This is a genomic window from Salipiger sp. PrR002 (assembly GCF_010500775.1).
Taxonomy (GTDB): domain Bacteria; phylum Pseudomonadota; class Alphaproteobacteria; order Rhodobacterales; family Rhodobacteraceae; genus Salipiger.
Genome location: NZ_JAAGOU010000026.1, coordinates 1 through 53,961 on the forward strand (window position 1 = coordinate 1; position 53,961 = coordinate 53,961).

At 66.1% G+C, this 53,961-nt stretch carries 57 protein-coding genes and 1 tRNA gene (1 of these 58 only partly in view); 29 read left to right on the forward strand and 29 right to left on the reverse strand.

Annotation, left to right across the window (positions count from 1 at the left end; translation table 11 throughout):
• Positions 1–176 precede the first annotated feature (176 nt).
• Both G0A00_RS19885 and G0A00_RS19890 read right to left on the reverse strand, forming a co-directional pair.
• Positions 177–1,982: an amidohydrolase gene (locus G0A00_RS19885; RefSeq protein WP_164183451.1), complete on the reverse strand. Its 1,806-nt coding sequence runs from the start codon at positions 1,980–1,982 to the stop codon at positions 177–179.
• Between the two features lie 135 nt (positions 1,983–2,117).
• Positions 2,118–3,551 (reverse strand): TrkH family potassium uptake protein, encoded by a 1,434-nt coding sequence (locus tag G0A00_RS19890; RefSeq protein ID WP_164183452.1) that lies wholly within the window; start codon positions 3,549–3,551, stop codon positions 2,118–2,120.
• Between the two features lie 257 nt (positions 3,552–3,808).
• On the opposite strand from G0A00_RS19890, the gene murJ reads away from it, so the two are divergent.
• Both murJ and G0A00_RS19900 read left to right on the forward strand, forming a co-directional pair.
• Positions 3,809–5,353 (forward strand): murein biosynthesis integral membrane protein MurJ, encoded by a 1,545-nt coding sequence (gene murJ / locus G0A00_RS19895; protein WP_164183453.1) that lies wholly within the window; start codon positions 3,809–3,811, stop codon positions 5,351–5,353.
• Positions 5,354–5,356: 3 nt separating this feature from the next.
• A complete protein-coding gene (locus G0A00_RS19900; RefSeq protein ID WP_164183454.1) occupies positions 5,357–6,847 on the forward strand; it encodes a phospholipase D family protein in 1,491 nt (496 codons plus the stop codon).
• Here G0A00_RS19900 and G0A00_RS19905 read toward each other — a convergent pair whose 3' ends face one another.
• Positions 6,848–7,534, reverse strand: coding sequence for a rhomboid family intramembrane serine protease (locus tag G0A00_RS19905; RefSeq protein ID WP_164183455.1), 687 nt, complete (start codon positions 7,532–7,534; stop codon positions 6,848–6,850).
• A 75-nt stretch (positions 7,535–7,609) separates the two neighbouring features.
• Here G0A00_RS19905 and trpS point away from each other — a divergent pair, with 75 nt between their 5' ends.
• Together trpS and G0A00_RS19915 are read left to right on the forward strand one after the other, a co-directional pair.
• Positions 7,610–8,650 carry a tryptophan--tRNA ligase gene (gene trpS / locus G0A00_RS19910; RefSeq protein ID WP_164183456.1) on the forward strand — a complete coding sequence of 347 codons (1,041 nt, stop codon included), beginning with the start codon at positions 7,610–7,612 and terminating at the stop codon, positions 8,648–8,650.
• 147 nt (positions 8,651–8,797) lie between these two features.
• Positions 8,798–9,709: a homocysteine S-methyltransferase family protein gene (locus G0A00_RS19915; protein ID WP_164183457.1), complete on the forward strand. Its 912-nt coding sequence runs from the start codon at positions 8,798–8,800 to the stop codon at positions 9,707–9,709.
• Here G0A00_RS19915 and G0A00_RS19920 read toward each other — a convergent pair.
• From G0A00_RS19920 to ruvC, 4 genes are all read right to left on the reverse strand, one after another.
• Positions 9,701–10,324, reverse strand: a complete 624-nt coding sequence (locus tag G0A00_RS19920; RefSeq protein WP_164183458.1) for a hypothetical protein — start codon at positions 10,322–10,324, stop codon at positions 9,701–9,703. The genes G0A00_RS19915 and G0A00_RS19920 overlap by 9 nt on opposite strands.
• Before the next feature lie 115 nt (positions 10,325–10,439).
• Entirely contained in the window at positions 10,440–11,474 is a 1,035-nt protein-coding gene (gene ruvB / locus G0A00_RS19925; RefSeq protein ID WP_164183459.1) for a Holliday junction branch migration DNA helicase RuvB, read from the reverse strand.
• Positions 11,475–11,477: 3 nt separating this feature from the next.
• Positions 11,478–12,152 carry a Holliday junction branch migration protein RuvA gene (ruvA, locus tag G0A00_RS19930; protein WP_164183461.1) on the reverse strand — a complete coding sequence of 225 codons (675 nt, stop codon included), beginning with the start codon at positions 12,150–12,152 and terminating at the stop codon, positions 11,478–11,480.
• On the reverse strand, positions 12,149–12,637 hold the full coding sequence (gene ruvC / locus G0A00_RS19935; RefSeq protein ID WP_164183463.1) for a crossover junction endodeoxyribonuclease RuvC: 489 nt from the start codon (positions 12,635–12,637) through the stop codon (positions 12,149–12,151). The genes ruvA and ruvC overlap by 4 nt, the downstream gene beginning before the upstream one ends.
• A 331-nt stretch (positions 12,638–12,968) precedes the next feature.
• Between ruvC and G0A00_RS19940 the strand changes: the two genes are divergently transcribed.
• On the forward strand, positions 12,969–13,232 hold the full coding sequence (locus G0A00_RS19940) for a DUF1127 domain-containing protein (protein WP_164183465.1): 264 nt from the start codon (positions 12,969–12,971) through the stop codon (positions 13,230–13,232).
• 110 nt (positions 13,233–13,342) lie between these two features.
• Here the strand turns inward: G0A00_RS19940 and G0A00_RS19945 are convergent, their stop codons facing one another.
• The 4 genes from G0A00_RS19945 to G0A00_RS19960 form a co-directional block, all read right to left on the reverse strand.
• Positions 13,343–13,687: a hypothetical protein gene (locus G0A00_RS19945; protein ID WP_164183467.1), complete on the reverse strand. Its 345-nt coding sequence runs from the start codon at positions 13,685–13,687 to the stop codon at positions 13,343–13,345.
• Between the two features lie 97 nt (positions 13,688–13,784).
• Positions 13,785–14,660: a 50S ribosomal protein L11 methyltransferase gene (locus tag G0A00_RS19950; protein WP_066102533.1), complete on the reverse strand. Its 876-nt coding sequence runs from the start codon at positions 14,658–14,660 to the stop codon at positions 13,785–13,787.
• Positions 14,661–14,754: 94 nt separating this feature from the next.
• Positions 14,755–15,990, reverse strand: coding sequence for an MFS transporter (locus G0A00_RS19955; protein WP_164183469.1), 1,236 nt, complete (start codon positions 15,988–15,990; stop codon positions 14,755–14,757).
• A gap of 54 nt (positions 15,991–16,044) precedes the next feature.
• Complete coding sequence (locus G0A00_RS19960) at positions 16,045–16,470, reverse strand: cupin domain-containing protein (RefSeq protein WP_164183471.1); 426 nt, start codon at positions 16,468–16,470, stop codon at positions 16,045–16,047.
• A 188-nt stretch (positions 16,471–16,658) separates the two neighbouring features.
• Between G0A00_RS19960 and G0A00_RS19965 the strand changes: the two genes are divergently transcribed.
• Entirely contained in the window at positions 16,659–17,720 is a 1,062-nt protein-coding gene (locus G0A00_RS19965) for a YeeE/YedE family protein (protein WP_164183473.1), read from the forward strand.
• Positions 17,721–17,728: 8 nt separating this feature from the next.
• Here the strand turns inward: G0A00_RS19965 and hemF are convergent, their stop codons facing one another.
• From hemF to clpS, 4 genes are read right to left on the reverse strand one after another with little or no spacing between them, the layout of a single operon-like run.
• The gene (hemF, locus tag G0A00_RS19970; protein WP_164183475.1) at positions 17,729–18,619 is read right to left on the reverse strand and encodes an oxygen-dependent coproporphyrinogen oxidase; all 891 of its coding nucleotides are present in this window, start codon (positions 18,617–18,619) and stop codon (positions 17,729–17,731) included.
• Positions 18,620–18,637: 18 nt separating this feature from the next.
• Positions 18,638–19,441 (reverse strand): SDR family NAD(P)-dependent oxidoreductase, encoded by an 804-nt coding sequence (locus G0A00_RS19975; RefSeq protein WP_066102546.1) that lies wholly within the window; start codon positions 19,439–19,441, stop codon positions 18,638–18,640.
• Positions 19,442–19,478: 37 nt separating this feature from the next.
• Positions 19,479–20,459: a class I SAM-dependent methyltransferase gene (locus G0A00_RS19980; RefSeq protein WP_164183477.1), complete on the reverse strand. Its 981-nt coding sequence runs from the start codon at positions 20,457–20,459 to the stop codon at positions 19,479–19,481.
• A 24-nt stretch (positions 20,460–20,483) separates the two neighbouring features.
• Positions 20,484–20,810: an ATP-dependent Clp protease adapter ClpS gene (clpS, locus tag G0A00_RS19985; RefSeq protein ID WP_193789514.1), complete on the reverse strand. Its 327-nt coding sequence runs from the start codon at positions 20,808–20,810 to the stop codon at positions 20,484–20,486.
• Positions 20,811–20,951: 141 nt separating this feature from the next.
• On the opposite strand from clpS, the gene G0A00_RS19990 reads away from it, so the two are divergent.
• Complete coding sequence (locus tag G0A00_RS19990; protein WP_164183479.1) at positions 20,952–21,650, forward strand: HAD family hydrolase; 699 nt, start codon at positions 20,952–20,954, stop codon at positions 21,648–21,650.
• 323 nt (positions 21,651–21,973) lie between these two features.
• A complete protein-coding gene (locus G0A00_RS19995) occupies positions 21,974–23,431 on the forward strand; it encodes a D-alanyl-D-alanine carboxypeptidase family protein (RefSeq protein ID WP_368667724.1) in 1,458 nt (485 codons plus the stop codon).
• Positions 23,432–23,641: 210 nt separating this feature from the next.
• Here the strand turns inward: G0A00_RS19995 and rpsU are convergent, their stop codons facing one another.
• Complete coding sequence (gene rpsU, locus G0A00_RS20000; protein ID WP_007818122.1) at positions 23,642–23,848, reverse strand: 30S ribosomal protein S21; 207 nt, start codon at positions 23,846–23,848, stop codon at positions 23,642–23,644.
• 116 nt (positions 23,849–23,964) lie between these two features.
• On the opposite strand from rpsU, the gene G0A00_RS20005 reads away from it, so the two are divergent.
• Together G0A00_RS20005 and G0A00_RS20010 are read left to right on the forward strand one after the other, a co-directional pair.
• A complete protein-coding gene (locus tag G0A00_RS20005) occupies positions 23,965–24,648 on the forward strand; it encodes a COQ9 family protein (protein ID WP_164183481.1) in 684 nt (227 codons plus the stop codon).
• A gap of 42 nt (positions 24,649–24,690) precedes the next feature.
• Positions 24,691–25,674, forward strand: a complete 984-nt coding sequence (locus G0A00_RS20010) for an NAD(P)H-quinone oxidoreductase (protein WP_164183483.1) — start codon at positions 24,691–24,693, stop codon at positions 25,672–25,674.
• A gap of 48 nt (positions 25,675–25,722) precedes the next feature.
• Here G0A00_RS20010 and G0A00_RS20015 read toward each other — a convergent pair whose 3' ends face one another.
• Complete coding sequence (locus G0A00_RS20015) at positions 25,723–26,589, reverse strand: DUF2189 domain-containing protein (protein ID WP_164183485.1); 867 nt, start codon at positions 26,587–26,589, stop codon at positions 25,723–25,725.
• A 218-nt stretch (positions 26,590–26,807) separates the two neighbouring features.
• Here G0A00_RS20015 and G0A00_RS20020 point away from each other — a divergent pair, with 218 nt between their 5' ends.
• Positions 26,808–27,794: a quinone oxidoreductase gene (locus G0A00_RS20020; RefSeq protein WP_164183487.1), complete on the forward strand. Its 987-nt coding sequence runs from the start codon at positions 26,808–26,810 to the stop codon at positions 27,792–27,794.
• A 253-nt stretch (positions 27,795–28,047) separates the two neighbouring features.
• Here G0A00_RS20020 and G0A00_RS20025 read toward each other — a convergent pair whose 3' ends face one another.
• Positions 28,048–28,476, reverse strand: coding sequence for a peptidylprolyl isomerase (locus tag G0A00_RS20025; protein ID WP_066102574.1), 429 nt, complete (start codon positions 28,474–28,476; stop codon positions 28,048–28,050).
• Between the two features lie 235 nt (positions 28,477–28,711).
• Between G0A00_RS20025 and G0A00_RS20030 the strand changes: the two genes are divergently transcribed.
• Together G0A00_RS20030 and G0A00_RS20035 are read left to right on the forward strand one after the other, a co-directional pair.
• Complete coding sequence (locus G0A00_RS20030; RefSeq protein WP_235953186.1) at positions 28,712–29,416, forward strand: haloacid dehalogenase type II; 705 nt, start codon at positions 28,712–28,714, stop codon at positions 29,414–29,416.
• Positions 29,416–30,243 carry an alpha/beta fold hydrolase gene (locus tag G0A00_RS20035; RefSeq protein ID WP_164183489.1) on the forward strand — a complete coding sequence of 276 codons (828 nt, stop codon included), beginning with the start codon at positions 29,416–29,418 and terminating at the stop codon, positions 30,241–30,243. Before G0A00_RS20030 ends, G0A00_RS20035 begins: the two co-directional genes overlap by 1 nt.
• Positions 30,244–30,255: 12 nt before the next feature.
• On the opposite strand, the gene truB is transcribed toward G0A00_RS20035, so the two are convergent.
• Positions 30,256–31,161 carry a tRNA pseudouridine(55) synthase TruB gene (gene truB, locus G0A00_RS20040; RefSeq protein WP_164183491.1) on the reverse strand — a complete coding sequence of 302 codons (906 nt, stop codon included), beginning with the start codon at positions 31,159–31,161 and terminating at the stop codon, positions 30,256–30,258.
• 232 nt (positions 31,162–31,393) lie between these two features.
• On the opposite strand from truB, the gene pcaD reads away from it, so the two are divergent.
• From pcaD to G0A00_RS20060, 4 genes are all read left to right on the forward strand, one after another.
• Positions 31,394–32,194 (forward strand): 3-oxoadipate enol-lactonase, encoded by an 801-nt coding sequence (pcaD, locus tag G0A00_RS20045; RefSeq protein WP_164183493.1) that lies wholly within the window; start codon positions 31,394–31,396, stop codon positions 32,192–32,194.
• Positions 32,194–32,913 (forward strand): alpha/beta fold hydrolase, encoded by a 720-nt coding sequence (locus G0A00_RS20050; RefSeq protein WP_164183495.1) that lies wholly within the window; start codon positions 32,194–32,196, stop codon positions 32,911–32,913. The genes pcaD and G0A00_RS20050 overlap by 1 nt, the downstream gene beginning before the upstream one ends.
• Before the next feature lie 3 nt (positions 32,914–32,916).
• On the forward strand, positions 32,917–33,747 hold the full coding sequence (locus G0A00_RS20055; RefSeq protein WP_164183497.1) for a hypothetical protein: 831 nt from the start codon (positions 32,917–32,919) through the stop codon (positions 33,745–33,747).
• A 195-nt stretch (positions 33,748–33,942) separates the two neighbouring features.
• Positions 33,943–34,233, forward strand: coding sequence for a metalloregulator ArsR/SmtB family transcription factor (locus G0A00_RS20060; RefSeq protein WP_066106741.1), 291 nt, complete (start codon positions 33,943–33,945; stop codon positions 34,231–34,233).
• Positions 34,234–34,255: 22 nt separating this feature from the next.
• Here G0A00_RS20060 and G0A00_RS20065 read toward each other — a convergent pair whose 3' ends face one another.
• The 3 genes from G0A00_RS20065 to G0A00_RS20075 all read right to left on the reverse strand — a co-directional run bounded on the left by G0A00_RS20065 (position 34,256) and on the right by G0A00_RS20075 (position 38,297).
• Entirely contained in the window at positions 34,256–36,151 is a 1,896-nt protein-coding gene (locus G0A00_RS20065; RefSeq protein ID WP_164183499.1) for an acyl-CoA synthetase, read from the reverse strand.
• Between the two features lie 147 nt (positions 36,152–36,298).
• Positions 36,299–38,098, reverse strand: coding sequence for an ABC transporter transmembrane domain-containing protein (locus tag G0A00_RS20070; protein ID WP_164183501.1), 1,800 nt, complete (start codon positions 38,096–38,098; stop codon positions 36,299–36,301).
• Positions 38,099–38,223: 125 nt separating this feature from the next.
• A tRNA-Gly gene (locus G0A00_RS20075) sits at positions 38,224–38,297 on the reverse strand.
• Positions 38,298–38,437: 140 nt separating this feature from the next.
• Between G0A00_RS20075 and G0A00_RS20080 the strand changes: the two genes are divergently transcribed.
• Positions 38,438–38,842: a DUF2177 family protein gene (locus G0A00_RS20080; RefSeq protein WP_164183503.1), complete on the forward strand. Its 405-nt coding sequence runs from the start codon at positions 38,438–38,440 to the stop codon at positions 38,840–38,842.
• Positions 38,843–38,880: 38 nt separating this feature from the next.
• Here G0A00_RS20080 and G0A00_RS20085 read toward each other — a convergent pair whose 3' ends face one another.
• The 3 genes from G0A00_RS20085 to G0A00_RS20095 are packed head-to-tail and all read right to left on the reverse strand — an operon-like array spanning position 38,881 to position 40,820.
• A complete protein-coding gene (locus G0A00_RS20085) occupies positions 38,881–39,618 on the reverse strand; it encodes an SDR family oxidoreductase (protein WP_203595449.1) in 738 nt (245 codons plus the stop codon).
• Positions 39,619–39,630: 12 nt separating this feature from the next.
• Positions 39,631–40,266 (reverse strand): ChrR family anti-sigma-E factor, encoded by a 636-nt coding sequence (locus tag G0A00_RS20090; RefSeq protein WP_164183507.1) that lies wholly within the window; start codon positions 40,264–40,266, stop codon positions 39,631–39,633.
• A complete protein-coding gene (locus tag G0A00_RS20095) occupies positions 40,263–40,820 on the reverse strand; it encodes a sigma-70 family RNA polymerase sigma factor (RefSeq protein ID WP_368667725.1) in 558 nt (185 codons plus the stop codon). Before G0A00_RS20095 ends, G0A00_RS20090 begins: the two co-directional genes overlap by 4 nt.
• 333 nt (positions 40,821–41,153) lie before the next feature.
• On the opposite strand from G0A00_RS20095, the gene G0A00_RS20100 reads away from it, so the two are divergent.
• From G0A00_RS20100 to G0A00_RS20115, 4 genes are all read left to right on the forward strand, one after another.
• The gene (locus G0A00_RS20100; protein ID WP_164183511.1) at positions 41,154–42,446 is read left to right on the forward strand and encodes an FAD-dependent oxidoreductase; all 1,293 of its coding nucleotides are present in this window, start codon (positions 41,154–41,156) and stop codon (positions 42,444–42,446) included.
• Positions 42,443–43,219: a DUF1365 domain-containing protein gene (locus G0A00_RS20105; protein ID WP_164183512.1), complete on the forward strand. Its 777-nt coding sequence runs from the start codon at positions 42,443–42,445 to the stop codon at positions 43,217–43,219. Before G0A00_RS20100 ends, G0A00_RS20105 begins: the two co-directional genes overlap by 4 nt.
• A complete protein-coding gene (locus tag G0A00_RS20110; protein WP_164183513.1) occupies positions 43,216–44,391 on the forward strand; it encodes a cyclopropane-fatty-acyl-phospholipid synthase family protein in 1,176 nt (391 codons plus the stop codon). Before G0A00_RS20105 ends, G0A00_RS20110 begins: the two co-directional genes overlap by 4 nt.
• A gap of 147 nt (positions 44,392–44,538) precedes the next feature.
• Positions 44,539–44,889, forward strand: a complete 351-nt coding sequence (locus G0A00_RS20115) for a hypothetical protein (RefSeq protein WP_164183514.1) — start codon at positions 44,539–44,541, stop codon at positions 44,887–44,889.
• Positions 44,890–44,905: 16 nt separating this feature from the next.
• On the opposite strand, the gene G0A00_RS20120 is transcribed toward G0A00_RS20115, so the two are convergent.
• Genes G0A00_RS20120 through G0A00_RS20130 form a run of 3 tightly spaced genes read right to left on the reverse strand, consistent with a single transcriptional unit; the run spans position 44,906 to position 46,606 of the window.
• Positions 44,906–45,565 (reverse strand): SOS response-associated peptidase, encoded by a 660-nt coding sequence (locus G0A00_RS20120; RefSeq protein WP_164183515.1) that lies wholly within the window; start codon positions 45,563–45,565, stop codon positions 44,906–44,908.
• A 40-nt stretch (positions 45,566–45,605) separates the two neighbouring features.
• Entirely contained in the window at positions 45,606–46,151 is a 546-nt protein-coding gene (locus G0A00_RS20125) for an rRNA large subunit pseudouridine synthase E (RefSeq protein WP_164183516.1), read from the reverse strand.
• Positions 46,151–46,606, reverse strand: a complete 456-nt coding sequence (locus tag G0A00_RS20130; protein ID WP_066102619.1) for a nucleoside deaminase — start codon at positions 46,604–46,606, stop codon at positions 46,151–46,153. The genes G0A00_RS20125 and G0A00_RS20130 overlap by 1 nt, the downstream gene beginning before the upstream one ends.
• A gap of 528 nt (positions 46,607–47,134) precedes the next feature.
• Between G0A00_RS20130 and G0A00_RS20135 the strand changes: the two genes are divergently transcribed.
• The 7 genes from G0A00_RS20135 (at position 47,135) to G0A00_RS20165 (ending at position 53,665) form a co-directional block, all read left to right on the forward strand.
• Positions 47,135–47,923: a pseudouridine synthase gene (locus tag G0A00_RS20135; protein WP_235953189.1), complete on the forward strand. Its 789-nt coding sequence runs from the start codon at positions 47,135–47,137 to the stop codon at positions 47,921–47,923.
• A 132-nt stretch (positions 47,924–48,055) separates the two neighbouring features.
• Positions 48,056–48,250, forward strand: a complete 195-nt coding sequence (locus G0A00_RS20140) for a hypothetical protein (protein ID WP_164183517.1) — start codon at positions 48,056–48,058, stop codon at positions 48,248–48,250.
• A gap of 88 nt (positions 48,251–48,338) precedes the next feature.
• Positions 48,339–49,172: a hypothetical protein gene (locus G0A00_RS20145; protein WP_164183519.1), complete on the forward strand. Its 834-nt coding sequence runs from the start codon at positions 48,339–48,341 to the stop codon at positions 49,170–49,172.
• Positions 49,173–49,405: 233 nt separating this feature from the next.
• Positions 49,406–50,305: a 5-bromo-4-chloroindolyl phosphate hydrolysis family protein gene (locus G0A00_RS20150; protein ID WP_164183521.1), complete on the forward strand. Its 900-nt coding sequence runs from the start codon at positions 49,406–49,408 to the stop codon at positions 50,303–50,305.
• 23 nt (positions 50,306–50,328) lie between these two features.
• Positions 50,329–51,531, forward strand: a complete 1,203-nt coding sequence (locus G0A00_RS20155) for a toxic anion resistance protein (RefSeq protein WP_164183523.1) — start codon at positions 50,329–50,331, stop codon at positions 51,529–51,531.
• A 4-nt stretch (positions 51,532–51,535) separates the two neighbouring features.
• Complete coding sequence (locus G0A00_RS20160; RefSeq protein WP_164183525.1) at positions 51,536–52,513, forward strand: DUF2927 domain-containing protein; 978 nt, start codon at positions 51,536–51,538, stop codon at positions 52,511–52,513.
• Between the two features lie 30 nt (positions 52,514–52,543).
• Entirely contained in the window at positions 52,544–53,665 is a 1,122-nt protein-coding gene (locus tag G0A00_RS20165; protein WP_164183527.1) for an SPFH domain-containing protein, read from the forward strand.
• Here G0A00_RS20165 and G0A00_RS20170 read toward each other — a convergent pair.
• On the reverse strand, positions 53,631–53,961 hold the 3' portion of the coding sequence (locus G0A00_RS20170; RefSeq protein ID WP_203595450.1) for a hypothetical protein. It continues 293 nt past the right edge of the window; only the last 331 of its 624 coding nucleotides appear in the window; its start codon lies off the right edge, out of view; it ends in the stop codon at positions 53,631–53,633. The two genes, G0A00_RS20165 and G0A00_RS20170, sit on opposite strands and share 35 nt — an antisense overlap.

Genomic DNA, 53,961 nt, shown 5'->3' on the forward strand with positions numbered 1-53,961 from the left:
AGCCCGGCGGCGCGCGCCGCTCGCGCGGGGGCCGTGGCCGTCGCAGCGGTGGTGGCGGCGGTGGCAACCGCGGCAGGGCGCATGCCTCGGCCTGATCTGGCCCAGCTCTAGGAGACACGGAAAAGGCGCGGAAACCCTCCGCGCCTTTTTTGTTTGAGAAGCTCGTGCGCCCGGCCCTAGCCTTCGCTCATCGCCTCATACATCGCGTGCAGAATCTCGTGGCCCATCTCCGGCCCCCCAAGGAAGGTCCGGTCCCGCAACTCGGTCTTCTGCTCGCCCTCCGCGGCCTCATAGACCACGGCACCGTCCTTGATCGTCGCCAGCACGTCGATCTCCGCCAGCGTCTCGGGGTCCACCGCCATCGGGTCGTCCGACAGGATCACGAAATCCGCCCGTTTGCCCACTTCGATCGAGCCCTTGCTGTCCTCTTCGAAATGCTGCCACGCGGGCCAGATGGTCAGCGCCTTCAACGCGTCCATCACGCTCACCCGCTGCGACGGGCCAAGGATGTCGCCCGAGCGCGTGCGCCGGGTCACCGTGGCCGAGAGGATCCGCATGCTGTCGGGAAAGGCTACCGGCGCATCGTGATGCGAGCCGAACATCATCCCGCGCTGCCGCACCCAGCCGGTGGGCGAGATATTGTCGGCATTCACCGGCCCCACGGTATGATCGCGGTGCCAATCGCCCCAATAATAGGTGTGCATGGGAAAGAGCGAGGGGAAGATGCCCAGCTTCTGGATGCTGTCCACCTGATCCTCGCGCAGGAACTGGCCGTGCACCAGCACCGGGCGGTTGGTCGGCGCCCCGTATTTCTCTTCCGCCGCGCCGATCGCCGCGATCAGCATATCCGACGCGCCCTCGCCATTGGCATGGGTGAGGATCTGGTAGTCGTGGTCAAAGCACCAATCCACCGCATCCGCCACCTGCTCTTCGGTGATCGCCGCATAGCCCTTGTAGCCCGGCGGATAATCCCCGACCGGATCGTAATAGGGCCGGTCGCGCAGCGCGGTGAACCCCTGCGGCGAGCCGTCGATGGTCAGCTTGCAGCCGCCCACCCGCACGTGGCCGTCATAGTCCTGAGAGAAATTCGCCTCGATGAAATCCCGCGCCTCCAGCACATCGGGAAAGGCCACCACGTCGATCGGCAGTTCTCCCGCCGCATCCACCGCCCGCAGCGCCTCGACATTGCCCGCGCTCGAGCGGCCCTCCTGCCCGGTGGTGTAGCCAAAGCGCGCCCACATCTCGGCCCCGGCCTTGGCGAAGGTCTTGAACCCCTCCGGCCCAAGCTGCCCCAGCAGCGGCACCAACGTGCGGAAGAAGGCATATTCTTCGAGCACGCCATTGGGCCGCCCGTCCTCGCCGCGCCGGATCACCCCGCCCGGAGGGTTTTCCGATGCCTCGGTGATCCCGGCGATCTCGAGCGCCTTGGAGTTCGCCACGCCCAGATGTCCCGACTGGTGGATGATCATGATCGGCACCTCGGTGGACACAGCATCCAGATCGTCGCGCGTGGGATGGCGCAGCTCGGCCAGTTGCGCGTTGTCATAGCCAAAGCCGACGATCAGGTTCACCGCCTCCACCGCCTCGCGGTTTTTCTCGGCCCAGTCGCGCAGCCCCTGCTGCAGGCTGGCGATATCGGTCACATCGCCATCGGGCGGCGCCAGCATATTGGCCGAAAGCGCCTGAATGCCGCCCAGCACCACATGCCCGTGGCTGTCGACAAACCCCGGCAGCATCGCCCGACCGCCCAGTTCGAACATCTGCGTGGCCTCGCCCTTCAGCGCCGAGACCTCTTCCATGCTGCCCACCGCAACGATCTTGCCATCCAGCACCGCCACCGCCTCGGCGCTGGGGTTCGCATCGTCGATCGTCAGGATCGGGCCACCGGAATAAATCGTATCGGCACTCTCCTGCGCCGCGCCAAGCCCCGGCACCAGCGCCGCGGCAAGCAAAAGCGCCGCGCTGCCCACTGTCATCCGCATCAAAAATCCCTCCTGCAAATCTCTCACGCCCGCACGCTAGGCCAAGACAACACCCTCACCTTGACGTGGCGCAAGGCAAGGTAACACAGAGAGAATTTCTACCCTAAGGAGAATGCCGCGGCGAAGCCCAAAGGATCACCCCCGGCGCAGGTCGCCCACCTCGCGCCAGAACAGCGGCGTCAGCAGCACATAGACGGTGATCATCTCCAGCCGCCCAAGATACATGGCAAAGGCAAGGATCAGCTTCACCGGATCGCTCAGCGTGGCGAAATTCCCTGCCGGTCCGATGATCGGCCCCACGCCCGGCCCGACGTTGGCCAAAGCGGTCAGCGCGGCGCTGGCCGAGGTCGAGAAATCCAGCCCGAAGAAATCCAGCACGATGGTGAAACCGCCAAAGGTCAGCCCGTAGAACATCATGAAAGTGATGACGCTTCGCATCGTGTCCTCGTCGACGCGCATCCCCTCGTAGCGGATCGCCACAACCGCATGCGGCGCGCGGATCATCTGCATCTTGGCCCGCAACGCCCGCACGAAGAGCAGCCAGCGCATCGCCTTGGCCCCGCCCGCGGTCGAGCCGGTGCAGCCCCCCGCCGCGGTCAGCAAAAAGAAGGCGACGGCGGCAAATGGTCCCCAAAGCGTGTAATCGGTGGTGGCATAGCCGGTTGTCGTGACCACAGAGACCACGTTGAACGCCACCGCAGTGGCCGCCTCGAACGGCCCCCAGCCCTTGGCGATCACCAGCCAGAGGCTCAGCACCGCGATCACCACGACCAGCCCTTTGATCAGCGCCTCCACCTGCTCGCTGCGCAGCGCGCCGCGGTGCACCACACGCACGTACCACGCAAAGGGCAACGCCCCCAGCAGCATAAAGATCGTCCCGGTCCACTGCAGGAACGGGCTGGTGAAATGCCCGAAAGAGGCGTCATAGCCCGAATAGCCGCCGGTCGAGAGCGTGGTCATCGCATGGGTCATCGCATCGAAAGGCCCCATGCCGCCCACGAGGTAGAGAAAGCCGCAGACCGCCATCAGCGCCAGATAGATGCCCAGCGTGGCCGAGGCGAAAGAGGCGGCGCTGCGCAATTCCTTCTCGCCCTTGTCCGAGCTTTCGGTGCGAAACAGCTGCATCCCGCCCACCTGCAGCATCGGCAGCATGGCGATGCCGGTGACGATGAAGCCCACGCCGCCCACCGCCTGCAGCAGCGCCCGCCACAGGATGATGCCATGCGGCGTGTCATCCAGCCCGCTCATCACAGTCGAGCCCGTCGTGGTGATCCCCGACATCGCCTCGAACACCGCATCCACCGGCGACAGCCCCCATTGCCACAGCGGCACCGCCCCGGCGACGGCGGCGGTCACCCAGACCGAAGAGGTCAGAAGAAACGTGTGCAGCCGATTCAGGTCGAGAAACTCCGACCACGTCGAGAGGCTCACCCCGACGCCCACCATGCCGACCAGCGCCGCCGAGATGCCAAAGACGCCAGCGGTCTCGGGAAACAGGATCGCCACCACCCCCATCAGCGCCGCGAAGAAGACGCAGACCAGCCCGTTGATGAAATAGATGAAGCTCATGACAGCACTCTCTCGATTGGCCGGCGCGGCGCTGCCGCCGCGTCGACCCGAAAGCCATGTGGCGAAGTCGAGAAGAATTCAACTCGACTTTTCATTCCCGGACAATCCGCATCTCGGCTGTCGCGCCGCCCACACCCTCGGCAAGCCCCCGCGTATGCATGGTTTGTGCATGGGATGTGCATGGATTGTGCCCCCTTCCTCGGGCGTCGCCGATGGTCTACCTCTGGCCCCTGCGAACATCTCGAAGGGCGCTCAAAATGAAACCCATCCGCCTGATCTCGGGCATCCTCACGGTCGGCTTCTGGACGCTGGCCAGCCGCGTCCTTGGCGTTGCGCGCGAGATTTTCATTCTCGCCTATATCGGCCCCGGCCCGGTGATGGATGCCTTTGTGGCCGCCTTCCGCCTGCCCAATATGTTCCGCCGCTTCTTTGCCGAAGGCGCGTTCAACGCCGCGTTTGTGCCAATCTTTTCAAAGAAATACGAGGGCGAAGAAGACCCGCTGAAGTTTGCCAGCCAAGCGATGAACGGCCTTGCTTTCGTGCTTCTGCTGCTCTCGGCGCTGGCGCTGATCTTCATGCCCGCGCTGGTCTGGGCCACCGCCGGAGGCTTCGCCGCCGACGCCCGGTTCGACATGACGGTCGGCTTTGGCCGTATCGTCTTTCCCTATATCTTCTTCATCTCACTCGCCGCCCTGTTCTCGGGCGCCCTCAACGCCACCGGCCATTTCGCCGCCGCCGCCGCAGCCCCTGTCTTGCTGAACGTCTTCGTCATCCTTGCCATGCTCGCCGGTCAGTACCTGAATGGCGATATAATCCAATGGCTTGTCTGGACGATCCCGCTTGCTGGCGTGGCTCAGTTGGTGCTTGTCTGGGTGGCTGCCGAACGCGCCGGGATCAAGCTGCGCCCCGGCCGTCCGCGCTGGAACGCCGACATGAAACGACTGGTCCGCGTCGCCGTTCCCGCAGCGCTTGCGGGCGGGGTGATGCAGGTGAACCTTCTGGTCGGTCAGCAGGTCGCCTCGAACTTCGAAAAGGCCGTGGGCTGGCTCTATGCCGCCGACCGGCTCTACCAGCTTCCGCTCGGTGTGGTCGGGATCGCGGTCGGCATCGTGCTGCTGCCCGATCTCTCCAGACGTCTGAAAGCACAGGACGAATCCGGCGCGCGCCACGCCTTCTCGCGGGCGGGAGAGCTGTCTCTGGCGCTGACCGTACCCGCCGCCGTGGCGCTGGTGGTGGTGCCCCTGCCCATCGTCGCGGTGCTGTTCCAGCGCGGCGCCACGTCGATGGCCGACGCGCAGGCCATCGCCTTTGCCGTCGCCATCTACGGCCTCGGTCTGCCCGCCTTCGTGCTGCAAAAAGTGCTGCAACCGCTGTTCTTTGCCCGCGAAGACACGCGCACCCCCTTCCGCTACGCGCTGTGGTCGATGGCGGTGAACGCGGTCCTCGCCATCGGTCTCGCGCCAGTTCTGGGCTGGTACGCCCCCGCCATCGCCACCACCTGCGCGGCGTGGACAATGGTCGCGCAATTGGCGTGGGGCGGGCGCAAATTGGGCGACGTGGCGCGGTTCGACACACGCTTCCGCACCAGAATTCTGCGCATCTGTCTTGCCTCTGTCATCATGGGCGGTGTTCTTTGGGGAACCATGTTGGCGCTTGGGCCGTTCCTTGAACGAAGCTACTGGCGGAGCCTTGCCCTTGTCGGCCTGATCCTTGTCGGAATCCTCTCTTACGGGATTGCCGGACAGGCGGTTGGGGCGTTCCGTCTGTCCGAGTTCCGCACCGCTTTCCGCCGCAAGGGCTAGTACATGACGCTGACACCGCTAATCACCGCCGCCGAGGGTTTTCCCGCCCTCGAGCAGCTGTGCAATGACGCGCAAGACGAGCTCGTGATGAGCTTTCGCATCCTCGATCCCCGCACCAAGCTGCGCACCCCCGAACTCCGCGCCAAAGGTCTGGAAAACTGGGCCGACTTGCTGGCGGATGTGGCGCGGCGCGGCGTGAAACTGCGGATGATCATCTCTGATTTCGATCCGGTCTTCACCTCCACCCTGCACCGCAACGCATGGCGCTCCGCCAGCGCCTTTGCCGAGCGGCTGCAGGGCGAGGATGCGCAGATCCTCTGCGCGCCGCACGGGCAGAACGCAGGCTGGCTCTGGCGCATCGCCATGCGCGGCCCCATCGCGCGACACATGGAGAAGCTGCGGCAGGAAGAGGAGGCCACCCTCACCCCCGTGCAGCGCGCCGTGCTCAAGGGCGCGGTCGCCTTGCGGCCGGTGACCATCCACCAGAAATTCGCCGTCGCCGACGGCAAGGCCGCAGTGATCGGCGGGCTCGACATCAACGAGCGCCGCTTCGACACCCCCGAGCATGACCGCCCCGCTGACGAGACGTGGCACGATGTGTCGATGCGGGTGGATGATGCCGATTTCGCCGCCGCGCTGCGCCACCATTTTGGCGAATGCTGGAATGCCGCGCTGGATTGCGACACGCCCTGCCTCACCGGACGCACCGAACGGTTCGACACCGCCAAGAAACCGCAAGCGCCTGCCGATCTGCGGGTGGTGCGCACCTTCTCGGCGCCCTGCAGCGGGCCTGCCCGGCTCTCGCCCCGCGCCTCGATCATCGAGCACGAAAAGGCGCTCATCGGCATGATCGGCGAGGCACAGCGCTATATCTACATCGAGACGCAATTCCTGCGCCACCGCCCCGTGGCCGAAGCGCTGGCCAAAGCCGGAGAGCGCAGCGGTGAGCTGCAACTGGTGGTGCTGATGCCCTCCTTCCCCGACCGGGTGCTCTACGAGGGCAACGACGGCTGGGACACGCGCCACGGCCACGCCCTGCAGACCGAGGCGGTGGACCGCGTGTCGAAAGCCTTCGGAGACCGCGCCGCCTTTGTCTCGCCGGGGCAGCACAGCGAGTCGCCCGAGGATATTCCCGATCTTCTGGGATCCGGCCCGATCTACGTGCACTCCAAGGTCACGCTGGTGGATGACCGCGTCGGCCTCGTGGGCTCGGCCAATCTCAATGGCCGCTCGCTGCGCTGGGACACCGAGGCCTCGGTGATGTTCCGCCGCTCGGACGCGGTGGAAGACCTGCAAAGGCGTCTGGCCTCGACGTGGCTGGGCGATCACCTCAACGGCCATGACCGGGTGAGCGCGCGCACGTGGCGGCAGGCAGCGCTCGCCAATGCCGCGCATCCGCCGCAGGACCGCGAGGGATTCGTGCTGCCCTACCCTCAGGCCGAAGGACGCAAGTTCGCCAAGTCCTTGCCGGTGCTGCCCGCCGATATGTTCTGATCAGCGGCGTTGCCGCAGGCGCTGGCGCAGCCGCGCCCAGCCACCGGGCACCAGAAGGACGGTCAGCAGAAAGCCCGAGGCAAAGCCGCCAAGGTCGGCCACCCAATCAAGGCTGCCGCCAAACAGCAGGCCGAACAGCAGCTGAATTCCCAGCAGGATGCCGATCAGCGAGAAGGCCCGTGCCTGCTGCGCGCCCAGTTGGCCAAGCCGCAGCCACAGCAGGTAGGTGAAGCCGCCAATCAACCCGTAGACCGGCGGGAACGCCCCGATCAGCGGCACCGGCGTGCTGACGAAACCATAGGCCAGCGCGCCGCCAAGGCTCGACGCCGCGAGGATCGCCAGCGTGCGCCAGCTTCCCAGCGCCTCGCCGACCATCTTGCCAAGTGCCAGCAGCATGACAGCGGCAAACAGTGCATGGCTAAAGCTCGCATGCACGAAAGGATAGCTGAAGAAGCGGATCACATGCTGCGCCGGAAACTGCCCGGTCGACAGCATCCAGTGCCAGATCTCGCCCGAGAAGGCGAAGCGTTGCAGCGCGTCGAGCCGCCAGCCTACGGCGCCGGGCCCGCCGACGAGACCGCGCGCGCCGAGCGAGAAGGCCGCCTCGACCCCCACGATGACCACGGCCAGCCCGACGATCACGGGCGGCAGCGAATTGAACGGCGAGACATTATGCTGGTGCGCCATGGTGGCCTCTTTCTTGACGGCATGTCGGGCCATGGGTAAGCCAGCCCAGACCGAATTTCCAGACGGAGGAAGCCCATGTCCGACGCGGGCGACATCAATTCCGCTTTCACGCCGCGTGTGTTTTCCGGCATTCAGCCCTCGGGTGGGCTGACGCTGGGCAATTACCTTGGCGCAATCAAGCGTTTCGTCGACATGCAGGACAGCGGGATCGAGACGATCTACTGCGTTGTCGACATGCATGCGATCACCGTCTGGCAGGATCCCGAGGCGCTGCGCAAGCAGACCCGCGAGCTGACCGCCGGCTATCTTGCCGCCGGGCTCGATCCGGCGAAATCCATCCTCTTCAACCAAAGCCAGGTTCCCGGCCACGCCCAGCTGGGCTGGATCTTCAACTGCGTCGCGCGGCTTGGCTGGATGAACCGGATGACCCAGTTCAAGGACAAGGCCGGCAAGAATGCCGAGAAGGCCTCGCTGGGGCTTTATGCCTACCCCGCGCTGATGGCCGCCGACATCCTGCTCTACCACGCCACGCATGTGCCCGTGGGCGAGGACCAGAAGCAGCACGTCGAGCTGACCCGCGACATCGCGGCGAAGTTCAACCACGACTACGGCACCGAGTTCTTCCCGATGACCGAGCCGGTGATCGAAGGCGCGGCCACCCGCGTCATGAGCCTGCGCGACGGGTCCAAGAAGATGTCGAAATCCGATCCCTCGGACGCCTCGCGCATCAATATGACCGATGACGCCGACGCCATCGCCAAGAAGATCCGCAAGGCCAAGACCGATCCCGACGGGCTTCCGTCGGAGGTGAAGGGCCTCGAAGGCCGTCCCGAAGCGCGCAACCTCGTCAACATCTACGCCGCCCTCGCCGGGCAAAGCGTCGAAGAGGTGCTGACCATGGCCGGTGGCAAGCAGTTCTCGGAGTTCAAGCCGATGCTGGTGGATCTGGCGGTCGACAAGCTGGCGCCGATCTCCACCGAGATGGCCCGGCTGATGCAGGATCCGGCGCAGATCGACGCGATCCTCGCAGGGGGCGCCGAGCGCGCCCGCAAGATCGCCGATCCGATCCTGCAGCAGACCTATGAGATCGTTGGCATGGTCGGCGCCAAGGCCTGATCCATCGCCCATCCCGAAAAGGAGAGGCCGCCCCCAGAGGGCGGCCTTTTGCCTTTGCCGCCTCCCCTGGAACGCCGGCTGCGACAGCGGGGCCACACCCGTGCTACACTTTCCGCATCGCCCCGGGCTTTAGGGAGGACCAGCGCGATGACACTCACCCCCGACCGCACATGGATCGCCTGGACCGGGATGGAGACCGACCTGATCTTCAACCACGGCGTCGAGCTGCCGCATTTCGCCGCCTTTCCGATGATCGACGAAACCGAGGGCCGCGCCCGCCTGCGCGGCTACGCCGAGGCGCTGATCGCCATCGGGCGTGAGACCGGCGCCGGGATGATCCTCGACACGCCCACATGGATGGCCAACCCCGACCGCGCCGCACCGCTGGGCTATACCCCCAAAGACCTCACGCGAGTCACCCAAGAGGCGGTGGCGCTCCTGCGCGAGATGGCCGCGCGCCATCTCGATGTGGCGACGCGCATCAGCGTGCAGATCGGCCCGCAGGGCGACGGCTATCAACCGGGCATGTCTGCAGCAGATGCCTCCGCCAGCTATCACGGGCCGCAAATCCGTGCCGCCGCCGAGGCCGGTGCCGATATGGTCAGCGCCTACACGCTGGGCGCCGCTGGAGAGGCGATCGGCATCGCCAAAGCCGCCGCCGAGGCAGGCATCCCCGCGCTCATCGCCTTCACCGTGGAAACCGATGGCCGCCTCGCCGATGGTTCGTTGCTGTCAGAGGCCGTGCAGCGCCTCGCTGGCGCGACAGACCCAGAGGCGATCATGGTCAATTGCGCCCACCCCGACCATATCGCCAATGCGTTTGACGGCGGCGAATGGGAGGCGCATCTGGCGGGCATCGTCGCCAATGCCTCGCGCCAGAGCCACGCGGAACTGGACGCCTGCGACACGCTCGACGACGGCGATCCCGAAGAGCTTGGCGCGCAGTTGGCCGAGCTGCAGCGCAGCCATCCCGCTCTGCGCGTGCTGGGCGGCTGCTGCGGCACCGACCTGCGCCACCTGCGCGAGATCGCGCGGCAGGTCTCGGGGGTCTCAGCCTAGGGCGATCCGCGCCGCCAGCCGCAGCGCGTGGCTGCTGTCCTGCGCCGCAACCGGCATCACCGGATCATAGGCGGCGCGGATCAGCGCGCCGACCTCCGGGCGCAGCACCACGCGCCCATCCTCGAGCCGCCCCAGCGGCGAGCGCGCAGCAAAGGCGCCATTGCCCCATGTCAGCATCACCTGCGCCACCTGCGCCAGCGCCAGATCCTCGGCAGGCTGCGCTGCCAGCGCGCCGTCCATGCACAGGAACACGAAGGCCGCCTTGATCGCGCCGCTCTCGTCAAAGCGGAACACCCGGTACTGGTTGGCCCCGCTCTGCTGCAAGCGTTCGACCATCTCGGGCAGCCCGTCGATCATCCGCCCAAGGTCCGGCAGCTCCAGCAGCTCGGCCCAGTCGCGGAAGAAAAACACCATGACGTTGGCCCCAAGCTCGGGGTCATGCTCGGCCATCTTGTGCCCCGACATGGCGCAGACCGCCTCGAAGGCGCCCTTCACCACCGACAGCGTCGCATCCTCGACGCCGAACACGATCGGCACCAGCGGCCGCCCCCAGCGCGCGCAAAGATAGCTCCCGTCTTCGCGGGTAAACAGCGCTTCGACCTCCGCCGCGTCCATGGCTCGCCCCTTCTTCTCTTTGGCAAATACGCATAGCGCGGCGCCCGCCACGCGGCGCTCCACCTGCCATGCCGGGCGCGCCCGCGCAAGATGTTCGCTTAAGTCAGGCGCGGGATCAGCCGTCGAAGAGCGTGCCCTGCCCCGGAACCTGTGGCCGCGGCACCGGCAGCCCGAGGTGATCCCACGCCCGCTGCGCCAGCATCCGCCCGCGCGGCGTGCGCTGGATCAGACCCTGCTGCAGCAGATAAGGCTCGATCACCTCCTCCAGCGCGTCGCGGCTTTCCGAAAGCGCCGCCGAGAGCGTCTCGATCCCCACCGGCCCGCCGGAGTAATTCTCGGCCATCAGCGTCAGATACCGCCGGTCGGCGCCATCGAGGCCCAGCTGATCCACCCCAAGCCGCGTCAACGCGCCGTCCGCCAGTTCGCGGGTCACGATGCCATTGCCCTCGACCACGGCGAAATCCACCACCCGGCGCAGCAGCCGCCCGGCGATCCGCGGCGTGCCGCGGGCACGGCGGGCGATCTCACGCGCGCCTTCGGGCTCGGCCCGTACGCCCAGCTTGACCGCGTTGCGGCTGACGATCTCGTTGAGCTCATCCTCGGTGTAGAACTGCAGGCGGGTCGGGATGCCGAAACGGTCGCGCAGCGGCGTGGTCAGCAGACCAAGACGGGTGGTCGCCCCAACCAGCGTGAAGGGCTGCAGCTCGATCCGCACCGTGCGCGCCGCGGGGCCTTCGCCGATCACGAGGTCGAGCTCATAATCCTCCATCGCCGGGTAGAGCACCTCTTCCACCGCCGGGTTGAGCCGGTGGATCTCGTCGATGAACAGCACGTCGCGCGCCTCGAGATTGGTGAGGATCGCCGCCAGATCGCCGGCCTTGGCCAGCACCGGCCCGGAGGTCATGCGAAAGCCCACCCCAAGCTCGCGCGCCATGATCTGCGCCAGCGTCGTCTTGCCAAGGCCCGGCGGCCCGTGAAACAGCGTGTGGTCCATCGACTCGCCGCGCGCCCGCGCCGACTGGATGAACACCCGCAGGTTGGCGCGCGCCTCGGCCTGACCGATGAAATCGCCCAGCATCTGCGGACGCAGCGCGCGGCCTTCGTCCTCGGGCAGCGGCTCGGGGCGCAGGGTGGGATCGCTGTCGACCATCGCTTACCCTTTCGGCGCCAGCAGCCGCAGCGCGGCACGGATGAGCGCGGAGGTCTCCGCCTCCGGATCCTCGCCCGCCGCCTGCGCCACCGCCGAGGCGGCCTCGCTTGGGCCATAGCCAAGGTTGCTCAGTGCCGAGAGCGCCTCGGATTGCGCCGAGGCATTGGGCCGTGCGGCAGGCGCCTTGCGCGGCGCGGCGGCGGCGGGGGACGGCGCGGAATCATCCTCAATCACCACATCATCAGCCGAGGCCACCTGCCCCGCGCCCATGGCCATGACCATCGGCGCCTTGTCCTTGAGTTCGTTGATCACCCGCTGCGCGGTCTTCGGACCGATGCCCTTGGCCGCCTTGATCGCGGTCCAGTCGCCAAGCGCGATGGCGCGGCTCACGCCGTCGGGCCCCAAAGCGCCGAGGATCGCCAGCGAGGCCTTCGCCCCCACGCCCTGCACCGACATCAGCAGGCGGAACCATTCCTTTTCCACCAGCGTGGGAAAGCCATAGAGTTGCAGCAGGTCTTCGCGCACCAAAAGGTCGGTATAAAGCGCCGCCGCCTCGCCCGGCGCCAGCGTCGCCAGCACCCGATCCGAGCAATAGACCACATAGCCCACGCCGCGCACGTCGATCAGCGCGTGATCATCGCCCTTGTAGTCCACCCGTCCGGCGATCCGTCCGATCATGCTTTCACCTTCATTCTCTGCGCGCCCTGATGATGCGCGTGGCAGATCGCGATGGCCAGCGCATCCGCCGCGTCGGGGCCGTGGATGACCACGCCCGGCAACTGCATCTTCACCATGTGATCGACCTGTGTCTTATCCGCATGGCCGACGCCGACCACCGTTTTCTTTACCGTGTTGGGGGCGTATTCGCCGATCTCCAGCCCAAACTGCGCGGGCACCAGCATGGCGATGCCGCGCGCCTGACCGAGCTTGAGCGTGCCAGCGCCGTCGCGGTTCACGAAGGTCTGTTCCACCGCCGCGATCTCTGGCTGCCAGCGGTGCAGCACATCGGTCAATTGCTCGTGCAGGGTGAGCAGACGCGCCGCCAAAGTGCCCGGCCCCGAATCGCATGTGCCGTTGGCGACATGCCGCAAACGGCTTCCCTCGGCCTCGATCACCCCCCAGCCGAGGTGCCGAAGGCCCGGATCGATTCCGATGACCCGCATTCCATCACTGCCCGTTGTTGTTTTTCTACCACGCAGTTAGCACGAAACGCGAACATCCGCCAAGCCCTCGCCCCTGTGCATTTGCCCACGCGCAGAGCAGTTGCGTCCGCCACGCCACGGCAGAGGTCCAAAGACGACAGTTTGGCGCCGGAACGCGCCTCAATCAGCCCAGAAAATAGGCTAATTTTCAGGCTCTTCGCTCAATTTGCTTGCTATGTGAAAACTGCAGCCCACCCATGCGTTTTTCACTGCTTGTGGCAGCTGCTGACCGGATCTATCTGGCGATTAGATTTCAGGCACTTTAAAAACTTCATGACAAGGACACTGACCTATGGCTGTCTATGACTACTCGCGCGACGCATCCGGCGCCGCTGGCCTCGCAGGCCGTATCGGCAACGTCTTCGTTTCCGGCTTCGCTCCCGTCGCCGACGAAACCCCGCGTTCGGCTGGCCTCTTCGCAACCCTCTTCGGCATCGTCGCCGAGTGGAACGACGCACGTATGACCCGCAAGAGCCTCGAAGCTCTGACCGACCGTGAGCTTGACGATATCGGCCTGACCCGTGGCGACATCGCTGCCATCGCACGTCGCCGCTGATAACATGATTTATCAAGCGCAAAGGCCGCGGTCCTGAACGGGACGGCGGCTTTTCCTATTTGCAGGATATGCGCAAGCGGCCCCAATGACCGCCACCTCTTGTTGGCGTTTTAGCCCAGCAGAGCCTGCAGCCCGATGCCGATCCACAGCGTGATCGGATCAACCCCCAGCACCCATGCTCCCAGCTTGTCGGCAAAGCTGCCGTCGGACAGACGCGCCAAATGCTCGGCGTAATGATCCGAGCCGAGATTGGCGAGCATCACGCCTTTGAACACCAGAAACCCAAGGATCGTCAGCAGCAGCCCGCGCAGGCGCACCGGCGAAATGCGCCGGATCGGCCGGTGCTCGAACACCCCGTTGCGATTGATCTTGGTGACATAGCCCTGTGCCAGCTTCCGGTGCTTTTGCGCAACCGCGCGCTGACGACGCTCGAAACTCTTGAGAGCGCTTTCCATACCGTGGAACCCCTCTTACCAAACAAATACATGCCGTATTTGCTCTCAAAGAGCGGCAAAATTTAGGCTAAAAAGCGGCTATTGCGCCGCTTTTCGTTCACGAAGGCTTGCGCAGGGTCAGGGTCACCCATTCGCCGATCTCGTCACGGCAGACCAGATCGACGCCCGCAGCGGCGTAGGCTGCAATCACCTCGTCGGCCTGACGGATCAAGATGCCCGAGAGGATCGCACGCCCGCCCGGTGCCAAATGCGCCGACATATCGGGCGCCAGATCGATCAGCGGCTGCTTGAGGATATTGGCGAACACCAGATCATAGGGCGCGCGCGCGGCAAGCTCGGGGTGGCCGAAACCGGCGGCTTCGACGCAGATCACCTTGCCGGTCAGGTCGTTGGCGCGCACGTTGGCCTCGGCCACTTCCACCGCGACCTCGTCGATGTCCGACACGATCACCGGGTTCGGCCAAATCCGCGCGGCAGCCATGCCCAGAACGGCGGTGCCGCAGCCGATATCGGCCACATTCTGGCCAACCATACCCTCGTTCGACAGCCGGTCGAGCGCGCGCAGGCAGCCCAGCGTGGTGCCGTGGTGGCCGGTGCCAAAGGCCATGGCGGCCTCGATCAGCAGCGGCTCGGCGCCTTCGGGGATTTTGTCGGCGTCATGCGAGCCGTAAACGAAGAAGCGCCCGGCCTCGACCGGGGTCAGCTCGCGGCGCACTTTGTCGACCCAATCCTGATCGGGCACTTCCGACACCACGAAGGGCGCCGCGCCATAGGCCGCCGACAGCAGCGCCAGTTCGACATCGCTCGGCGGCTCGAGGAAATAGCCGCCCACTTCCCATGTGCCACTGCCGTCTTCGATCTCGAAAACGCCAACGCCCGTGGGTTCGGGTTCAAGATCTTCGATGGCCTCGCCCAGGGCCTCGGCCGCGGTCTTGTCGCTCAGCTTGGTGAAGGCGGTCCAGGTCTTGGCCATGTGATGCTCTCCGTTCAGGGTTGGCCTGCCCGATAGCGCGTTTGCCGCTGCAGCGCCAGCCTTGCCGTGCAGGGCCGGCGGGCGCTTTCGCCGCTCACTCGGCGGGCTGCGGCGGCAGGCGCGGGGAAAAGATGGTCTCATAGCCCGGGCTCGGATGGCGCGGAATCATCAACGCCAGCGACAGCGACACAAGCGCCATGCCCGCCGCCAGCCCGAACACCGCGCCGGGCGAGATCATCCAAAGATATCCCAGCGCGAAGGGCAGGAAGACCGCCGCGATATGGTTGATGGTGAAGGCCACGGCGGCGGTGGGCGCGATGTCTCCGGGATCGGCGATCTTCTGGAAATAGGTCTTCAGCGCCAGCGCGAGAGCAAAGAAGATATGGTCGATCACATAGAGCACCGAGGCCAGCACCACGCCCCAGTGGAACCAGTAGAGCCCGCCATAGGCCAGAAACACCAGCACCAGCCCGGCGTATTCAAACAGCAGCACCCGCCGCTCGCCAAAGCGGTGCACGGCTTTGCCCAGCATCGGGGCGAGCGCCATATTGGCGCAAAGGTTGATCAGGTAGAGCGCCGTCACCTCATGCACGGCAAAGCCAAAGCGCTCGACCATCATGAACCCCGCGAAGACCACGAAGATCTGCCGCCGCGCGCCCGACATGAACTGCAGCGCGTAATAAAGCCAGTAGCGGCGGCGCAGGACGAAGGACTTGCGCTGCGGGTTCGGGCTTTCGAACTGCGGAAAGGCCAGCGCGCAGTAAAGCGTGATCACCAGCGTCAGCCCGCCCGAGACCATGTAGACGAAGTTGTACGAAAGATCGAAGGCTTCCCACGTCATGACGATGGCCACATAGGCGATCAGCGTCGCCCCCGAGGCCGCGGCCAGCAGCCAGCCCAGCATCTGCGGCGCGCGGTCCTTCGGCAGCCATTGCAGCTGCAGCGACTGGTTGACCGTCTCGTAGTAGTGAAAGCCGATGGAACTCAGCAGCGTGACGATCAACAGGCCGCCCATGCTGGGAAACCACGCCGTCAACGCCGTCGCCACGCCCAGCAGCGTCAGGGCCAGCAGCGCGAGAACCTGCTCGCGCATCAGCAGCAGCACGAGGATCACCCCGATGGCGAGGAACCCCGGAATTTCGCGCACCGTATGCAGCCAGCCGATGTCAGAGCCATCGAACTGCGCCGCCTCGATGACGAAATTGTTCAGCAGCGCCGACCAAGTGGCAAAGCTGAGCGGCATGGCAATCGCCATGAGGAAAAGCAGCGTCACCGGGCGCCGCCAGAGCGGCAACTCCCGGGCCTGCCCCAAGGGCACGATACGGGTCATGACCCTGCGATAAGCACTTTCCCGCAGCTTGGCGAGAGCCAACCGGCCCGCCCGTCAGCTTTCCGAGAAGCGGTACTCGACCTCCGAGAAGCGATCGCGCGGGAAGACATAGAGAAAGCGCAGCCCCTCCGCCCCCGCCACGGTGCCATGCTCGGCGTCCGCCGGGATGAAAAGCGCCACGTTGGGGCCGATCTCATGCGCGGTGCCGTCGATGGTGACAATGCCCGAGCCGGCAAGACCGAAATACATCTCGGCCGGTCCATGACGATGGGGTTTCAGCGTGCCAAGCGCGCCGAACTCGGCGATGCCCATGACCATCCCCGAGGTGGCGGTGCGATCCGCACAGAAGAGCGTGCGCCAGCGGACCGTCCCGAAGGCGGGGTCCTCGCCACCCTCAAGCGGCGCGTGGTCGGCGTTGGCGACAACCGGAATGCCCGAGAGGGCGGCGGTGGCGAGCATATCTTGCAGAACGGTGGTCATGTCGGACACTCCGCAAAGGGGCACTGCGCGACCCTCCGCCAACCGCGCGCGGGCGTCGCGCCAAAAAGCGACCGAGATGTCGCAGTCAGACAGCGCGCGGTGGTCAGGCGGCGCGCGGTGATCTGGATCAAGGTAATCACATTCCACGTATGCGATTTGATGGCACCCCGAGGAGGAGGAGGACAGCCATGGAACTCGTCGCACTGGTCGATGCGATCGGCGAAGGCCCGACCGCCGCGCTCTTCGGCCTGATCACCGGCACGGTCTTTGGCATCGCCGCGCAGCGCTCGCGCTTCTGCCTGCGCGCGGCGGTGGTCGAATTTGCCCGCGGCAGCATGGGCGACAAGCTGGCCGTCTGGCTGCTGACCTTCTCGACCGCGCTGGTCTGGGTGCAGGGCGCGCAGCTTTTGAGCCTGTTCGACGCCGCCAATGCCCGCATGATGGCGGTGCCCGGAAGCTGGTCGGGCGCGATCATCGGCGGGCTGATGTTCGGCGCGGGCATGGTGCTGGCCAACGGCTGCTCGGGGCGGCTCTTGGTGCTCGCCGCGACCGGCAATTTGCGTTCGGTGATCTCGGGGCTGATCTTCGCGGTGGTGGCGCAGATGTCGCTCTCGGGGATCCTGTCGCCGTGGCGCGACCGGCTGGCGGCGCTCTGGATCACCGAGGGCGGGCGCAATATGGACCTGCTGTCGGCGCTGCATCTGCCGCGCGCCTCGGGGCTGATCCTCGGCCTCGCCATCGCGCTTCTGGCGCTGGAACTGGCGCGGCGCAACCGCATCGGCCTGCCGCGTCTGGTCTTTGCCTCCGGCGTCGGCTTTGCCGTGGCGCTGGGGTGGGTGCTGACCTTCGCGCTGTCGAATGTCGCCTTCGAGCCCGTGCAGGTGGAAAGCGCCACCTTCACCGGCCCCTCGGCGCATACGCTGATGGTCTTTCTGGAGCGTCCGGTAGTGGTGGATTTCGACGTCGGGCTGATCGCCGGGGTCTTTGCGGGCGCATTGATCGCCGCCGCTTGGGGGCGGGAGTTGAAGCTTCAGGGCTTCGAAGGCCCCACCCCGCTGCGCAACGCGATGATCGGCGCGGCGCTGATGGGCTTTGGCGGGATGCTGGCGGGCGGCTGTGCCATCGGCGCGGGGGTCACCGGCGGTTCGATCTTCGCCGGGACCGCGTGGCTTGCGCTGTTTTGCATGTGGATCGGCGGAATGACCACCGAGATGCTGATGGGCGGGCGGCGCGCCAGCGCGCCCGCCTGAGGCTCAGCTCAGACCCATTTCGCCAGTGGCGGCAGGCTCATCAGCACCGCGTCGGGGTCATGGCCGGTGGCGAGGCCGAACTTGGTGCCCCGGTCGTAAACGAGGTTGTATTCGGCATAGAGCCCGCGATGCACAAGCTGCGCGTCTTTTTCCGCCGCGCCGAATTCCATGCTCCGGCGCTTCTCCACCAGCGGCAGATAGGCCGGCAGGAACGCTCGACCAATGTCTTGTGTGAGGGCGAAATCCGCCTCCCAGTCGCCAGTGTTGCGGTCGTCCATGAAGATGCCGCCGACGCCGCGCGCGCGCTTGCGATGCGGAATGTAGAAATACTCGTCCGCCCAAGCCTTCAGCTCGGGGTAAAGCGTCTCGCCATGCGGATCGAGATGCTCTTTCTGGGTGGCATGGAAATGCGCCGTGTCCTCGTCATACTCGAGGCAAGGATTGAGGTCCGAGCCGCCGCCGAACCACCACGCGCCGGGGGTCCAGAACATGCGGGTGTTCATATGCACCGCGGGCGCATGCGGGTTCTGCATATGCGCGACAAGGCTGATCCCCGAAGCCCAGAAGCGCGGGTCGGCCTCGATGCCGGGCACGCCGCGCGCCGCCATGGATTTCTGCGCCGCCGCGCCCAGCGTGCCGTAGACCGTCGAGACGTTGACCCCGACCTTCTCGAACACCCGGCCCCCGCGCATCACGCTCATCAGCCCGCCGCCCGCGTCGCTGCCATCGTCGGCAGTGCGGGTGGTCGGCGTCACGGTGAAGCGGCCCGCCGTGTGATCCGAAAGCGGCCCCGAGGCATGGCTGTCCTCCAGCCCCTCGAAAGCGTCCACGATCTCGTCGCGCAGCGCGCGGAACCAATGCGAGGCGCGTGTTTTGCGCGCGTCGAACACGTCGGTCATGTCGTCCCCCTGCCCGGCTCAGTGCATCGGCGCGCCGACCGGGTCGATCAGCGTACGGCCACCGTCGACCGTCATGATCTGGCCGGTCATAAAGCCCGAAGCCTCGGACGCAAGGAACTGCACCGCCTCGCAGACCTCGCCCGGCCCGGCGATGCGGCCTGCGGGCGTGTGCTTTTCGATCTCTTCGCGGTAGCCGGGGTGCTCCTTGAGGATGTTCTTCAGGCTTGAAGACATCAGCGAGCCGAAGGCCACCGAGTTCACCCGGATGCGCTGCTCGGCCAGCGAGACCGCCATCGAGCGGGTCAGCTGATCGAGCGCGGCGACCGACACCGAATAGCCCAGCAGATGCGGGTTAGTGCGGCAGGCGGCGATCGACGAGATATTGACGATCGTCCCGGCGCAGCGCTCTTCCTCATTGCCCTCGGCCTGTTTGATCATCCGCTTGGCGACGATCTGGCTCAGGCGCATGGCGGGCACGAGGTTCTGCCCCAGCATGGTCTCGAGCGACGCATCCTCGCAGTCGAGCACATTGGTGGGCAGGATCTGCCGCGCGCCGTTCACCAGAATATCCACCCGGTCATAGGCGTCGAGCGTCGCCGACAGCAGGTTGGCCAGCGTCAGCTTTTCGCGCAGATCACCGGCGAAGTAGCGCATGGTGCTGTCTTCTTCGGACTTGCCGCATTCCTTGGCCAGACGGCCCTCGTCCATGTCGGCGAACATGACGTTGGCGCCGCGCGCCGCGAAGTGCCGCGCGATTGCGAGGCCCACGCCATTGGCGGCACCGGTGACGATGGCAGTCTTGCCTTCGATGGAAAAACTCATGGGAATCCCTTGGATGTTTGCGCCACGCTAGCCGCGATCAGCGCCCCGGGCGAGAGGCATGTAGGATCTTGAACCGCGCATCCCCGGCGATTTCGTCGGAATTGCGGAAGCGTTCGGCAAGGCGCGTCTCATAGGGCAGATGCCGGTTGGCCACCAGCCACAGCTGCCCCGAAGGTTTCAGCATCCGCGCCGCCGCGTCGATGAACGCCTGCCCCAGCGAGGGCTCGGCCTTGCGCCGGTTGGTGTGGAACGGCGGGTTCATCACCACCGCATCCAGTAGCGCGGGCGGCGTCCAGTTCAGCGCGTCGGCCCAGTGGAACTGCGCGCGCGGGTCGGTGACATTGCGGCGCGCGCAATCGAGCGCGACCAGATCGGCCTCGACCAGATGCAGCGCGCCAATCTTCTCGCGGGTGAGGATACCATTCGCCAGACCACCCCAGCCCGCGCCCAGATCGGCGACATTGGTGCCCAGTTTCTGCGGTAGTGCGGCCAACAGCGCCTCGCTCGCCGGGTCCGGCCCATCGGCCGAGAACACGCCCGGCGCCGTCCATTGGCCGCCGTCAAGCTGCGCCGGACCGCGCGCCCAATCGGCGAGCGCGTCGGTGGCGGCGAACCAGAAGCTCTTGCCATGCGCCTTCGAGACCTGACCGGTCACCTCGGTGCGCTTGCGGACGGCCTTCAGCGCGGTGTCGATGCCGTCGATCTTCTGGCCGTCGACGATCACCAGACCACCCTTGGCGGCGGCGCAGGCCTCGGCGATCCACGTCTCGGCGCGGTCGCGGGCACGCGGCAGAAAGACGATGGCGGCGGCGAACTCTCCCTCGGGGGCGGTGGCGACATCCCAGCCACGGCGCTCCCAAGCGGCGAAATCGGGGGCAGACCGCTGCACAACCGTGCAACGCTCACGCGGCAGGGCGCTGGCGTCGAAATCGCCGGGCGCGCCGAGCAGCAGGATGCGCCCTTCGGAGGGCAGGTCGAGACCTCCCTCAAGCGCGAAACTCAATCGGGTATCAGACATGGTCGAGCCGCCGGATCGGGCGGATCACTCCTTTTCCATGGTGCATTGCAGCGGATGCTGGTGGCGCCGGGCGAAATCCATCACCTGACCCACTTTGGTCTCGGCGATCTCGTGGCTGAACACGCCAACGACGGCGACGCCCTTTTTATGGACGGTCAGCATCACTTCGAACGCCTGCGCGTGGGTCATGCCGAAGAACCGCTCGAGCACATGCACGACGAATTCCATCGGCGTGTAGTCGTCGTTCAGCAGCAGCACCTTATAGAGCGGCGGGCGTTTGGTTTTCGGCTTGGTTTCGAGCACGACATCAGCGCCGCCCTCACCATCGCGAGGGTCGTTCGGGTCGGTCATGCGGGTTTTATGGGCCGTGACGGATTGGATCATCTCAAGGACGCTTTTGCTTTGCGTGTGCTTTGCGGTTCCGGCTTTGAAGGGTCTATATAAATCCAAGCAGCCCCGGAGGAAAGACCCGCGGCCCCAAGAGGCGTCATTATGGACAGGAAACTGCAAACAATCGCGTTCGATGCCGACGATACGCTCTGGCACAACGAACGCTTCTTCAATCTCACGCAGGAGCGATTCGCCGATCTTCTGGCAGATCACGTGGCGCGAGACCACCTCGACGCCCGGCTGCTGGAGGCCGAGAAGCGCAACATCGGCCACTATGGCTTTGGGGTGAAGGGCTTCGTTCTGTCGATGATCGAGACCGCGGTGGAAGTGACCGAGGGCCGCGTGCCCGGCACGGTCATCGGGCAGATCCTCGCGTACGGGCAGGACATGCTGGCCCATCCGATCGAGCTGCTGCCGCACGCGCAGGACGCGGTCGAGGCGCTGGCCCCCGATCACCACCTCGTGCTGATCACCAAGGGCGATCTGTTGCATCAGGAGCGCAAGCTGGCGCAATCGGGCTTGGGCGAGATGTTCGACCGGGTCGAGATCGTCTCTGACAAGCAGCCGCAGACCTACGCCCGCATTTTCGCCGCCTGTCCCGGCGGTCCGGAGGCCGCGATGATGGTGGGCAATTCGCTCAAATCCGACGTGAACCCGGCGATCCGCGCGGGCAGCTGGGGTGTCTTCGTGCCGCAGGATCTGGCGTGGAGCCTCGAGCATGACGACCGCCTCGACCACCCAAGATTTCGAGAGATTCCCCATTTGGGCGCGCTGGCACAATTGGTCGACGCGATTGGCTGAATAAGTTTGCACAATTTTGCCTTAATCGCCTCTCTAGCGGCCAACTGCCTGATAGAACGCAATATATGGGAAATCACATTCAGGAAAATTGCGGAAAATCAAGGCACTGCAGGCTTTATTTTTTAAGCATCCCGTGCTAGCGTTTCCCCAAACTAGAACAGTTGGCCACCGGAAAACCGGGGCGAGAGGCAGAAGAGGCGAGTATCGTGACGGGACGGCGCATGTGGCGACCGGGCCGAGCAGGCCTGTATATTTTTACACTCATCTGGCTCACCTTGGTGGCCCCGCTGGGCGCTTGGGCTGCACCCTACGCAGCGCTGGTGATGGATGCGAGATCAGGCGAAATCCTGTTTTCGGAGAACGCCGAAACCCGGCTACACCCCGCCTCGCTGACCAAGATGATGACGCTCTACATCGCCTTCGAGGCGGTGGAGCATGGCGAGATCAGCCTCGACACCGTGGTGACCATCTCGCGCAATGCCGCAGCAGAGCCGCCCTCGAAACTGGGCCTGCGCTCCGGGCAAAAGATCAAACTTCGCTACCTGATCCGCGCCGCCGCCGTGAAGTCGGCCAATGATGCCGCCACCGCCATCGGCGAGGCCATCGAAGGGTCGGAAGCCGCCTTCGCCCGCCGGATGAACCGCACGGCCAAGGCGCTGGGGATGACCCGCACGACCTACAAAAACGCCCATGGCTTGACCACCGAAGGCCATCTGTCCACCGCCCACGACATGGCGATCATGGGCCGGCACATCCTCTACGATTACCCCGAATATTATAACCTCTTCTCGCGCCGCACGACCGATGCCGGCATGCGCGAAGTGGCCAACACCAACCGTCGCTTCCTTGCCGCCTACCAAGGCGCCGACGGCATCAAGACCGGCTACACCCGCGCCGCGGGCTTCAACCTCGTCGCCTCTGCCGAGCGTGGGCGCGAGCGCATCATTTCCGTGGTCTTCGGCGGCACCTCCACCGCCGCGCGCAACGCCAAAAGCGCCGAGCTTCTGAACCTCGGCTTCAAGCGCGCCAAGACCAACGTCGCGCTGCGCCGCCCGGCCAAGCCGGCCTATATGGGCCGCATCGGCAATGACATGATGGTCGCCGATGCCGATCCCAATGATTCGGGCCTGCGCGGCAAGTCGATCCGCGTCGCCGCCGCCGCCGTCCCCAAAAGCCTGCGCCCCAAGCTGCGTCCCGGTGTAAGCGGCACCGATGTCGCGCCGCTGGTGGCCGGGGTCGAGGATGACATCGCCAACGTGCTGGAAAGCGTACAAGTCGCCAAGGTCGAGCCGCCGGTGGCCGTCGCCCCCGAAAAGATCGACGTCGCGAAGGTCGACCAGCCCGCCGCCGAAACCGCTGCTGTCGAAGCCGCCATCGCCATCGCCGAGGGTGATACGGGGATTGCGCCCGACGCCTCGATCAAGCCGATGCGCCGCCCGCAGCAGATGCTTCTGGCCAGCGCCTCCGAGCCGGTGAGCCTTGAGACCGCCGCCATCGCAGAGCCCGACACGCAAGAGGTCGTCACCCGCGTTTCGACCTCGGGCGGGCGCCACTGGGGCATCAACGTGGGCCGCTATCCCAGCCGCTATGCCGCCGAGAAAATTCTGCTGAAAACCGCGCTGATGGAAACCGCCACGCTCGACGGCTCGCTGCGCAAGGTGGTCGACCGCTCCAGCGGCTTTGACGCCAACTTCATGGGGCTCTCGCGTGAGACCGCCGATCTTGCCTGCCGCCGTCTGCAAGCCCGGCAGGTCACCTGCTTCATGATCGGGCCGAGCTGAGACGCCGCCACATCTCACGAACAAAAAGAAACCCCGGGACATTCCCGGGGTTTCTTTTTGCGCGCCGCAAGGAGCGTCAAAGCCCCCTGTCCCGAAAGCCATATGCCAGAAACGACAAACCCCCGAAGGCCAGGCCCCGGGGGTCGTCAATTTCTTCTGTGTCGGAAGGTCAGCTGGCTGACCTCACGAGCAAGATCTCAAAGGCGAACCTTAGAGGAGACCTTCGCGCTGAGCCTTCTTGCGCGCCAGCTTGCGGGCGCGGCGGATGGCTTCGGCTTTCTCGCGAGCTTTCTTCTCGGACGGTTTCTCGAAATGCTGCCGGAGCTTCATTTCGCGGAAAACGCCTTCGCGCTGCAGCTTCTTCTTCAGGGCGCGGAGCGCCTGATCGACGTTGTTGTCGCGAACACTAACCTGCATGTGGTTTTCACCACCTTTCTAAGTTTGAGTTGCAAGGAAATTGCAGGAAGCCGGTCTATAGCAAGGCTTGCCAATCTTGTCTAGACTCCTACCCATTAAGTCAAAGGAGAGGCCCCATGAGTGAAGATATTGCCGGGCGCCTGCTTGATGCGGCGCTGAACCATGTCGCCTTCGACGGCTGGTCCGAGACGACCTTCCGCGCGGCGGCAAGCGATGCCGGGGTGGACCCGGTGGTGGCCCGCGGGCTCTACCCGCGCGGCGCGGTGGACATGGCGATCGCCTTCCACCGGCGCGGCGACGAGGCTATGTCCCAGCGCCTCAAGGAGATTGACCAATCCGAGATGCGCTTCCGCGACCGTGTCGCGCTCGCCGTGCGCACGCGGATCGAGGCGGTGGACGACCGCGAGGCGGTGCGCCGCGGCACCACGCTCTTTGCGCTGCCGATGTATGCCGCCGACGGTGCCAAGCTGATCTGGGGCACCGCCGATCGTATCTGGACGGAACTGGGCGACACCGACCGCGATTTCAACTGGTACACGAAACGCGCCACGCTGAGCGCGGTCTATTCCTCGACGGTGCTCTACTGGCTGGGCGATGATTCGCTCGACAATCACGCCACGTGGGAATTCCTCGACCGCCGGATCGAGGATGTGATGCGCTTCGAGAAGACCAAGGCCAAGGTCCGCGCCACCCCGGTGCTGGGCAAGGTCTTTGCCAGCTCGGAAAAGATGCTCGGCAAGGTCCGCCCGCCGCGCAACATCCGCAACGGCCTGCCCGGCGGCTGGACCGCGCCGCGCTAAGCGCCGCCCCCACCGCCGGACGACAGCAAGACAGGACAAGACATGACCGAGACAATGCGCGCCGTGGAGATCTCGCAGCCCGGCGGCCCCGAGGTGCTGCGCCTGACCGAGCGCCCCGTCCCCTCCCCTGCCCATGGGCAGGTGGTGATCCGCGTGGCCTATGCCGGGGTCAATCGCCCCGACGCGCTGCAACGCGCGGGCAGCTACGCGCCGCCCCCCGGCGCCTCGGACCTGCCCGGCCTCGAATGTTCCGGCGAGGTGGTGGCCACCGGCCCCGGCGTCAGCTGGCCCGCCGTGGGCGATGAGGTCTGCGCCCTGCTGCCCGGCGGCGGTTATGCCGAATATGTCGCCACGCCCGCCGCGCATTGCCTGCCCGTGCCGGCGGGCATGGGGCTGCGCGAGGCCGCCTGCCTGCCCGAGACCTTCTTCACCGTCTGGAGCAACGTCTTCCAGCGCGGGGCGCTGCAGGCGGGCGAGCGCTTCCTTGTGCACGGTGGCTCCTCGGGCATCGGCACCACCGCGATCCAGCTTGCCAGCGCCTTCGGCGCGCGGGTCTTCGCCACCGCAGGCTCGGCCGACAAATGCGCCGCCTGCGAAACGCTCGGGGCCGAGCGGGCGATCAACTACCGCGAAGAGGATTTCGTCGAGGTGCTGCGCAGCGAAGGCGGTGCCAATCTGATCCTTGACATGGTTGGCGGCGACTACATCGCGCGCAGCGTCAAGGCGCTGGCCGACGAAGGCCGCCTCGTGCAGATCGCCTTCCTGCAAGGACCCAAGGCCGAGCTTAACTTCGCGCAGGTAATGATGCGGCGGCTGACCATCACCGGCTCCACCCTGCGCCCGCAGAGCGATCTGGCCAAGGCGCGCATCGCGGACGCCTTGCGCACCCATGTCTGGCCGCTTTTGGAGGCGGGCCGCGTCGCACCAGTGATGGATTCCGATTTCCCGCTCGCGCAGGCCTCGGACGCCCACGCCCGCATGGAAGGCTCGACCCACATCGGCAAGATCGTCCTCAAGGTCGCCTGATCCACAGGCCCCACGAGCCGGGCGCGCGCCTGCCCGCCCGGCCCCCGCTCACGCCACTGCGCGGCGGTAGAAGTGCCAGCTGGCGTGGCCCAGCAGCGGCAGCACCACCATCAGCCCCAGCAGCAGCGGCAGCGAACCCAGCACCAGCAGCACCGCGACCACCGCGCCCCAGCAGAGCACCACACGCGGGTTCTTCTGCAGCACATGCACCGAGGTCATCACCGCCACCGGCGCGCCCACGTGCCGGTGCAGCAGCAGCTGGAACGACACCACCGAGACCGCCAGCGCCACCAGCGCGAACACGAAGCCCACGCCGCAGCCCAGCACGATCATCCACCAGCCGCCCGAGGTGTTGAACACATCCGACAGGAAGGCCCCGAGGCTTTGGTGAACCGCAGGCCCCATGGTCGCCAGATGGATGAAATGCGCCACCAGCATCCACGCGCAAAAGAGCGCGATCAGATAGAGCCCCATCACCAGCATCGCGCCAAAGGCGGGCGAGCTGAGCACCGAGAAGGCGTCGCGCCATGTGGCCTCCAGCCCCATCTCGCGCTTGCGGCTCATTTCATAAAGCCCGACCGCCGCCATCGGCCCGATCAGCGCAAAGCCCGCCGCCATGGGAAACAGCAGCGGCAGCAGCGCCTGATGAAACGCCATGCCCATCAGCAAAAGCCCCATCACGGGGTAGATGAGCACGATGAACAGCACGTCGCTGCGGCAGGCCTTGAAGTCCTCCCACCCGGCGCGCAGCGAGTCGGAGATGTCCGACATCGCCATGGTCCGCACCCGGCGCGGCGTATGGGCATGATCCATGCCCAACTCCCGCGTCGAGGCGGAAACATGCGAGCCCGCCGCCGACAACTGCTGCGCAGCCCAGCTGAGCGGGTTTCCGATTGTATGAGGTGTCTGTGCCATGAGCCTCCTCCCTTGGCGTCGCGCGGTGCGCCAATCACAGGTCCGGCCATGGCACGCGCCGAGGGCCGGACGGATCGGCCGCGCGTGTGTGGACCAAGACTAGCACGAAAAGGCCCCCCTGCGCATCACGAGCCTGCGACACCCGCAACAGCCCCCTCTTGCGCCCGCCTCTCCCCCGTCGCAGGGTCTGCCGCAAAGCCATCAAGGAGGAGACCCCGATGACCGCAACAGCCCGCACCGTCATCATCGAGGAAAACGGCGGCCCCGAAGCGCTGAAGCTGGCGGACTGGCCCATCGGCGAGCCCGGCCCCGGCCAGATCCTGATCCGCCACAAGGCCTGCGGCCTCAACTTCATCGACTGCTACCAGCGCTCTGGCCTCTACCCGCTGGAACTGCCGCATGCGCTCGGCATGGAAGCCTCGGGCGTGATCGAGGCGGTGGGCGAAGGCGTCACCCATCTCGCCCCCGGTGACCGCGCCGCCTATGCCGCCGCCCCTCCGGGCGCCTATACCGAGGCGCGGGTGATGTCGGCGGCGCAGGTCTGCAAGCTGCCCGACGAGATTTCCTTCGAGGAAGGCGCGGCAATGATGCTGAAAGGGCTGACCGTTCAGTATCTCTTTCACCGCACCACCCCGCTCAAGAAGGGCGACACGGTGCTCTTTCATGCCGCCGCCGGGGGCGTGGGCCTCATCGCCTGCCAATGGGCGAAATCCGAGGGAATCCGCCTGATCGGCACCGCCGGGTCGGACGCCAAATGCCAGCTGGCGCTCGATCACGGCGCCGACGCCTGCATCAACTACAGCACCGAGGATTTCACCGCCCGCACCCGCGAGCTGACCGACGGCAAGGGTGTCGACGTGGTGATGGATTCCATCGGCGCCTCCACCTTCATTGGCTCGCTCGACTGCTTGAAGCCGCTCGGTATGATGATCTCCTTCGGCAATGCCTCGGGGCCGGTCGAGGCGTTCAACCTCGGCATTCTTGCGCAGAAGGGCTCGCTGAAGGTCACGCGCCCCACCCTCTTCGCGCATATCGCCGACCCCGCCGCCTGTCAGGAGATGGCGGCGATGCTGATGGGCAAGGTCTCGTCGGGCGCGGTGAAGATCCGCATCGACCAGCGCTTCCCGCTGGAGGACGTCGCCGAAGCGCATCGCGCCCTCGAAGCGCGCAAGACCACTGGCCAGACGATCCTGACGCTGGAGTGAGGGCGGCGGGTGAGCGTCGGCCCGTGGGGTGGCGCGCCTACATTTGTGGTCTGCGCTTTATGCCTGCCAGTTCCGGATGACACCCGAACGTCGTGCGCCGCTGAAAAAGCGCCAGCCCGCCCGGACGGGCCGGCGCTCGCCCGGCGCCTTCGGCTTGCTTCCGGGCGAATGGCGAGAACAACGAAAACGGCGCGGGTCCCCCCGCGCCGCTCTCAATTCTACCGGAGCCGCAGCCCCGAGAGATCAAGCCTGATCAGGCGATCTCGACCAGCTCGATGGCGAAGGTCAGATCCTTGCCCGCCAGCGGGTGGTTGGCGTCGAGCGTGACCTCGGTCTCGGTCACTTCCGCCACGGTCACCTGCACCACCTGACCGGTGGGGGTCTGCACCTGCAGCGGGGTGCCCAGATCGAGCGGGATGTTGTCAGGGATCTCGGTGCGCGGCACGGTCTGGCGCGCCTCGGGCTGCATCGGGCCGTAGGCTTCGTCCGAAGTGACCTCGACGGTCTTCTTCTCGCCGACGGTCATGCCGGGCATCGCCTTGTCGAGGCCGGGGATGATCTGGCCCGAGCCCACTTCGAACTCCAGCGGGTCACGGCCTGCGCTGGAATCAAAGGTGGTGCCGTCGTTGAGCGTGCCGGTGTAATGAATACGAACGGTGTCGCCGGTCTTGACCTGCGTCATGGGGTGTCTCCGATCTTTTGGGAAAGTTCTGTGGATGGGACGAGGCCGCCTGTCGCAGCGGGTGCTCGTTTGCTCTCCCCTCTAACCTAAGCATCCTGCCCCGGGATTGCAAAGAGGATGTCCAAACCGCCCGCACTAGCCCCAAAACGGCGGAAAATTCGCCCTTCCGACAGCCCCCCGCCCATGCCACCCTGCGCCGGATTGCGAGGAGGAGTACGACATCCATGGACAGGCAATGATGGCACAGGCAGAGATGACACCGGCAAAGATCACCACCTGCGTCTTCGACGCCTATGGCACGCTCTTCGATGTCGCAGGCGCCGCCCGCACCGCCGCCGAGGCGCCGGGACAGGACCGGCTCGCCGCGCTCTGGCCCGCGCTCTCTGCCGACTGGCGCCGCAAGCAGCTGGAATACAGCTGGCTGCGCGCGATCACCGGGGATCACTGCAGCTTCTGGCAGGTGACGCAGGACGGGCTCGACTGGGCCATGGCCCGTCATGGGCTCGAGGATCCGGAGCTGCGCGAAACCCTGCTCGGCCTCTACTGGCAGCTGCCCGCCTACCCCGAGGTGCCGCAGCTTCTGGCCAGCCTCAAGGCCCGCGGCCTCGGCTGCGCCATCCTCTCCAATGGCAGCCCCGACATGCTGGACGGGGCCGTCTCAAGCGCGGGCATCGCCGAGCATCTGGACGCCGTGCTCTCGGTCGAGGAGGTGGGCATCTTCAAACCCGCGCGCCCGGTCTACGACCTCGTCGGCACACACTTCGGCACCGAGCCCGCGCAGGTGCTCTTTGTCTCGTCCAACGGCTGGGACGCCGCCGGGGCCGCCGCCTACGGCTTTGTGACCGCATGGGTGAACCGCGCCGGCGAGCCGATGGATTGCCTTCCCGGCCGCCCGCACCATGTCCTGCCCGACCTCACCACAATCCCGGAGCTTCTGTGATGCCCGAATTCACCACCTCCGACGGTCTATCGATCCATTACACCGACGAGGGCCACGGCCTGCCGCTGCTCTGCCTCGCCGGGCTGACCCGCGACGGGCGCGACTTCGATTATCTCGCGCCGCATCTCGATCCCGCCAAAGTGCGCCTGATCCGCATGGACTACCGTGGCCGGGGGCAGTCTGACTGGACCGATCACGCCAGCTACACCATCCCCATCGAGGGGCGCGACGCGGTGGAACTGCTCGATCACCTCGGGCTGAAGCAGGCGGCGATCCTCGGCACCTCGCGCGGCGGGCTGATCGCCATGCTGCTGGCCGCCATGGTGAAAGACCGGCTTCTGGGGGTCGCGCTCAACGACATCGGCCCCGACATCGGCAGCGAAGGGCTGGCGGTGATCAAGGATTACATCGGCAGAAACCCCGGCTGGAAGAGCTACGACGAGGCCGCGGCGCAGATGGCGCAGGGCATGACCGCCTTCAAGGACGTGCCGCCAAGGCGCTGGATGGACGAGGTGCGCAAGTTCTACCGCGAGACGCCGGAAGGTCTGCAAATCCAGTATGACCCGCGCCTGCGCGACGCGGTGCTCGAGGCCGGGGCGCAGCCGGTGGCCGACCTCTGGCCGCTGTTCGATGCGCTGAAGGGCCTGCCGCTTTGCGCGCTGCGCGGCGATGGCTCGACGCTGCTGACCGCCGAGACCTTCGCGGAAATGAAGCGCCGCCGCCCCGACATGATCGCCGCCGAGATCCCCGGCCGCGGCCATGTGCCCTTCCTCGACGAGCCCGAGTCGCTCAGCGCGCTGACGCGCTGGCTGAAGATGCTGAGCTGAGGGTCAGCGGGCTCAGGCCAGGTTGAACACCCGGCTCGGATGCAACTCGCCCGCCTTGAAGATGCCGACCGCGACAGGCTTGCCCTCAAAAGAGGCCCAGGCTTCGTCGCCGTAGTCGGCCTCACCGGGGATCACCATGCCGGGGTTGCCGTTGCGCAGCTTTGCGGCGCCCTCGGGCGTGCAGCGCAGCTCGGGCAGATCGGCCAGCCCCACCTCGGTCGGCAGCAGCTTGGCATCCAGTTCGGGCGTCTTGGCCAGCGCGTCGATCTCTTCGACCGAAATGCCGTCCTTGGCCTCGAACGGGCCCGACCACTCGCGGCGCAGCCACAGCACATGGCCGAAGCATCCCAACGCCTCGCCCAGATCGCGGGCGATCGAGCGCACGTAGCCGCCCTTGCCGCAGACCATCTCCAGCTCGACGTGATCCGCATCGGGGCGCGACAGCATGATCAGCGACTCCACCCAGAGCGGGCGGGCGGAAAGCTCCATCTCCTCGCCGTCACGGGCACGCTTATAGGCGCGCTCGCCATCCACCTTCACCGCCGAGAACTGCGGCGGCACCTGCTGGATGTCGCCGACGAACTGGTGCAGCGCTTCCTTGATCTCCTCATCCGAGGGACGCTCGGCGCTCTCGCGCAGGATCTCGCCCTCGGCGTCATCGGTGTTGGTCGCCTGACCCAGACGCACGGTGAAGCGGTAGGCCTTCATCGCGTCGGTGATATAGGGCACGGTTTTCGTCGCCTCACCCAGCGCCACGGCCAGAACGCCGGTCGCCTCGGGATCGAGCGTGCCCGCGTGCCCGGCCTTCTTCGCCGCCAGCGCCCAGCGCACTTTGTTGACCACCGAGGTGGACGTCATGCCGGCCGGTTTGTCGACGATCAGCCAACCGGAAATGTCCCGACCCTTTTTGCGTGCCATGTCTGCCCCCGAGTGGTCCTGAGTGATACTGCGTGCTGCCAAGGCGCGCCTGCTAGCAGGGCGCGCGCCCCCGAGTCAATCTGGTGCCCGCACCCTCGCCCATGCATGGCGCGCGTATGCATGGATTGTGCATGGGATGTGCATGCATTGTGCCCCCCTCTCCGGGCCGGTTCCCTTCCCTCCGGCGATGCCCTTCGATAGGGTCGCCGCGACCATCTGAAAGGGCCTTCACATGCAGATCGCAGACCTCGGCGACATCCGCCTGCACTACCGGATCGACGGCCCCGAAGACGGCGCGCCGCTGGTGCTGGCGAACGCCCTCGGCACCGATCTGCGGCTCTGGGATCCGCTGCTGCCGCATCTGCCCGAGGGCCTGCGTATCCTGCGCTACGACATGCGCGGTCATGGTCTTTCGGACTGCCCGGAGCCGCCCTATTCCATGGGCGCTCTGGTCCGCGATGCCGAGCGACTGATGGAGCTAACCGGTTTCAAAGACGCGGTTTTTCTCGGCCTTTCTCTGGGCGGGATGGTCGCACAAGGGATCGCGGCAAAGCGTCATGACCTCGTGCGCGCGGCGGTCCTGTCGAACACCTCCGCCAAGATCGGCACCCGTCAGATCTGGCAAGCCCGCATCGCCGAGGTGGAAAAGCGCGGCGTCACGGCGGTGGCGGATTCGGTGCTGGAACGCTGGTTCACCCGCCGCTTCCGCGCCAGCCCCGCGTTCCGCCCGTGGCACAACATGCTGACCCGCACGCCCGCCAAGGGCTACATGGGCTGCGCCGCCGCCATTGCGGGAACCGATTTCATCACCCCCACCTCCGGCCTCCGCCTCCCCGTGCTCGGCATTGCCGCCAGCGAGGACGGCTCCACCCCGGCCGATCTGGTGCGCGAGACCACCGACCTGATCCCCGGTTCGCAATTTGCGCTGATCCGCGGCGCCGGGCATCTGCCCTTTGTCGAGAAACCCGCGGAATATGCGAAGGTTCTCAGCGGCTTCCTGAAATCCCAAGGCCACATTGGGGGGCACATCTGATGGCACAGTTCCTGCTGATCCACGGCGCGTCGCATGGCGCATGGTGCTGGCGCGACGTGATCCCGGCGCTGGCCGACCGGGGGCATGAGGCCCGCGCCATCGACCTTCCCGGCCACGGCGAAGACACCACCCCGCGCCAAGAGGTGACCCTGCAGAGCTATGTGGATGCGATCACCGCAACCCTGCGCGAGGTCGGCCAGCCGACGATTGTCGTCGCCCATTCCATGTCCGGCGTCCCCGCCACGCAGGCCGCCGATCTGCACCCCGAGCTTTTCGCCCGCCTCGTCTATCTCTGCGCCTTCCTGCCTGGGGATGGCGACAGCGTCACCAGCCTCAGCCGCGCGTGGCCGGACCAGCCGCTGAACGAGGCGATCCGCCGCGACGAAGGCGGCGTGACCTTTCACTTCGACCCCGCGATGATCCGCGAGAAATTCTACCACGACTGTCCCGAGGCGCTGGTGAACCGCGACGCCCGCCATCTGACGCCGCAGCCGATCCTCACCCAGAAACAGCCCGTCACACTGACGGGCCGCGTCGAGCAGGTGCCGCGCAGCTACATCGTCTGCGCGCAGGACGTCGCGGTGCCGCCCGATCACCAGCGTTCCATGGCGTCGGTCTTGCCAAGAGAGGACGTCTACGACATGAGCAGCGCGCATTCGCCCTTCCTGTCCGACCCCGACGGCCTCGCCGCTCTTCTGGACCGTATCGCCCGGAGCTGACCTATGTCCGCCACGCCCTTCGACAGCACCCATCTGCACCGCCTCTTTCCAGCCGGAGAGCTTGCAAAACTCTTCTCCGACAGCGCCGAGATCCGCGCGCTGATGATCGTCGCCGGGACGCTGGCGAAGGTGCAGGGCGAGGCAGGGCTGATCCCCGAGACCGCCGCCAAGGCGATCCATCGCGCGGCGCTCGAGTTGCAGATCGATCCCGGCGGGCTGGCACGGGCCACCGCCGCTTGTGGAAGCGTGGTGCCGCCGCTGCTCGAGGCCTTTGCCTCGCTGATGCAGGCCCCCGACTACGCGCAATATCTTGGACAGGGCGCACGCCCCGAGGACCTGCAGGATTGCGCGCTGGCGCTGCGTCTGCGGCAGGTTCTGGCGCAGTTCGAAACCAGCCTCGACGGGCTTGATGGCACGCAAGACCTGCGGGCGGAACTCCCGGCGCTGCGGGACGCCCTGCTCTGCGTCAGCTTGGGGGGTGAGAACGCGGAAATTCTGCGCCCCGCACTTGCCGAGGCGCTCAACCTCGGCGCGCAGGGCTGGGGCGCGGACCGGCGGCCTCTGCGTGATCTGGCGGACTGGGGCGCACGGCTGGTGCACACGCTTGCGGCGGGCACACCGGATGATGCCCCGCTCGCGGCGCTTGCCGTCCAAGTCGGTGCCCTCTCAACCGCGCTCGATGAGCAAGCCCCGGAAAACGCACGGCCTGCACCAATGCAGCGCCATCTGGAAAGCCTCACCCTGCCGCAACTCCTGCTCGCCTGCGGCGCGGCCATGCGGCGGGCGCATGCGTTTGCCGAAACAGCTGGCAAAACACCACCTGCAGGAGAGTAAACTCCGCGCAAGACTTGCGAGACTTGGGTATTTCGCGGTACTAGCAAGCGACCCGCCAGACGGTTTTCCCGATCAAGCTAGGTTCCGGCCCGCCGCACACTCGTTTTCCGCGGCGGTTGCCCTATATTCCCATTGTAATCTTAAAGAGGCCTAAGACAGGTGACCGAAGACACGCTCAGCCCCCCGCCCGAGGAAATGGCAGACAACGCGCGCAACGCCGCGGCTTTCCTCAAGACGCTGGCCCATGAGGGCCGGCTTATGATCCTGTGCCATCTCGGTTCGGGAGAGCGCTCGGTGGGCGAACTCGAAGCCCTGCTCGGAATGCGTCAGGCCGCGGTGAGCCAGATGCTCGCGCGTCTGCGCGAAGAAGGGCTGGTCAACACGCGCCGTGAGGGCAAGACGATCTACTACAGCCTCGCCACCGAAGACACCGCGCGGGTGATCGGGCTGCTCTACGAGATTTTCTGCGCGAAAAGCGACTGCTGAATGCCGGGCGGAGCGCTTCGGTTCAGCCCTCCGCCTGCTCCTCCTGCCAATCCCAAGGACGCGCGTAGTGGCCAAGGCATTGCGTCACAGCCGCCTCACTTGCCCCATTGCGCTCTAGCCGCGCGACCAGACCGCGCCGGCGATCATCCTCGACATAGGCCACGCGCGCCGACACCCCATCGCGCTCCAGCGCCGCGTCATAAACGCGGGTGATGGCCTGCTTTCGCAACTCGGGCTTGAAGACCTTGCCGACACCGGTCTTGGGCAGCTCGGGCAGGATTTCCAGATATTTGGGCCAAGCGGCACGCTCGTGGATGTGCACCCGCGCATGGGCCAGAAGGTCGTCTTCGGTGACCTCCGCCCCCGCCACCAGTTCCACATAGGCGCAGGGAAGCTCGCCTGCGTGATCGTTCGGCTCGCCAATCGCGGCAGCCACCGCGACCGCGGGATGGCGCATGAGCGCGTCCTCGATCTCGGCGGGGTCGATATTGTGCCCGCCGCGGATGATGATGTCCTTGGCGCGCCCGGTGATCCAAAGATAGCCCTCTGCATCGAGCCGCCCCAGATCGCCGGTCCGAAGATAGATGCCGTCGTGATAGAGGCCGTCGTTGCGCTCTGTGTCGGTATAGGTCCCGCCCGGGATGACACCGGGGTTGGAGACGCAGATCTCGCCGATTTCGTCGACGCCACATTCGCGCGGCCCGGAGTCGGTCTGCTGCACGATTTTGACCTTCGTATAGGGCAGCGCAAAGCCGACCGATCCGACCTTCTTCACCCCTTTCGGCGGGTTCACCGAGACAAGACAGGTCGCTTCGGTCAGCCCGTAGCCTTCGCAGATCGTCACCCCAGCGGCGCTTTCAAAGCGCTTGAAGAGTTCCGGCGGCATCGGTGCCGACCCCGAGAAAGCGTATTCGACGGTCGAGATATCCGCGTCCACCTTCCGCTGCATCAGCGCAGAGACGGCGGTGGGCACGGTGATGATGAAGGTGATCTTCCAGCGTGCGCAGAGCTTCCAGAAATTGTCGAACACCCCCTCGCCGCGATAGCCCGCAGGCGTCGGCAGCACCATATGCGCGCCCGAGGCAATCGCCGACATCACCACCACCTCAGAGGCGAAGACATGGAACAGCGGCAGCGGGCACATCACGTTGTCGGTCTCGCGGAACAGCAGGCGCGAGCCGAGCCAACCGTTGTAGAGCATCCCCGACAGCTTGTGCTGCGCGACCTTGGGCATGCCCGTGGTGCCGCCGGTGTGGAAATAGGCGCTGACCCGATCCCCTGCGGCCGGAACGAAGGTAAGCTCCGTCGACTGGCGCCGCATCTCCTCGTGGAAACAGCGAATGTCGGCGTGATGAATGTTGAGCAGCTTGGGGCGCAGCAGCGGCACCAGCCAGCGCTTCGGCGCGGTGAGGTAGCGGTTGAGATCCACCTCAAGCACGGTGACCACCCGCGGCGCATGGCGGCAGGCCTCGGCGAGCTTCTGCGCGATATCGGTCTTGGGGAAGGATTTCAGGGTGACGACAACCCGCGCCCCGGTCTCGCGCAGGATCGCGGCGATCTGTTCAGGCTCAAGCAGCGGGTTGATTGGCGCGACGATCCCGGCAGTGGCCCCGCCCAGCAATGTCACCAATGCCTCGGGGCAGTTGGGCAGCACCATGGCGACGACATCGGTCTCGCGGATGCCCAAGCTGCGAAAGAGGTTGGCCGCCTGATTGCTCCGCTCGAGCAGCTGCGACCACGTGAGGGTCGTCGCCGGGTCGGTTGGACCGGACTGCAGCTGGAAACTCATCGCCGGACGATCCGCATAACGCTCTGCGGTCTGCGCGAGGCAGGCGTGCAGCGTTTCCGGCAGGGCCCGCTCGGACCACGGTTTCTCGGCCTCGATCGCGTCGCGATCGGCTGGCGTGATGAATTGCATCACCGCAATCCTCCTCCCCTCGCGGTGCCGGCGCGATGCGCCGGAACACCAGTTTCAAGCGTGGGAAGAGCGACCTCCTCCCGCAAGGGCTGCGCCAATAGCACGGCTCCCGCGGGTCGCAAAGCCCACAGTTACGCGACGGCAGGATTACTCGGCGGCAACACCGTCGGTGAACTGCAGCCGCGCCAGCCGCGCGTAAAGCCCGCCTTCGGCCACCAGCGCATCATGCGCGCCCTGCGCGACGATACGGCCGTGGTCCATGACGACGATCCGGTCGGCCTTCTTCACCGTGGCCAGCCTGTGCGCGACGATGATGGTGGTGCGCCCTTCGGCCAGCGTATCCACCGCCTGCTGCACGGCCCGCTCGCTTTCGGCATCCAGTGCAGAGGTCGCCTCGTCGAGCAGCAGCACCGGCGCGTCGCGCAGGATGGCGCGCGCGATGGCTACGCGCTGTTTCTGCCCACCCGAAAGCATCACGCCGCGCTCGCCCAGCCAAGTGTCATAGCCGTCGGGAAGCCCCGTTAGGAAATCATGCGCCGCAGCTGCGCGGGCCGCCGCCTCGACCTCGGCATCGGAGGCGTCGGGGCGCCCGAAGCGGATGTTGTCGCGTGCCGAAGCCGCGAAAATCACCGGGTCCTGTGGCACCAGCGCGATATGCTGGCGGAAGGCGTTGCGGCTCATCGCGTCCACCGGGACACCGTCGAGCAGCACACGCCCGCCATCGGGATCGTAGAACCGCTGGATCAACTGCACGATGGTGGTCTTGCCAGCGCCCGAAGGACCGACAAGCGCCACCGTCTCACCCGGTTTGATGGCCAGATCAATGCCGTCGAGCGCCTTGACGCCGGGCCGCGCCGGATAGGTGAAATCGACGCTGTCAAAGGTAATCTCACCGCGCACGGTCGAGGGCACGGGCAGAGGCTGCGCCGGGTCGTTCACCGTATCCTCGGCCTGCAGAAGCTCCACCAGCCGCTCTGTCGCCCCGGCAGCGCGCTGCAACTCGCCGAAAATCTCGGACAGCGCCGCCACGGCACCCGCGACCATCACCGAGTAGATGACAAATTGCACCAGTGCCCCGGCGCTCATCTGCCCGGCGCGCACATCAATGGCCCCGGCCCAGAGCACGCCGACGACGCCGGTGAACACCAGAAAGATCACGATCGCGGTCATCAATGAACGGGTCCAGACGCGGCGGCGGGCGGCGTCAAAGCTCTTTTCGGTGACCTCGGCGAAAGCCTCACGGCTGATCGCTTCGTGGGTGTAGCTCTGCACCGTCTGCACCGCCGACAGCGCCTCGGCGGCATTCCCCGACGAGGCGGCGATCCAGTCCTGGTTCTCGCGGCTGAGTTTGCGCAGGCGGCGGCCCAGCGTGAGGATCGGCACGATCACCACCGGCACGATCAGCAGCACCATCCCGGTGAGCTTGGCTGAGGTGAACAGCATCAGCGTCAGCCCGCCCGCAAAGAGCAGCAGGTTGCGCAGCGCGATCGACACCGACGAGCCGATCACCGACAGGATCAGCGTGGTGTCGGTGGTGATCCGGCTGAGCACCTCACCGGTCATGACTTTTTCGTAGAAGGCGGGCGAGAGGCTGATCACCCGGGCAAAGACCGCCTTGCGGATATCGGCCACCACGCGCTCTCCCAGCCGCGTGACCAGCCCGTAGCGCAGCGCGGTGCCAATCGCCAAAAGCGCGGCGATCCCGAGCGCCGCCATGAAGTAGCGATCCAACAGCGCGCCATCCTCGACGCCGAAATTGTCGACCACGCGGCGCACGGCCAGCGGCAGCGTCAGCGACACGGTGGCGGTGGCGATCAGCGCGAGGATCGCGGCGACCATCAGCCCCCGATAGGGCCGCATGAACGGCCACAGGGCGGCCAGAGAGCCGAGTTTACGGGATTTCTCACGATCGTCCTGCACGGTGGCAGCCGGGTTTCCGTGGGCCATGGCCCCTCCTTTGTCTGCAGCACGGTATTGGGCCTGCAGGCGCCCCCCGTCAAGCGACGCGCGCCACGCAAAGACACGACGACAGCCGAAAGACGGGCCGATACATTCAATTTCCGGGGAGGGGATGGAGCGGGCGGCGGGAATCGAACCCGCGTCATTAGCTTGGAAGGCTAAGGTCTTACCACTACACAACGCCCGCGTAGTGGGCGGAGAGATATTGCAACCGATCGGCCCGGTCAACCGCCCCCGCGCGGCTTTTGCAGGATGCCGTCACGTTTTGTGGTGATCCGTTCCGGGGGCCGCCGCGTATCAAAGGGGTACAGCGCAAAAGGACCCCACATGCAGACGCTCATCCTCTACGCCGTGACCGCGGCCGTGTTCCTCGGGCTCGACATGCTCGGGCTGCGTTACCTGATCCGCCCGGTGTTCGAGCGTCACGTCGGCCACCTTCTGGCAGAGCCGCTGCGCCTTGGCCCGGCTGCGGGCTTCTATCTTGCCTATGTGGTCGGTGTGCTGTTCTTCGTCTCGCTGCCCGCCCTGCGCGACGGGGCCCCGCTGCAGGCGCTCTGGACCGGCGCGCTGCTCGGGCTCATGTGCTACGGCACTTACGAGATGACCAATTTCGCCACGCTCGCCGACTGGAGCTGGGAGCAGGTGATCGCCGACTGCCTCTGGGGTGGCGTGCTGACCGGCGTCTCGGCTTGGATCGGCGTGGCGGTGATCTCGGCGATCTTCGGCAAATAAACTGAAGCCCTCCCGTTGGGGGGAGAACCGGGAGGGCTTCAGCCCGCGAGGCGTTCCGTGAGTCGCAGCGCCAGCGGATAGGGCAGGACACGCAAAAGCTTCAGCACATAGGTAAGCCGCTTCGGGAAATGGATCTCGAAGCCACGCCCTGCCATGCCCTTTGCAATGTCGCGCGCAGCCTCTTCGGGCTCGATCATCGCGGGCATGTTGAAATCGTTTTTGTCGGTGAGACGGGTGCGCACGAAGCCGGGGCAGACAAGTCGAACGTCAATCGCCGGCGCAAGTTCGACCTTCAGCGTCTCGGCGAGGTTGATGATCGCGGCCTTCGTCGCAGAATAGGCCTGCCCCTTCGGCAGCCCCACATAGCCCGCGACCGAGCCGAAGAGCACCAGTTGCCCGCCATCCCTCAGCACTTTCGGCGCGCTCTGCGCCACCAGCAGCGTGCCGGTCACATTCACCTGCACCAGCTTGGCGGTCTTCTCGCGGTCCAGATCGACCACCCGCGCCGGATCGTAGAGCGCGGCGGTGCAGACCATCGCATCGAGGCTCTGGCCCAGTTGCGCCACGGCAGCGTCCAGCGTGTCGGGCTCGGCAAGGTCGAGCGGCAGCACCTCGGCGCCGCCGCACTCCTCCGCCAGCTTGCGCAGCGCATCCTCGTCGCGGGCGGAAAGCACCAGCCGTGCCCCCTGCCCGGCAAGCTCATGCGCCAGCGCCGCGCCGATGCCAGAGCTGGCGCCGATGATCCAGATGCGTTTGCCGTCAAAGGAGCTGGACATGGTCATCCCCGCCTAGATGCGGAACAGCGGCTGCAGCAGCCGCGGGATCATCGCGTGGAACCGCAGCGGCGCGTCGGTCGCTGCAAGGCAGATGCAAGGCGCCTCGTCCCCGGCCATCGGCTGGTGATCCACATCGTCCTGCGCCACCTCGACGTCGCCGACGGCAAAGCGGCCCTCGCTGTCCGAAAAGCTGCCCTGCAGCACCAGCGTCAGTTCCAGCCCGTGGTGGCCGTGCTCGGGAACGGCGCGGCCGCGCGGGATGTAAAGCAGGCGCAGCGAGCCCTCCTCGTCGGCGCTGAGGATCTGCTGGCGGATGCCCCCGCCCAGCATCTTCCAGCGCGGCGGCTGCCCTTTCAGCGCCTCCATGACGGGGGCGGGAAAGATGCCGGAGCCGCGTTGCGGCGGTGTTGGCGTCGGCGTCGCGTCAAGCGCGGCGAAAAGACGGGCGCGGGCGTCGCTCGACACATCGGCGGGCGCGAGCCCGTCAAGCAGGGCGCCGCCCACGGCGGCTTCGGCTTCGACAACGCTGCGGCAGTCATCGCACAGCGAGACATGCGCCGCGATCACCACCGCGAAAGGCTGCGGCAGCGTCCCGGCGGCATAGGCGCGAAGCATCTCCTCGGGGATATGATGGGTGATCTTGCTCATTGCGGTCTCAGGTCAGTGAGGTCACGCCGCAGGCGGTCGAGCCCGAGGCGGATACGTGATTTGATCGTCCCCAGCGGCAGGCCGGTGATCCGGCTGATCTCGCTATGGGGCAGCTCTTCCATATACGCGTGACGCAGCGCCTCGGTTTGCTCGGGGCTGAGCTTCTCCAGCGCTTCGCGCAACTGTTGCGACTCTTGTTCAAGCGCGAGGATCTGCGGCGCGTCGGGCTCGCCGCTCTCGGGCTCCTGCAACAGTTCGGGCTCGGGCAGCGGTTTGCGGCGGTAGAGGTCGATCTGGCGATTGCGGGCGATGCGATAAATCCATGCCGAGGCTTCGGCGCGGTGCGGATCGAATTGCGCAGCCTTGTTCCAGACCGACAGCATCACGTCCTGCACCACATCCTCGGCGCTGCCGTCCCGCAATCCGCCCCGCATCAACATCGCTTTGAGCCGCGGCGCGAAGAAATCGAACAGCCGCCCGAACGCCTCGCGATCACGCTGATCGCGCACAGCCAACAGCCAGCGCGTCTGTTCGGAGGTCTCGGTAGGCGTCACACGGGTCTCCTTCTTGGGCGTGCCGCTCACCGCAACCGCAACGGGAGCGACGCCGTCGATATCGAAGGCGTCGGATGGGTCGTGCGGTATGAGGCGGCCATCAAGAGACATGTAGAGGTTACGCTGCGGGATGCGACCCGGATCACCGCTGGCCGAAATTTTTTCGCGACTTTTGAGGCCAAGCGCCGGGGAAATGCGTGAAAGCGGGCGCGTAAGGTGGCGACCGCCTCTTGGCGCACACAAAAAATTCCCCTCGCCTCAAGTCTTTGGTGATCCATTTCAAACACCCGTGCGTAACATATTCAAGTTTACCTAAGTCCGCGGGAGGTTTGCGTGGCCCTTGACCTGTCTTTTGGAGTTCCCCAGCGCGTTGCCGTGATCGGCGGCGGCATCTCGGGTCTCGCCACAGCATGGCTTTTGTCGCAGCGCTGCCGCGTGACGCTTTATGAGGCCGCGCCGCGTCTTGGCGGTCATGCCCGCACGGTGACGGCGGGGCTCTACGGTGATCAGCCAGTAGATACGGGTTTTATCGTCTTCAACTACGCCAACTACCCTCATCTCACCGCGCTCTTCCGCGATCTCGACGTGCCGGTAGAGCGCAGTGACATGAGCTTTGGCGTTTCGCTGGATGGTGGGCGGCTGGAATATGCGCTGCGCTCGGGCAACGCGCTCTTTGGCCAGCGCAGCAATATCGCACGCCCCGGCTTTTACGCGATGATCCGCGACATCCTGCACTTCAACCGCCACGCCGAGGCCAAGGCCGAGAGCCATCCGCATCTGTCGATCGCCGGGCTGGTCGAGGCGCTGGGACTGGGGAACGCCTTCCGTGACCGCTATCTCTATCCGATCTGCGGCGCGATCTGGTCCACGCCCTCGGCCAAGATCGGGGATTTCCCGGCGCAGGCGCTGATGCGCTTTCTGCGCAACCACGCGCTTTTGTCCGCCGGGAACCAGCATCAATGGTGGACCGTCTCGGGCGGCTCGCGCAGCTATGTCGAGCGGCTGACCGCAGCGCTTGAGGCGCGGCAGGTCTCGCTGCGGCCCGGCACCCCGGTGTTGCAGGTCGAGCGGGACGAGAAACACGCCACGGTCATGACCGAAGGCCATGCCCCCGAGCAGTACGATCAGGTCGTCTTTGCCTGTCACGCCGACATGGCGCTGTCGCTGCTCGCCGAGCCAAGCAGCTCCGAGCAACGCGCGCTGGGGGCGGTGAAGTTTCAGGACAACCATGCGGTGCTGCACCGCGACACCCGCCTAATGCCGCAGCGCCGCCGGTGCTGGAGTTCGTGGGTGTTCCGGACCGAACCGGGCACCCCGCCCGATCAGCCCGTCGGAGTGACCTATTGGATGAACCGGCTGCAGAACATTCCCGACAGCGATCCGCTGTTCGTCACGCTTAACCCGCAGCGCGATATTCCCGACGAGTTGGTCTATGACCGCAACACCTTCCGCCACCCGGTGTTCGACACCGCCGCGCTGGACGCGCAGAGCCGCATCGCCGCGCTGCAGGGCAAAAACCGAAGCTGGTACGCGGGCGCGTGGCTGCGCAATGGGTTCCATGAGGATGGCTTTGCCAGCGCGGTGCGCATCGCCCGGCAGATGCTGCCCGCGCCGGTGCCCGCATGAGCGAAAGCCTCGCAGACAGATTGGGCGCGGGCGAGATGCTGCATCTTCCGGCCCGCGTGACCCACGCACGGCGCGGCGGCATCCGCCATGCCTTCGTGTATCGGGTGGACTATCTGCTGCTTGATCCCGATGCAGTGCGCCCGCCGCGCCTGTTCTCGCGCAACCGCTTCAACCTCTTTTCGCTTTATGATCGCGACCATGGCGGCCCGCGCGGCAATGGCACCGGTGCCGCATGGGCGCGGCGCGTTTTTGCCTCGGCGGGGCTCGAAGGCGTGCGCGTGGCACTGCTGATGCAGCCGCGCTTTCTGGGCTATTGGTTCAACCCGGTCTCCTTTTGGCTGGCGCTGCGCGGCGACCGTCTGCTGGCGGTGATCGCCGAGGTGAGCAACACCTTCGGCCAGCGCCACAGTTACCTGTGCCATCACGCCGCCTTTGCCCCGATCTCTCCCGAGGATGAGCTGACCGCCACCAAGGTCTTTCACGTCTCACCGTTCCAGGATGTGCGCGGCAGCTATCACTTCCGCTTCTCGATCACCGGGGCCGCGGCCGCGATCGGCATCCGCCAGATCGACGGCAAGGAAGGCCTCAAGGCCACAATGTCCGGTGACTTCTCGCCCGCCGGATCGACCCGCCTGCTGCGCAGCGCGCTGCGCCGCCCCGGTGGCGCGATGCGGGTGATTATGCTCATCTACTGGAATGCACTACGTTTAAAATTGAAGGGAGCCGAATACCGCAAGCTCCCCGCACCGCCCGATCACGAGGTCAGCCGATGAACCTGCCCATCTCCGCGATGATGAAACGCCGCTTTCTGTCCACGCTCGAACAGATCGAGCACGGCCGCCTCACCCTGCTGACGCCCGAGGGCGAGCGGCATCATTTCGGCACCACCGGCCCCGAGGCGGATCTGCATATCCTCGACTGGTCCGTGCTGCCTGCGCTTGCCGCACGCGGCGAGGTCGCCATGGGCGAAAGCTATATCGCCGGTCTCTGGCACAGCAGTTCGCCCGAACGGCTGCTGCGGCTGGCGCTGGACAATCTCGACGCCTTCGAACGCTATGTGACGCCCGGCCCCGTCGCCCGGCTCAAGTTCCGGCTGATCGACCGGGTGGTGCGTGCCAACAGCCTCAAGGGCTCGTCGCGCAACATTCAGGCGCACTACGACGTGGGCAACGAGTTCTATCAACTCTGGCTCGATCCGGGGATGACCTACTCATCCGCGCTGTTCGCCGAGGGCGAAGGCGACACTGCACTGCCCGAGGCGCAGGACCGCAAGTACGACCGCATCCTCTCGCGGCTGAGCGACAGCCCCTCGGTGCTTGAGATCGGCTGCGGCTGGGGCGGCTTTGCCGAACGCGCCGCGCAGCAAGGGCGCAAGGTCACCGGCATCACGCTCTCGCCCAGCCAGAAGGGCTATGCCGATGCGCGGCTCGACGGGCGCGCCGACATCCGGCTGCAGGATTACCGGGCGGTGCAGGGGCGCTACGCCAACATCGTCTCGATCGAGATGATCGAAGCGGTGGGCGAAAAGTACTGGCCGGTGTATTTCGCCGCGCTGAAGGACCGGCTGGCCGAAGGCGGTCGCGCGGTGCTGCAGGCGATCACCGTGCAGGACGCCGAGTTCTCGCTCTACCGCAAGCGCACCGATTTCATCCGGCAGCACACGTTCCCCGGTGGCATGCTGCCGTGTAACGCGGTGCTGAGCCGCGAGGCCGCCAAGGCCGGTTTGGTGCTGCGCGAGAATTTCGCCTTTGGCCAGCACTACGCCCGCACCTGCCGCATCTGGCGCGACAACCTTCTGCGTCAGCGCAAGCGGATCGAAGGGCTGGGCTATGGCGAGAGTTTCCTGCGCAGCTGGCAGTTCTACCTCGATGCCTGCGCGGCCACTTTCTCGACCGGGCGCACCGATGTGGTGCAGGTCGAATTGCGTCACGCGGGCGAGGCCTGACCCGCGCGGCGCGCCGGAATTTACCCTGCGGGGGCCGTATTTTCGCCTCACTCCATAACTAGCGATGACTCAACCGGCAGGGCCCCGCCCTGCCGTGGTTGATGAATGTCACAGTCGCGAGTCGCGCCCTAGTCACGGAGCCTGAAGATGTTGTCCAAGATCGGAGCCTCCCTCCTTCTCCTCGCCGGAGCCGCAACGCCGCTTGCCGCCGCCGAGCAAGAAGTGCTGATGACGGGGCTGAGCTACTTCCCCGAGGAAATCTATGTTTCGGTTGGCGACGTGGTTCATTTCGTCAACGCCTCCGAGGTGCCCATGTCGGCCACCGCCAGCGATGCCAGCTGGGACACCGGCGTTCTGCAGCCGGGCGAAGCCTATGCGCTGGAAGTGACCGATGGAATGCAGGGCGCGTTCGGTGATGTCTACACCGCCGACAATACCGCCGCAGGTGTCATCGACTATGTGAACCCGGCCCCGCTGGAGCTGGAAAACAACTACTGATCCCGCGCGACCGGGCTCAGATCGGCTCGATCAGCTCTGGCCCCTCGGCGCGGTTCGAATTCACCTTGGGATCGACGCGGTACATCCGCAGCGTGCCTTCGGGCGCCGCCTGCATCAGCGTCGCGGCGCCGTGCCCGTCCTCACCCAGCCACAGGCCCCAGTCCTTTTTCGACAGGATCACCGGCATCCGGTGGTGCACCTTGGACATTTCCTCGCTCGCCGCGGTTGTGACGATGGCGCAGGTGCGGAAGGCCTGACCCTCCCCTTCCCAGTCCTGCCAGATCCCGGCGAAGGCCAACAGGTCGTCCTCGGCCGGAGTGATGTACCACGGCAGGCGACGGCCATCCTCGGTCTTGGTCCATTCGTAGAAACCGCTGGCTGGCACGATGCAGCGCCGCGCGCGGCAGGCGGCGCGGAAGGCGGGTTTCTCGGCAATCGTCTCGGCCCGCGCGTTGATCAGCAGCGGCCCGTCGTTTGGCGCCTTGTACCAATGCGGCAGAAAGCCCCAGCGCATCGCCCCAAGCAGCCGCGTCCCGCCATCCGAGCGCACCACATGCACGTCGTTGGTCGGGCAGACGTTGAAATTCGGGACATGCGGCAAATCATTGCCGGGCATGGCCTCGAAGATCTTGGCCATGGCATCATCGGGAAGGGTGACTGCAAAACGTCCGCACATGGCGCACAGAGTAGCGCGCCGGGCGCGGCGCGCCAGTGCTTCAGACGTCGCGCCATTCGCCGGGGGGAATATCGTCGAGCGTCCATGTGCCGATCGCCCAGCGTACCAGCCGCAGGCAGGGCAATCCCACATGTGCTGTCATCCGCCGCACCTGCCGGTTGCGCCCCTCGGTGATCTTGATCTCGAGCCAGCTGTCGGGCACCGATTTGCGAAACCGCACCGGCGGGTTGCGCGGCCAGAGGTCGGGCTCGGGGATGAGCCGCACCTGCGCCGGGCGGGTCATCCCGTCCTTCAGTTCCACCCCTTTGCGCAACTGCGCGATCTGCTCGTCGCTCGGCGCGCCTTCGACCTGCACGAGGTAGGTCTTGGGCTGCTTGAACTTCGGATGCGAGATCCGGGCCTGAAGCCGCCCGTCGTCGGTCAGCACCATGAGCCCCTCGCTGTCGCGGTCGAGGCGGCCTGCGGGATAGACGCCGGGCACCTTCACATAGTTCGACAGAGTCTCGCGCGGGCTGCCCTCGGTGCCCTTGTCGGTGAATTGCGACAGCACGCCATAGGGTTTGTTGAGCAGGATCACGCGGGCCATCAGCCATCCCTCCGGGCAGCGAAGAAGTCTTTCAGCAGCGCCTCTGCCTCGGGCGCGGCGAGCCCGTCGTAGACCTCGGGCACATGGTGGCATTGCGGATGGGCATAGACCCGCGCGCCCTGCGCCACGCCACCGGACTTGGGATCGGATGCGCCATAGTAAAGCCGCCGGATCCGCGCGAAGGAGATCGCAGCGGCGCACATCGGGCACGGCTCCAGCGTCACGTAGAGATCATGCTCGGGCAGCCGCTCGGACCCGAGCGCGGCACACCCGGCGCGCAGCACGAGGATCTCGGCATGGGCGGTGGGATCGTTCAGCTCGCGCGTGCGGTTGCCCGCCGTGGCCACGACCTCGCCTTTCGGCGAGACCAGCACGGCACCCACCGGCACCTCACCGCGGGCGGCGGCGGCGCGCGCCTCGGCCAGCGCCAAATCCATATGACTGCGAAAACTCATGAGCGCCGGAGTAGCGCGAAGCGCGGCGCTTGGCGAGTCGGCTTCCCCCGGCGCGGGGGATGCAGTATGCGAGGATTCATGAGCAAACCCCCGTCGCGCCCCGCCAAACCCTCCGGCCACAAGTCCCGTCCCAGCACGGGCGCGAAGGCTGGCCCGAATTCTGGCCTGAAATCTGGCCCTAAATCTGGCCCGAAGTCGGACTTCAAGTCCGGTCCCAAAGCTGGGGCGAAACCCGGCTACAAAGCCGGGCCGAAGGGGGATTTTGACGGCAGCCCGCGCGGCGGGAAACCGGGCGGAAAGCCCTTCGGCAAACCGAGCGGAAAACCCGGCGGCAAACCGAAAGGCCGTGGCATCGTGCAAGACGAGGCAAGCTATGGCGGTGGCCCCAAGGCGGGCCCCAAATCCGGGGCGAAGTCTGGGGCAATGTCCGGGGCAAAATCTGGCACCAGACCGCCCCCGCGCCGCGGCACCAAGGCAAGCGCCAAATCGGGCCCGGCCAGCAAGCCGGCACACATCCCCGCGGCTCCGATGGTGAGCGAGGATGGCCGCATCGCCAAGGTGCTGGCCCGCGCGGGCGTTGCCAGCCGCCGCGAGGCGGAGAAGATGATCGAGGAAGGCCGCGTCTCGGTGAACGGCAAGGTGCTGGAAAGCCCTGCGCTGAACGTCACCGCCAAGGACCGGATCACCGTCGATGGCGTGCCGCTGGCCCCGCCCGAAGCCGCGCGTCTGTGGCTCTATCACAAACCCGTCGGGCTGGTGACCACCACCAATGACGAGAAGGGCCGCGAGACGATCTTTGACAAGCTGCCCGAGGATCTGCCCCGGGTGATGAGCATCGGGCGTCTCGACCTCAACTCCGAGGGCCTGCTGCTGCTGACCAATGACGGCGGCATCAAGCGCCAGCTTGAACTGCCCTCGACCGGCTGGCTGCGCAAATACCGGGTGCGGGTGAACGGCGCGCCGACCGAGGACATGCTGAAGCCGCTGCGCGCGGGCATCGTGGTGGACGGTCAGGCGTTCCAGCCGATGCAGGTGACGCTCGACCGGCAGCAGGGTGCCAACGCATGGCTGACCGTTGGCCTGCGCGAGGGCAAGAACCGCGAAATCCGCCGCGCCATGGCCGACATCGGACTGACGGTGAACCGGCTGATCCGCGTCTCTTACGGGCCGTTCCAACTGGGCGAGCTGAAAACCGGCGAAGTGCAGGAACTGCGCCCCAAGGTGATCCGCGATCAGCTTGGGCTGGAAGGTGCCAAGACCGAAAAACCCGTGCCGACTCGGACCCGGCGCAAGGGACCGCCGAAAAGCAGGCAATAGGGCACCCAGCGGGCGGCTTCGCCAAAAAGCCGCCCATATCGCCTTAAGCCGCCGTTAACGCTGGACTAAATTTCACGTATTGGGCTGGAATGCGCCCTCATTTCGCCCGCTTTCGGCGGCAGGTTGGGTGGCATGAGCACACTACTCGCCATCATGATCCTTGCCGCCACCACGGTTCTCGTTCTTGGGAACCTCAGAGGCGTTGCAGCGGACACCTATCAAGCGCTGGCCGGAGCCACCGCCCGCACCCGTGACCGTGGACTGCTGATCCCGAGGCTGGCCTTCGCCGCGCTTTGGCTGCTGATCTTCGTGCTCGGATATTTCTGATCCCGCAACGCAGCCGCCAGACGGCAGACCAAGGACCCCTCCCCTCACGCAGCCTCGCCCGGCCTTGAACGGACCACGGAACATCCTCATGGCAAGACCCTCACGCAAACGCAGACAGAGCGCATCCTCCGGGCCGCTGGATTCCGGCTTGGGCGTGCTGTTGCTTGCCGCGTTCCCGCTGTTGATGCTGCTGTTCCAAGGGCGCCCCGAAACCACCTTCACCGGCCTGCTGATGCTGGTCATCTTCGCGCTGGCGGTCTGGCTGATCCACCGCGGCACGCAGATCGCCCGCGCCTTCGAAGCGGCAGAGACGGCCAAGGCACCCCGCCTGCCGCGCAAGATGATCGGTGCGGCGCTGCTTGGCCTTCTGGTGATGATTCTCGCGGGCCATCACTTCGTCTCGTTGCCGGTGCCGCTGGGCCTCGGCGTGCTCGCCTTTGGGCTGGGTGTCGCGGCCTTCGGCAGAGATCCGCTCACCAGCAAACGGGCCACGGTCGAAGAAGACATGCCGCATCTGCGCACGCAGGAGACGCTGAACCGTATCGACGCCGCCATTGGGCTTGCCGTTGCAGACGTGGCGGCTCTTAACGATGCCGAGCTCAGCCGCCGGGCCGAAGCTCTGCGCAGCGGTGTGATGGGGTTGATGCAGGCGATTTCGCAGGACCCGCTGGCCGCACGACGCCTGCGCAAGCCGGTGGCCCGTTTTCTTGAGCTTCTGAGCAAGGAAAACGCGCGCCTGATCGAAGCATGGGGCACCAAAGATCGGATGAAGGCGCGCCGCCGCTATCTGGCGCGGCTCACCTCGCTGGGCGAGGCCTTCGAAGAGCGTCTGCGCAAGGCCGGAACCGAGCAGGGCCGCGATGCCTATGATGTCGAGGCAGACCTCCTCTGGAACCGCATGGTCGACAAGAACGCGGCCTGAAACGCCAATGTGATGGCCACCTTGTGCCGCTTGGCATGACTTCTCCCCAAACAAGAGCCGACCCAAGGGAACTCCCCCCTAGCAAGTGACCATCTAAGCGCATAAGTTCTTGGTGAACCGAGAGAGCTTGCGGGGGGCACCATGACCGACAAGGGCTTACGCAAGGTGGCCTATGTGCTGCTGATCGTGCTTCTTTTCGGAGTTACTTCCGGCTGGCTGGGAGGGCTCTGACCTTGGCACAACGCTACGGCGGCAAGTACAGTCCCGACGGGTCTTCCGACGATGCCGGCACCACCGATGAACGGCCGCTCTATCACGGAGCGAAGGTCGATCCGGTGGGCGCACGCTCGAATGTGCTCTTCGTCCCCCCGATTGTGCTGGCCGCGACCTCGCTGAACGATGGCGCCGCGGGGCTGGCTCTGGGCCTTGTTGGCGCGGGCATTCTGCTGCTTGGCGCGTGGCTGCTGCGCGATGGCCTGCGGGCGCAGGCCGCCTATGACGAGCGCAAGATCGCCCGCCGCCCTTCGATCCCGAGAAAGCTTTTCGCCGCAGCCTGCGCGGGCGTCGGGATCGGTCTCGCGGCCTTCAAAGCCGATCCGGGCCTTGTGGCGCCGGTGCTCTATGGGCTGTCCGCCGCCGCGCTTCACGTGGGCGCCTTCGGGCTCGACCCGATGAAGCACAAGGGCATGGAAGGCATCGACACGTTCCAGCAGGATCGCGTCGCCAAGGTGGTGGACGAGGCAGAGGCCTATCTCAACGCCATGGAAGATGCGGTCCGCCGCGCGGGCGACCGGCAGGTCGAGGCGCGCGTGCAGCGCTTTCACGCCAAGGCCAAGGACCTCATCCGCACCGTCGAAGAGGACCCGCGCGACCTGACCGCCGCGCGCAAATACCTTGGTGTCTACCTGATGGGCGCGCGCGACGCGGCGGTGAAATTCGCCGACATCTACAGCCGCACGCAGGATCGCGGGGCCAAGTCCGATTTCATGATGTTGCTGACGGACCTCGAGGAGAGCTTCGGCCAGAAGAACCGCAAGCTGCTGCTCGACAATAATGCCGACCTCACGGTCGAGATCGACGTGCTGCGCGACCGCCTTCAGCGCGAAGGCGTGCGGCTCAAAGAGCCTGAATGAGAGACAGATACGGAGGAAGTCCGATGTCCGAGAACGTAAGAGCCAAGGCCCAGCAGGAACTGGCTATGGTGGAAGAGGTGAATGCTGTGATCCTGCCCGACCCCAAGCCCGCGGATGAGGTGGAGAGCTATGAGGCCGCCTCGCCCGAGGTGACCGAAGAGATCCGCGCCCGCATGGACGAGATCGACATGGGCGACACCCAGTCGATCGTCTCCTTCGGCTCGGCGGCGCAGGCCGAATTGCAGGAGATCAGTCAGGCGATGCTGGCGGACGTGCGCAACAAGGACGTCGGCCCCGCGGGCGACAGCCTGCGCGACATCGTCACCACGATCCGCGGCTTTTCGGTTTCGGAACTGGATGTGCGCCGCAAGCGCAGCTGGTGGGAAAAGCTGATCGGCAAGGCCGCGCCCTTCGCCAAGTTCACCGCCCGCTACGAGGAGGTGCAGGGCCAGATCGACGGCATCACCGACAATCTTCTGAAGCACGAGCACACGCTGCTCAAGGACATCAAATCGCTCGACCTGCTCTACGACAAGACGCTGACCTTCTATGACGAGCTGGCGCTCTACATCGCTGCGGGCCAGAAGAAGCTCGAGGAACTCGACGCCAACGACATCCCCGCCCGCGAGGCCGCCGTGGAGGCCGCCGCAGAGGATCAGAAGGTGATGAAGGCGCAGGAGCTGCGCGACCTGCGTGCCGCGCGGGACGATCTGGAACGCCGGGTGCACGATCTCAAGCTGACCCGGCAGGTGACCATGCAGTCGCTGCCCTCGATCCGGCTGGTGCAGGAAAACGACAAGAGCCTCGTCACCAAGATCAACTCGACGCTGGTCAACACCGTGCCGCTCTGGGAGACCCAGCTGGCGCAGGCGGTGACCATTCAGCGCTCGTCCGAGGCCGCCGCTGCCGTGCGCGACGCCAACGATCTGACCAACGAGCTACTGACCTCCAACGCCAAGAATCTGCGCGACAGCAACGCCGCCATCCGCACCGAGATGGAGCGCGGCGTCTTCGACATCGAGTCGGTCAAACAGGCCAATGCCGATCTGATCGCCACGATCCAAGACAGCCTGCGCATCGCCGACGAAGGCAAGGCGCGCCGCGCCGCCGCCGAGAAGGACCTGCAGCAGATGGAAGCCGAGCTGCGCGACACGCTGGCTTCGGCCAAGGCGCGGTCGACCGGCACCGGCGACAACGCCGCCACTTCGGTTCCAGCGGGGTCGTGACCATATGCGGGGTTGGGGTAAAAGTGTACTGAGCATCTTGGTTTGCGCGGGCCTCGCAGCCTGCGATAGTTCTGCCCTGGCTCCGCGCAGCACCGAGGTGCTGCCGCAGTCGCGCCCCTCCGGGCTCAAGCCTCGCGAGGCTGAAACCCCGGGCGCGCCGCGGCAATCGCTGGCGAGCTACGATCTGGAGGTCTACTACGCGCGGGTGCAGGCCGACCTGCTGTCACAGGGCCTGCTCCGCACCGACGGCGGCGGGCCTGACACGCCGGTCACCGACACCATGCTGATGCGCAATTTCGAACGCATCGCTCTGGCCGAGGAATACGCCCGCGGCCAAGGGCTGAAACCCTCACGCGGCGAACTTGGCCGGGTGAAGAAATGGCTCAAGCCGGTGCGCGTCTCGGTGGAGTTCGGCGACCATGTTCCGGCGGAGCAGCAGCTCACCGACCGCAACCAGCTCAGCCAATACGTCAGCCGTCTTGGCCGGATCACCGGGCATCCGATCTCGATGACCACCGGCAGTTCGAATTTCCACGTTCTGTTCATGTCCGAGGACGATAAGAAGTCCATCGCCCCGCGCATCAAACAGCTGGTGCCCGACGTGAACCCCACGGCGCTGGCGGTGTTCAACGATCTGCCGCGTGAGATCCACTGCCTCGTCATCGCCTTTTCCGACGAGCCCGACGGCTATGCCTACGGTCAGGCCATCGCGGTGATCCGCTCCGAGCATCCGGATCTGCTGCGCCGTTCCTGCATCCACGAAGAGGTGGCGCAGGGACTGGGGCTTGGCAACGACAGCCCGCAGGCCCGACCTTCGATCTTCAATGACGACGACGAGTTCGCGCTTCTCACCTCGATGGACGAGATGCTTCTGAAAATCCTTTACGACCCCCAGCTCAAACCCGGCATGGATGCCGCCACCGCGCGGCCGATCGTGCAGGATCTTGCCGCGCAGATGACCGGCGGCAGCGGGCCAAGCTGAGCTGAGGACAGGCGACAACAGGAGATGATCATGGGAATTCTGGATTTCCTCTCGGGGCAGTTCATCGACGTCATCCACTGGACCGACGACACCCGCGACACGATGGTCTGGCGCTTTGAGCGCGAAGGCCATGAAATCAAATACGGCGCCAAGCTCACCGTGCGCGAGGGGCAGGCGGCGGTTTTCGTGCACGAAGGGCAACTGGCGGATGTGTTCACGCCGGGTCTCTACATGCTCGAGACCAACAACATGCCGATCATGACCTCGCTGCAGCACTGGGATCACGGCTTCCGCTCGCCCTTCAAGTCAGAGATTTATTTCGTCAACACCACCCGTTTCACCGGGCTGAAGTGGGGCACGAAGAACCCGATCATCTGCCGCGACCCCGAGTTCGGCCCCGTGCGCCTGCGCGCCTATGGCACCTATTCGGTGCGCGTGTCGGACCCGGCGAAATTCCTCGTCGAGATCGTCGGCACCGATGGCGAGTTCACCAGCCACGAGATCAGCTTTCAGATCCGCAACATCATCGTGCAGGAGTTCTCGCGGCTGATCGCCTCTTCGGGCATTCCGGTGCTCGACATGGCGGCCAATACGCAAGAGCTGGGCAAGATGCTGGCCGAGGGTATTTCGTCGACCATCGCCGAATACGGCCTGTCGCTGCCCGAGCTTTACATTGAAAACATCTCGCTGCCCGATGCGGTGGAGAAGGCGCTCGACAAGCGCACGTCGATGGGCGTGGTGGGCGATCTTGATGCCTATACCCGCTTTCAGGCCGCCGAGGCGCTGGGGGCCGAGGGCTCTGCCGCCGGTCAGGCCATGGGCACCGGCTTTGGCGCGGGCATGGGGATGGCCATGGGCGGTGCCATGACCGGCGCGCAGGCGGGTCCGTGGGGCGCGCGCCCGCAGCAGACCGTTGCCGCCGCGCCGCCGCCTCCCCCGCCGCCGGTGGAACATGTGTGGCACGTGGCCTCGGGCGGCCAGACCAGCGGCCCCTTCTCCAAGGCCCGGCTCGGACGCATGGCGACCGAGGGCGAATTGACCCGTGACAGCTATGTCTGGACCCAAGGTCAGGACGGTTGGAAACGCGCCGAGGACGTGACCGAACTGGCGCAGCTCTTCACCGTTCTGCCGCCGCCGCCTCCGGGCGTCTGATCGCACGGGAGGCAACCGGGAAGGAGGCGGGCAGCACCGCCTCCGGCCCTGCTTGTCCCAGCAGTGCCGGGGCAAGGCAGGCATCGGCGGGAAATTTGACCGACGGGTCGGGCACCGCCGGGAAGGGCCGCGCGGGCGGCACCTGCGAGGCCACCAGCAGCCGACCATCGAGGCAGAGGTCCTGCGCCGCATTGCCGATGTTGAAGCCGAAGCCGTCCCGTCCGCAATCCGTGCCGAACCCATCCATGTTCCACGCCTGCGGCATCAGGCTTTGTGGACCGAAAACCTCGAAGGCG

What these genes read in the sequence shown, in the direction of transcription:
- G0A00_RS19890 (WP_164183452.1), bottom strand. Translation starts at nt 3,551, where the DNA reads ATGAGCTTCATCTATTTCATCAACGGGCTGGTCTGCGTCTTCTTCGCG.
- trpS (WP_164183456.1), top strand. Translation starts at nt 7,610, where the DNA reads ATGTCCGACGCGGGCGACATCAATTCCGCTTTCACGCCGCGTGTGTTT.
- pcaD (WP_164183493.1), top strand. Translation starts at nt 31,394, where the DNA reads ATGCAGATCGCAGACCTCGGCGACATCCGCCTGCACTACCGGATCGAC.
- G0A00_RS20015 (WP_164183485.1), bottom strand. Translation starts at nt 26,589, where the DNA reads ATGGCACAGACACCTCATACAATCGGAAACCCGCTCAGCTGGGCTGCG.
- G0A00_RS20060 (WP_066106741.1), top strand. Translation starts at nt 33,943, where the DNA reads ATGGCAGACAACGCGCGCAACGCCGCGGCTTTCCTCAAGACGCTGGCC.
- ruvB (WP_164183459.1), bottom strand. Translation starts at nt 11,474, where the DNA reads ATGGTCGACAGCGATCCCACCCTGCGCCCCGAGCCGCTGCCCGAGGAC.
- G0A00_RS19965 (WP_164183473.1), top strand. Translation starts at nt 16,659, where the DNA reads ATGGAACTCGTCGCACTGGTCGATGCGATCGGCGAAGGCCCGACCGCC.
- G0A00_RS19945 (WP_164183467.1), bottom strand. Translation starts at nt 13,687, where the DNA reads ATGGAAAGCGCTCTCAAGAGTTTCGAGCGTCGTCAGCGCGCGGTTGCG.
- ruvA (WP_164183461.1), bottom strand. Translation starts at nt 12,152, where the DNA reads ATGATCGGACGGATCGCCGGACGGGTGGACTACAAGGGCGATGATCAC.
- G0A00_RS20090 (WP_164183507.1), bottom strand. Translation starts at nt 40,266, where the DNA reads ATGAGCAAGATCACCCATCATATCCCCGAGGAGATGCTTCGCGCCTAT.
- G0A00_RS20135 (WP_235953189.1), top strand. Translation starts at nt 47,135, where the DNA reads ATGGTGAGCGAGGATGGCCGCATCGCCAAGGTGCTGGCCCGCGCGGGC.
- G0A00_RS19920 (WP_164183458.1), bottom strand. Translation starts at nt 10,324, where the DNA reads ATGGACGCGGCGGAGGTCGAAGCGCTGTTTACCCGCGAAGACGGGAGC.
- rpsU (WP_007818122.1), bottom strand. Translation starts at nt 23,848, where the DNA reads ATGCAGGTTAGTGTTCGCGACAACAACGTCGATCAGGCGCTCCGCGCC.
- G0A00_RS19915 (WP_164183457.1), top strand. Translation starts at nt 8,798, where the DNA reads ATGACACTCACCCCCGACCGCACATGGATCGCCTGGACCGGGATGGAG.
- G0A00_RS20110 (WP_164183513.1), top strand. Translation starts at nt 43,216, where the DNA reads ATGAACCTGCCCATCTCCGCGATGATGAAACGCCGCTTTCTGTCCACG.
- G0A00_RS20155 (WP_164183523.1), top strand. Translation starts at nt 50,329, where the DNA reads ATGTCCGAGAACGTAAGAGCCAAGGCCCAGCAGGAACTGGCTATGGTG.
- G0A00_RS19990 (WP_164183479.1), top strand. Translation starts at nt 20,952, where the DNA reads ATGGACAGGAAACTGCAAACAATCGCGTTCGATGCCGACGATACGCTC.
- G0A00_RS20085 (WP_203595449.1), bottom strand. Translation starts at nt 39,618, where the DNA reads ATGTCCAGCTCCTTTGACGGCAAACGCATCTGGATCATCGGCGCCAGC.
- G0A00_RS19995 (WP_368667724.1), top strand. Translation starts at nt 21,974, where the DNA reads ATGGATGCGAGATCAGGCGAAATCCTGTTTTCGGAGAACGCCGAAACC.
- G0A00_RS20140 (WP_164183517.1), top strand. Translation starts at nt 48,056, where the DNA reads ATGAGCACACTACTCGCCATCATGATCCTTGCCGCCACCACGGTTCTC.
- G0A00_RS19975 (WP_066102546.1), bottom strand. Translation starts at nt 19,441, where the DNA reads ATGAGTTTTTCCATCGAAGGCAAGACTGCCATCGTCACCGGTGCCGCC.
- G0A00_RS20030 (WP_235953186.1), top strand. Translation starts at nt 28,712, where the DNA reads ATGATGGCACAGGCAGAGATGACACCGGCAAAGATCACCACCTGCGTC.
- G0A00_RS20070 (WP_164183501.1), bottom strand. Translation starts at nt 38,098, where the DNA reads ATGGCCCACGGAAACCCGGCTGCCACCGTGCAGGACGATCGTGAGAAA.
- G0A00_RS20125 (WP_164183516.1), bottom strand. Translation starts at nt 46,151, where the DNA reads ATGGCCCGCGTGATCCTGCTCAACAAACCCTATGGCGTGCTGTCGCAA.
- G0A00_RS20160 (WP_164183525.1), top strand. Translation starts at nt 51,536, where the DNA reads ATGCGGGGTTGGGGTAAAAGTGTACTGAGCATCTTGGTTTGCGCGGGC.
- G0A00_RS20050 (WP_164183495.1), top strand. Translation starts at nt 32,194, where the DNA reads ATGGCACAGTTCCTGCTGATCCACGGCGCGTCGCATGGCGCATGGTGC.
- G0A00_RS20130 (WP_066102619.1), bottom strand. Translation starts at nt 46,606, where the DNA reads ATGAGTTTTCGCAGTCATATGGATTTGGCGCTGGCCGAGGCGCGCGCC.
- clpS (WP_193789514.1), bottom strand. Translation starts at nt 20,810, where the DNA reads ATGACCGACCCGAACGACCCTCGCGATGGTGAGGGCGGCGCTGATGTC.
- G0A00_RS20035 (WP_164183489.1), top strand. Translation starts at nt 29,416, where the DNA reads ATGCCCGAATTCACCACCTCCGACGGTCTATCGATCCATTACACCGAC.
- G0A00_RS19885 (WP_164183451.1), bottom strand. Translation starts at nt 1,982, where the DNA reads ATGCGGATGACAGTGGGCAGCGCGGCGCTTTTGCTTGCCGCGGCGCTG.
- ruvC (WP_164183463.1), bottom strand. Translation starts at nt 12,637, where the DNA reads ATGCGGGTCATCGGAATCGATCCGGGCCTTCGGCACCTCGGCTGGGGG.
- G0A00_RS20115 (WP_164183514.1), top strand. Translation starts at nt 44,539, where the DNA reads ATGTTGTCCAAGATCGGAGCCTCCCTCCTTCTCCTCGCCGGAGCCGCA.
- G0A00_RS19980 (WP_164183477.1), bottom strand. Translation starts at nt 20,459, where the DNA reads ATGTCTGATACCCGATTGAGTTTCGCGCTTGAGGGAGGTCTCGACCTG.
- G0A00_RS19960 (WP_164183471.1), bottom strand. Translation starts at nt 16,470, where the DNA reads ATGACCACCGTTCTGCAAGATATGCTCGCCACCGCCGCCCTCTCGGGC.
- G0A00_RS20065 (WP_164183499.1), bottom strand. Translation starts at nt 36,151, where the DNA reads ATGCAATTCATCACGCCAGCCGATCGCGACGCGATCGAGGCCGAGAAA.
- G0A00_RS19955 (WP_164183469.1), bottom strand. Translation starts at nt 15,990, where the DNA reads ATGACCCGTATCGTGCCCTTGGGGCAGGCCCGGGAGTTGCCGCTCTGG.
- G0A00_RS20005 (WP_164183481.1), top strand. Translation starts at nt 23,965, where the DNA reads ATGAGTGAAGATATTGCCGGGCGCCTGCTTGATGCGGCGCTGAACCAT.
- G0A00_RS20080 (WP_164183503.1), top strand. Translation starts at nt 38,438, where the DNA reads ATGCAGACGCTCATCCTCTACGCCGTGACCGCGGCCGTGTTCCTCGGG.
- hemF (WP_164183475.1), bottom strand. Translation starts at nt 18,619, where the DNA reads ATGACCGACGTGTTCGACGCGCGCAAAACACGCGCCTCGCATTGGTTC.
- G0A00_RS19905 (WP_164183455.1), bottom strand. Translation starts at nt 7,534, where the DNA reads ATGGCGCACCAGCATAATGTCTCGCCGTTCAATTCGCTGCCGCCCGTG.
- G0A00_RS20165 (WP_164183527.1), top strand. Translation starts at nt 52,544, where the DNA reads ATGGGAATTCTGGATTTCCTCTCGGGGCAGTTCATCGACGTCATCCAC.
- G0A00_RS20055 (WP_164183497.1), top strand. Translation starts at nt 32,917, where the DNA reads ATGTCCGCCACGCCCTTCGACAGCACCCATCTGCACCGCCTCTTTCCA.
- G0A00_RS20120 (WP_164183515.1), bottom strand. Translation starts at nt 45,565, where the DNA reads ATGTGCGGACGTTTTGCAGTCACCCTTCCCGATGATGCCATGGCCAAG.
- G0A00_RS19940 (WP_164183465.1), top strand. Translation starts at nt 12,969, where the DNA reads ATGGCTGTCTATGACTACTCGCGCGACGCATCCGGCGCCGCTGGCCTC.
- G0A00_RS20020 (WP_164183487.1), top strand. Translation starts at nt 26,808, where the DNA reads ATGACCGCAACAGCCCGCACCGTCATCATCGAGGAAAACGGCGGCCCC.
- G0A00_RS20105 (WP_164183512.1), top strand. Translation starts at nt 42,443, where the DNA reads ATGAGCGAAAGCCTCGCAGACAGATTGGGCGCGGGCGAGATGCTGCAT.
- G0A00_RS20010 (WP_164183483.1), top strand. Translation starts at nt 24,691, where the DNA reads ATGACCGAGACAATGCGCGCCGTGGAGATCTCGCAGCCCGGCGGCCCC.
- G0A00_RS20145 (WP_164183519.1), top strand. Translation starts at nt 48,339, where the DNA reads ATGGCAAGACCCTCACGCAAACGCAGACAGAGCGCATCCTCCGGGCCG.
- truB (WP_164183491.1), bottom strand. Translation starts at nt 31,161, where the DNA reads ATGGCACGCAAAAAGGGTCGGGACATTTCCGGTTGGCTGATCGTCGAC.
- G0A00_RS19900 (WP_164183454.1), top strand. Translation starts at nt 5,357, where the DNA reads ATGACGCTGACACCGCTAATCACCGCCGCCGAGGGTTTTCCCGCCCTC.
- G0A00_RS20025 (WP_066102574.1), bottom strand. Translation starts at nt 28,476, where the DNA reads ATGACGCAGGTCAAGACCGGCGACACCGTTCGTATTCATTACACCGGC.
- G0A00_RS19950 (WP_066102533.1), bottom strand. Translation starts at nt 14,660, where the DNA reads ATGGCCAAGACCTGGACCGCCTTCACCAAGCTGAGCGACAAGACCGCG.
- murJ (WP_164183453.1), top strand. Translation starts at nt 3,809, where the DNA reads ATGAAACCCATCCGCCTGATCTCGGGCATCCTCACGGTCGGCTTCTGG.